This window comes from Variovorax ureilyticus (genome assembly GCF_037889935.1).
Taxonomy (GTDB): domain Bacteria; phylum Pseudomonadota; class Gammaproteobacteria; order Burkholderiales; family Burkholderiaceae_C; genus Variovorax; species Variovorax ureilyticus.
On sequence record NZ_JBBKZU010000006.1, the window covers coordinates 57,672 to 112,684 of the forward strand.

A 55,013-nucleotide genomic window follows, 5' to 3' on the forward strand; every position below is an offset into this window, starting at 1 on the left:
ATGAGATAGCGGCCGTTGGCGCGCAGCCACCAGCCGAAGCGCGCGCGGTCCACGTCCCCCAGCGCCCGCTCGATCTCGCGCACGTCGTCGGCCGACTTGGCGTCGGTGCACAGGCGGCCGATCGTCGCGCCGATGTAGCCCCCGCCCGAGACGGTCGAGACCAGGTCGAACTTGAGCAGTTGCCGATGCTCGGCCAGTGCCTTGAGCAGGCCGAGGCAGAAGGTGGCGCTGCGGATTCCGCCGCCGGAGAGTGCGAGCCCCCAGGGGCGATGACCATCGTCGACGCCGTGGAGCGCGCGGCGGCGCTCGCCTACCAGCTGCTGGATGGTGTCGTCCATGCCGCTCCTCGTCGTTCTGCGACGCAATATTTCACGCCTTGCGCGGCGCAGCAATGGAGCGAAAGGTCTATGGCTTCGGACGGGCGATTGGGTAAGCTCGCGCCCGCACGATGCCCATGGAACCTACTGAACACTGCCTCCGGCCACCGCATCGCGTATTTCGCCTTGCGCTGGTGCTGGCCGTCTGCGGCCTGATCGCAAGTTGCGCGAGCAACAGCAACGGCACTTGCGAGTCGCCCTACGCCGCATCGCCGCAGTTCAACGGATGCGGATTCCGCAATCCGCCCAACCCGGATGCGCGGCCCTCCGAAGGTGCGTGGAACATCTGGACGCGCTTTCTCTTCGCCACCAAGAAGGACACGGTGCCGATCGACCCGATCCCGGTGCGGCCGCTCACCGTGCAGCAGCTCGACGCGCTGGATCCGCAGGCGAACCATGTGGTCCGGCTCGGGCATTCGTCGCACCTGCTCAAGCTGCACGGCAAGTACTGGCTGATCGACCCGGTCTTCAGCGAACGCGCCTCGCCCTTTCAATGGGTCGGGCCGAAGCGCTTCCACCCACCGCCGATCGCGCTGGCTCAGTTGCCGCCGATCGAAGGCCTGATCCTCTCGCACGATCACTACGACCATCTCGACACCGCGACGATCGAATACCTCGCACAGCGCGTGCATCGCTACTTCGTGCCGCTGGGCGTGAAAGCGCGCCTGATCGAACTGGGCGTGCCGGCCGACCGCATCGCCGAGTTCGACTGGTGGCAGACCGGCGAGCACGACGGCGTGCGCCTCGCCGCCGCGCCAGCGCAGCATTTCTCGGGCCGCACGCTCAACGACCGCGACAGCACGCTGTGGGCCTCCTGGGTGATCGACAGCGGCAGCCAGCGCATCTTCTACAGCGGGGATTCGGGCTACTTCAAGGGCTTCGCGCAGATCGGCGAACGCTTCGGCGGCATCGATCTCGCGATGATCGAGAACGGCGCGTACGACGCCTACTGGCCCGCCGTCCACATGACGCCCGAGCAAAGTGTGCAGGCCTTCGAGGACCTGGGCGCGAAGGTGCTGTTCTCCGTTCACAACAGCACGTTCGATCTCGCCTTTCATACCTGGCACGACCCGCTGGACCGCATCGCGGATCTCGCCGAGCGCAAGAAGATCGCGCTTGCCACGCCGTTGATCGGCGAGGTGCTCACGGTCGGCCAGCCGCGCACCAATGCGCGCTGGTGGGCCGGGCTCCGATAGCCCTTCGCGCCAGCCCTGAATGGGCTGCGGCGTGCAGCGACGGGCCTTCAGAATCCGGCATCGTCCATGCCCGCACGGAAGCCCATGCCGATCCGACCGACCGAAAAGCCTTGGAAAGCCGTCGCCGCATTGACGGGGATCGCGGGCCTGTTCATCGTGCTCGGGCACGACGGGCGGCGGGTGGCACAACTCCTGGTGCTGCTGCTGCCGCTTCTTGCGTGGCTCGCGTGGCCGGTACGCGGCGGCGCCATGCGCTGGCTTCGCCGCATCGTCGTGTGGCTGTGGGTGATGGCCTTCGCGCTCGATGGCGCCGCGCGCGCCTACCTGCTGGACGCCTACCAGGCCGCGCCCGACGGCGCACTGGTGCTCGGCGCCGCGGCCAACTCCAATGCGCGGGAGGCGAGCGAATACCTGTCGATGCACTGGCGCACGGCGGTGCTGTGGTGTGCCGCACTTCTCACTGCCGGCGCATGCGTTTGGCAGCTTGCGCGGCAGGGTCGATGCGAACCGCAACGGCCACCGCGCGGCGCCATAGGCCTGCTGGCGCTGACGTTGCTGGTCTGCACTGCGGCTTACGCGAGCAAGCCGTGGCGGCGGCTGCATCCGATCGCGTTCTGGGCGAACTGGGCGCAATCGATCCAGACCCTGCGCGCCGGCTGGGCCGATGAAGCGCGCAGTCGCAACGAGGCGCTGGCGCACGCACGGGCTGCCGCGCCGACGATCGCACGCGAAGGCCCATCCACGGTGGTCCTCGTCGTCACCGACAGCATCAACCGCGACAACATGGCGCTGTACGGCTATCGCCGCGCGACCACCCCGCGCCTCGTCGCCCATCGGAAACTGCATGGCGACCGGATGCTCGTGCTGCGCAATGCATGGTCGGCCGACGCGAGCACGCTGCCCGCGCTGCGCAACATGTTCGGTTTCGGCCAGCCCGGAAGCAGCAACCCGCAGCATCTGCTCGCACTGGCGCGCGCTGCGGGCTACAAGGTCTGGTGGATGAGCAACCACGACGACATCGCGATCGAGCAGCAGCACGCGCGGCTCGCCGACGTGGTCGACTTCGTCAACCGCACGCCCGGCCGCGCCAGCGCATCACTCGACGGCGAACTGCTCGACTGCGTGCAGGAAGCGCTGGAGGATCCGGCCGAGCGCAAGTTCATCGTGGTGCACCTGCTGGGCGCGCATCCGCACTACAGCCTGCGCTTTCCCGAGGGCCACAACCCCTTCGACGATCAGGTCGATGCGGTGGAAGCCGGGCTCATCGAGGAAGGCCGCTCCGCATGGGTGCGGCGCTTCCGGCAGGAGTACGACGCGGCTTTGCTGTACCACGACTTCGTGGTGTCGGAGACGCTACAGCTCACCCGCAGCATCGGCCGCGGCGATGCCTACCGGGCATGGATGTACCTGTCCGACCACGGGCAGGAAGTCGGCCACGGCACCGACCGCGCAGGCCACAGCCCGACGACCGAGTCGGGTTACCGCATTCCAGCGGTGGTGTGGCGCAGCGATCAGCCGCTGCCGATGGCGGCCGAGATCGCGCAACGCCCGTTCCGTGCCGACTGGGTCGGCTGGACGCTGGCCGATCTGCTGCACCTTCAATGGAAGGGCCGGCAGCCGGGGCGCAACGTGCTGGCCGCCGACTACCGCTGGGAGTCGCCTGCCCTGCCGCTGCAGGTGCGCTCCTTCACCGACTGAAGCGGCTCAGCGCCGCCGCTGCTGCTGACGTTCGCGCGCGCGCCGCACCTGGCGGCTCTGCGACGCATGTTCCGCCGCGCGTGCCTTGTGTGCGCTTTTCTCGCGCCGCCGCCTGGACAGCCAGCGGCCGATCGCGAAGCTCGCGATGCCGCTCACGATCGCGATGACGAGACCGAGGATGCCGATTTCCATGCGCGTGTCTCCGGTCGTGGGCGTTACTGCACGCGCGTGACGCTCGCCGGCTTGAAGCCGAGATCGGCCGCCTTGCCCTTGCGCGCACGCGCCGCGCGGGCGTTGTTGAGCGAACGGATCTCCAGCGTTTCCTCGCGCTCCTTGGCGCCACGACCGATGCCTTCGATCTTCACGCTGCGCGTGTACGCAGCCGCACCGGCGAGCGTGTCCTTGGCTTCGAGGTCGATCAGCGTCAGCCCGCGGCCGCCCTTCGGCAGCGCCTTGAGTTCGGCGATGTCGAAAGTCAGGATGCGTCCACCCGTCGAGGCGCAGCACACGTGCGTGGCGGCCGGCAACGGCTCGGCGCCGCCCGCGCCGCCGACCAGCGAGGGCTGGCAGAGCTGCTCGCCCTCGCCCACGTCGACGAAGGCCTTGCCGCCCTTCTGGCGCGAGATCATGTTCTCGACCGCCGCGATGAAGCCGTAGCCGCCGCTGCTCGACAGCAGCAGGTTCGCGCCCAGCGGACCGGCGAAGTAGTGCGCCACATGGGTGCCGCTTTCGAGGTCGATCAACGTGGTCACCGGCTGCCCGTCGCCGCGGCCGCCCGGCAGCGACGCCACCGGGACGCTGTACACGCGCACGCCCTTGTCCTTGGCGGTGCCGAAGACCAGCAGCGTATCGACCGAGCGGCACTCGAAGGCGCCATACAGCGCATCGCCGGACTTGAAGCTGTATTCCGGCGGCGCGGACCCCGCCGCGCGTTCGCTGGCCCAGCCCTTCTGCGTGCGGACCCAGCCCTTCTGCGAGACGATCACCGTCACCGGTTCGTCGACCACGCGCACTTCGGCCACGGCGCGCTTCTCGGCCTGGATGAGCGTGCGGCGCGGGTCTTCGAAGTTCTTGGCGTCGCCCTCGATTTCCTTGACCAGCAGGCGGCGCAGCGCGGCCGGGCTCGCGAGGATGTCTTCGAGCTTCTTCTGCTCTTCGCGCAGGCTCTTGAGTTCCTGCTCGATCTTGATCGCTTCGAGGCGCGCCAACTGCCGCAGGCGGATTTCGAGGATGTCCTCGGCTTGCCGGTCGCTCAGGTTGAAGCGCGCGATCAGCGCCGCCTTCGGTTCGTCGGAGGCGCGGATGATCGCGATCACCTCGTCGATGCTCAGCAGGACGATCTGCCGGCCTTCGAGGATGTGGATGCGGTCCTGCACCTTGCCCAGGCGATGCCGCGAGCGCTTCTCGACGGTGACTTCGCGAAAGGCGATCCACTCTGTGAGCATCTGCCGCAGCGACTTCTGCGTGGGCTTGCCGTCGATGCCGACCATCGTGAGGTTGATCGACGACGAGGTCTCCAGCGAGGTCTGCGACAGCAGCGTGCCGATGAATTCCTCCTGGCTGATCTTCGAGGTCTTGGGCTCGAACACGAGCCGCACCGGTGCGTCCTTGCTCGATTCGTCGCGCACGCCATCGAGCACCGCGAGCACCGCTGCCTTGAGCTGCGTCTGCTCGGCGGTCAGCGCCTTCTTGCCGGCGCGCACCTTCGGATTGGTGAGCTCCTCGATCTCTTCGAGCACCTTCTGCGAACTCACGCCCGGCGGCAGTTCGTTGACCACCACCTGCCACTGGCCGCGCGCGAGTTCCTCGATCTTCCAGCGCGCACGCACCTTGAGGGAGCCGCGACCGGTGCGATAGGCCTCGCCGATCTCGGCCGCGCTGCTGATGATCTGCGCGCCGCCCGGGTAGTCCGGCCCGGGCACGAGCGAGAACAACTCTTCGTCGCTCAGCTTGCAGTTGGACTTGATCAGCGCCACACAGGCGTCGGCGACTTCGCGAAGGTTGTGGCTCGGGATCTCGGTCGCGAGACCAACCGCGATGCCGCTCGCGCCGTTGAGCAGCACGAATGGCAGCCGCGCCGGCAGCAGGCGAGGCTCGTCGGTCGAGCCGTCGTAGTTGGGGATGAAGTCGACCGTGCCTTCGTCGATCTCGTCGAGCAAGAGGCTGGTGATGCGCGACAGGCGCGCCTCGGTGTAGCGCATCGCCGCGGCGCCGTCGCCGTCGCGGCTGCCGAAGTTGCCCTGGCCGTCGACCAGCGGATAGCGCTGCGAGAAATCCTGCGCCATGCGCACCAGCGCGTCGTAGGCGGCCTGGTCGCCGTGCGGATGGAAGCGGCCGAGCACGTCACCGACGACGCGTGCGCTCTTCACCGGCTTGGCGCCGACGGTGCCATTGGCACCGCCGAAGCCCAGGCCCATGCGAGACATCGAGTAGAGGATGCGTCGCTGCACCGGCTTCTGGCCGTCGCTCACATCGGGCAAGGCGCGGCCCTTGACGACGCTCAGCGCGTATTCGAGATACGCGGTCTGCGCATAGTCGGCCAGCGTCAGCGCGCCGTCTTCGTCGGGGCTCTGGAAATCGAGCGTGGGTTGGTCCATGGGAACGAGAAAGTGAAAAAGATATTGGGTCAGCGCGCGTCGGGGGGCATATTGCCACGACCGAGGGCACCACCCGCCGGCACGCCCATTTCCATGCGGATGCGCGCCGGCGCCTTGCCACTGCCGATTGCGGCCGAAGGCTTGAGCCAGGCGTAGAGCTGGAGCACCGTGCTCACGTAATTCTGCGTCTCGCGGTAGTTGGGGATCCTGTTGCCCGCGCGTTGCACCGCCCCTTCGCCCGCGTTGTAGGCGGCCAGCGCGAGTTCGAGATCACCGGGGAACATCCCCATGAGGTCGCGCAGGTAGCGAGCGCCGGTGGCGATGTTGACGCGCGGGTCGAAGAGCTTCTTCTCGATCGAGGCGCGCTTGTCGGCCGCCACCCCGTAGCGCTCCGCCGTCGCCGGCATCACCTGCATGAGCCCGAGCGCGCCCTTGGGCGACACGGCCTGCGCATCGAAGCCCGACTCGGTCGCGATGAGCGCCTGCAGCAGTTCGTAGTCGATCGAGTGACGGCGCGCGGCTTCGTGCATCGCGGCCTGCGCGGGCTTGTAGCTCGGCGATGCCTCGAACATGGAGACCAGTGCCTGCGATGCGCGCGGGACCTTGCCGTCGATCGGGCCGCCGCGCCTCCGGCCGAGGCCGTTCGAGGTATCGAAGCTCTGCCCGCCACGGAAGAACAATTGGTAGCGCTCGTCGAGCTTTTCCGACGCGAAATGCGCCACGCCTTTCTCATCGACGTAACCGAAGATGTCCGTCGCCCGGGCGGCCTGCGGCGAAACTGCCAGCACGAGAGCCGACAGCAGCACAACGATCCATCCAGAAAACCTCATCGATTTCGCCATGCGGCACTATGCCCGCGCCCGGTAAACGCACATGCCCCGCACGGTCACAAATTGTTCGAAGCGCTTGCGCGCGCGACGCCAGGAACACCGCGGAACCGGCTTTGCCGGGCCGCCGGTGTTGCCCCGGGTAGGGGGAAGGCGCGCGCGACACGAAGTGCGCGCAGCCTGGGGGCGAGCTAGATATCCACCTCGACGTCGTCCGCGCGCAGTTCCATCAGTTCGCGGCGGGCCGCTGCTTCACCCTTGCCCATCAGCTTGGTGATCTCGCCTTGCGTGCCCTGCACGTCGAAGCGGCCGAGCCGCACCTGCAACAGGCGCCGCGTATCGGGATTCAGCGTGGTTTCCCACAGCTGCTCCGCGCTCATTTCGCCCAGGCCCTTGAAGCGGCTGATGCTCCATGCGCCTTCGCGCACGCCGTCCTTGCGCAGTTTGTCGAGGATGGCAGTGAGTTCGCCTTCGTCCAGCGCATAGACCTTCGAGGCCGGCTTCTTGCCGCGCGCCGGTGCATCGACACGGAAAAGCGGCGGCTTCGCCACATACACATTCCCCGCCTCGATGAGCTTCGGGAAGTGACGGAAGAACAGCGTGAGCAGCAGCACCTGAATGTGCGAGCCATCCACGTCGGCATCGCTCAGGATGCAGATCTTGCCGTAGCGCAAGCCCGAGAGGTCAGGCGTGTCGTCGGGACCGTGCGGGTCGACGCCGATCGCGACCGAAATGTCATGAATCTCGGTATTGGCGAAGAGACGGTCGCGCTCGACTTCCCAGGTGTTGAGCACCTTGCCGCGCAGCGGCAGGATGGCCTGGCATTCCTTGTCGCGGCCCATCTTGGCGCTGCCGCCGGCCGAATCGCCCTCGACGAGGAAGACCTCGTTGTGCGCGGTGTCGCGGCTCTCGCAATCGGTGAGCTTGCCGGGCAGCACGGCCACGCCGGAGCCCTTGCGCTTCTCGACCTTCTGGCCGGCGCGCTGGCGCGTCTGCGCGGCCTTGATCGCGAGCTCCGCCAGCTTCTTGCCGTAGTCCACATGCTGGTTGAGCCACAGTTCCATCGCCGGCCGCACGAAGCTGGAGACCAGCCGCACCGCGTCACGCGAGTTGAGCCGTTCCTTGATCTGTCCCTGGAACTGCGGGTCGAGCACCTTCGCCGACAACACGTACGAGGCTCGCGCGAAGACGTCCTCGGGCAGCAGCTTCACGCCCTTGGGCAAGAGCGAATGCAGGTCGATGAAGCTCTTGACCGCGTTGAAGAGGCCATCGCGCAGGCCGCTGTCATGCGTGCCGCCGGCGCTGGTCGGGATCAGGTTGACGTAGCTCTCGCGCACCGGCTGGCCGTCCTCGGTGAACGCGACGCACCAGTCGGCGCCCTCGCCTTCGGCGAAGTTGTCGGCGTTCTTGTCGGCATGGCCCGAGCCGTCGAAGAGCGGGATCACCGGGTCGCCGGTGAGCGTCTGCATCAGGTAGTCGCGCAGGCCGCCCTTGTAGAGCCAGGTCTGGGTTTCCTTGGTCTTCTCGACGACGAGCGAGACCGAGACGCCCGGCATCAGCACCGCCTTGCTGCGCAGGAGATGCGTGAGTTCATGAATGGGCAGCGCAGCCGACTCGAAGTACTTCGCGTCGGGCCAGGCGCGCACCGTGGTGCCCTGCCGGCGGTCGCGGGGGCCGTCGCCGTTCGAGGCGGACGCACTTTCCTGCGGACGCACCTTGAGCTTCTCGATCACGTCGCCGGCCGCGAACGCGATCTGCGCGACCGAGCCTTCGCGGTAAGAGGTGACTTCGAGGCGCTTCGACAGCGCATTGGTCACCGAGACGCCCACGCCGTGCAAACCACCCGAGAAGCTGTAGGCGCCGCCGGATCCCTTGTCGAACTTGCCGCCCGCGTGCAGGCGGGTGAACACCAGTTCGACGACCGGTGCCTTCTCCTCGGGATGGAGCCCGAACGGGATGCCGCGGCCGTCGTCTTCCACACTCACCGAGCCATCGGTATGGAGGACCACCTTGATCTTCTTGCCGTACCCCGCGAGCGCCTCGTCGGCGGCGTTGTCCAGCACTTCCTGGATGATGTGCAACGGGTTGTCGGTCCGGGTGTACATGCCCGGCCGCTGCTTGACGGGCTCTAAGCCCTTGAGGACGCGAATCGACGCTTCCCCGTAACTGCCTGGTTCCTTGCTTGCCATGGCGCGGGATTCTAGGGCGAGGGGCCGCACGGCCGGGAGGTCCGCGCGTTCGCCTCATCAATGGGACGCGCAAATATCAATAATCGCTTTTGGCCTCAGCCCGGCGCCGAAGGCGGCTTTTGGGTACATTCCCCCGCCATGCATCCCGCCGCCACCCAGCCCCTCAGCCTCAAGCAGGTCCTCGTCTGCGGGGCCATGATCGTCACGCTGTCGATGGGGATCCGGCATGGATTCGGCCTGTGGCTGCAGCCGATCACGCAGGAGCAGGGCTGGTCGCGGCAGGCGTTCTCGTTCGCGATCGCGGTGCAGAACCTCTCGTGGGGTGTGATCGGCGTGTTCGCCGGCATGCTGGCCGACAAGCTGGGCGCCTTCCGCGTGCTGGTGGCCGGCGCGGTCCTGTATGCGCTGGGCCTGCTCGGGATGGCGTTTTCGCCCACGCCGCTCTTGTTCGCGCTCACGGCCGGCGTGCTGATCGGCGCCGCGCAGGCGGGCACCACCTACGCGGTGATCTACGGCGTGATCGGCCGGCAGATCTCGCCCGAAAAGCGGTCCTGGGCCATGGGCGTGGCCGCCGCGGCCGGCTCGTTCGGCCAGTTCCTGATGGTGCCGGTCGAGGGCCAGTTGATCGCCCGCCTCGGCGCCCACACCTCGCTGGTCGTGCTGGCCGCCATGGTCCTCATGATCGTTCCGCTGGCTTTCGGGCTGCGCGAGCCGCGCCACGACTCGGTCGCGGTGCGCCGCCATCAGACGATCGGCCAGGCGATTCGCGAAGCCTTCGGCTATCCGAGCTTCATGCTGCTGACTGCAGGCTACTTCGTCTGCGGCTTCCAGGTGGTGTTCATCGGCGTACACATGCCCAGCTACCTGCGCGACCGGGGCCTGTCGCCCGAAGTGGCGAGCTACGCGCTGGCGCTGATCGGGTTGTTCAACGTCTTCGGCACTTACGTCGCCGGCTCGCTGGGTGCCCGGCTGGCCAAGCGCAAGCTGCTCGCGGCGATCTACATCACCCGGGCGGTGGCGATCACGCTCTTCCTGGTCGTGCCGATCTCGCCGCTCACCGTCTACGTCTTCGCGGCCGTGATGGGCTTCCTGTGGCTGTCGACCGTTCCGCTGACCAGCGGCATCGTGGCGCAGATCTTCGGTGTGGCGCATCTCTCGATGCTGGGCGGCATCGTGTTCTTCAGCCACCAGGTGGGCTCGTTCCTGGGCGTCTGGTTGGGCGGCTATCTCTATGACCGGACCGGCAGCTACGACATCGTCTGGTACATCGCCATCGCCCTGGGCGTATTCGCGGCGCTGATCAACCTGCCGGTCAAGGAAAGCGCGATCGCGCGCCCAGCCGCACAACCCGCCTGAACACGCATGACACCTGCGCAGCCAAATCCAGGAACCCCGCAGAACCGGCTTGGCCGGGCTGCTGGGGTTGCCCCCGGAGAGGGAGCGCCCGAGCCACGCGAAGTGGGCGAGGCTGGGGGTGAACGTCACCTCGTCCAGACCGGCTGGCTGGCGGCCGCAGCGGTGTTGCTCGCGGGTGTTTTTGCGCTTTACACGCGGCCGGCCTTCCTCGTGGCGATGATCGACCAGCTCTGGGCCTGCTTTTGAAGCACGCTTCCCTCGCGCCCTCGCCCTGGATCGAGCGCTGGTGGCACCTGCTGGCGCCCGGCGCGACGGTGCTGGACGTCGCTTGCGGCTCCGGACGCCACATGCGTTTTTCGGCCGAACGCGGCCATGCGGCCACCGGCGTCGACCGGTCTCAGGAGGCTCTGGATGCCGCCGCGCCGTATGGACAGACGCTGCTGGCGGACATCGAGAACGGTCCATGGCCGTTTCCGGACCAGCGATTCGGCGCGGTGATCGTCACGAACTACCTGTGGCGTCCTCGGCTTCCCGACATCGTGGCGGCGGTGGCGCCGGGCGGTGTTCTTCTGTACGAAACCTTCGCGGCGGGCAACGAAACGGTCGGAAAACCCTCCCGGCCGGATTTCCTCCTGCAGCCGGGTGAATTGATGACCGCCTGCGCCGGTTTGCGAGTGGTGGCCTACGAAAACGGCTTCCTCGCGGAGCCGGACCGCTTCGTCCAGCGGATCGCCGCCTGTCGGCCGGCGGCGCCGCCGGGCGCCTTGCCACCCCGCCACCCGCTCGGCGCCCGCTAGGCCCCGGGGCGGCCCTGAGCCGCGAGCAACGGCGGATCAGTAGAATGTTCGCTTTTCGTCCACCGACAAAGAGATCCCCCTTGGAGCAACTCACAGGCAGCATCGTCGCCCTCGTCACGCCGATGCATGACGACGGCAGCGTCGACTACCCCGCACTGCGCCGGCTGATCGACTGGCACATCGATGAAGGCACCGATTGCCTCGGCGTGGTCGGCACCACCGGCGAGTCGCCGACGGTCGACGTCGAAGAGCATTGCGAAATCATCCGCGTCACGGTCGAGCAGGCCAAGGGCCGCGTCCCCGTCATGGCCGGCTGCGGCGCGAACTCCACCAAGGAAGCCATCGAACTCGCCAAGTTCGCCAAGAGCGTCGGCGCCGATTGCCAGCTTCAGGTGGTCCCCTACTACAACAAGCCGACGCAGGAAGGCCAGTATCAGCACTTCAAGGCGATCGCCGAAGCCGTCGGCGACCTCCCCATCGTGCTCTACAACGTGCCCGGCCGCACGGTCGCCGATATGGCGCACGACACGGTGCTGCGCCTCGCGACGGTGCCCGGCATCATCGGCATCAAGGAAGCCACGGGCAACATCGAGCGGGCCCAATGGCTCATCCGCGAGGTCCCGAAGAACTTCGCCATCTACTCGGGCGACGACCCGACGGCCGTTGCGCTCATGCTGTGCGGCGGCCAGGGCAACATCAGCGTCACGGCCAACGTGGCGCCGCGCAAGATGCACGAGCTGTGCGTGGCCGCCATCGCCGGCGACGTCAAGCGCGCCATGCAGATCCAGTTCGAGCTCATGCCGTTGCATCGCAACCTCTTCGTGGAACCCAATCCCATCCCCGTGAAGTGGGCCATGGCACGGCTCGGCTTGTGCGGCGGCGCATTGCGCCTGCCCCTCACCGAACTCGGTGAAGCCAGCCGTCCGGCCGTCGAAGCCGCGCTGCGAGCGACCGGTCTGCTCAAGGGTTGATCCATCTTTACCGCGCAGTCCGCGAATGCGGGCAACCTTTTGGTCGGACTGCGCTCTGAAACTGCGGGCGATGCAGCCCATCCATTGAGCTAGACATTCCCAGAAAGATGATGACGTTGAACACCATTTCACGATTCGCCCTGCTGGCCGTGGTCGTCAGTCTTGCGGCCTGTTCGTCCCTCGAGAGCGACAAGATCGACTACAAGAGCGCCGGCAAGGCCCCCACCCTCGAAGTGCCGCCGGACCTGACGCAGCTCTCGCGCGACAACCGCTACGCCATTCCCGGCGGCGCGGTATCGGCCAATACGTACCAGGCCGGTCTCTCCAATGCGCCAGGCATGCCCACGGCCGTCAGTTCGGTCGGCGATGTCCGCATGGAACGCGCTGGGTCGCAGCGCTGGCTGGTCATCAATCGCACCCCCGAGCAACTCTGGGATCCGGTCAAGGACTTCTGGCAAGAGAGCGGCTTCCTGATCACCACCGAGCAACGCAACCTCGGCATCATGGAAACCGACTGGGCCGAAAACCGCGCCAAGCTGCCGCAGGACGTCATCCGCAGCACGATCGGCAAGTTCATGGATTCGCTCTACTCCACCGGCGAACTCGACCGCTTCCGCACACGCATGGAGCGCACGCCGAACGGCACCGAGATCTTCGTCAGCCACCGCGGCATGCAGGAGGTCTACAGCACCGCCCGCCAGGACGCCACGATGTGGCAGCCGCGCCCGAGCGACCCCGAACTCGAGGCCGAGTTCCTTCGCCGCCTGATGGTCAAGCTCGGCGTTTCGCAAGAGCAGTCCAAGGCCATCGTTGCGGCCGGCGCGCCCATCCAGACCTCCAAGATCGCGGACGTCAACGGCCAGCCCGTGGTCCAGATCAGCGAAGGCTTCGAGCGCGCATGGCGCCGCGTCGGCCTGGCGCTGGACCGCACCGGCTTCACCGTGGAGGATCGCGACCGCACGGCCGGCACCTACTTCGTGCGCTACGTTCCACCGAATCCGAACAAGAGCGAGCCGGGGTTGTTCGGCAAGCTGTTCACCTTTGGCTCGGGCAAGACCGAGGCGCCGCTCAAGTTCCGGATCCTGGTCAAGGGCTCGGGCAATTCGAGCACGGTGTCGGTGCTCGACGGGTCGGGTGCGCCTGACAGCTCGGCCAACGCCAAGCGCATCGTCCAGGTCATCGCCGACGATCTGAAATGACACTCTCCCCCAGGCTCGCGCACTTCGTGCCGCTCTCCACCCCCTCACCGGGGGCAATCCCAGCGGCCCGGCAAAGCCGGCTCCGCGGGACTGCACGAACGGGCCCCGCTTCGCTGGCCGGATCGTTTCACGGCCCAGCGGCCTAGGCCGCCATGCTGCGCTTCCGCAGCCTCGGCAGCGGCAGCACGGGCAATGCCACGCTGGTCGAGGCGACCAGTGGCGGCAGGATCTCTCGGCTCCTGATCGATTGCGGCTTCACGCTGCGTCATCTCGAAGTCCGGCTCGCACGAGCCGGACTTTCACCAGCCGACATCGACGCTGTCTTCATCACGCACGAGCATGCCGATCACATCGGCTGCGCGCACACGCTCTCGCGCCGCGAGCGCATTTCCGTGTGGATGAGCGAAGGCACCTGGCTCGCCACCGGCGGCCGCGACTTCGAGGGACGGCTCCACCTTGCGCATGATGGCGTGGACATCGTGGTCGGCGACATGCTCGTCCAGCCCTTTACCGTGCCGCACGATGCGCGCGAGCCGCTTCAGATGCGCTGCACCGATGGCGCGCGCAGCCTTGGCGTCCTGACCGATCTGGGACATGCGACACCCCATGTACTGGGCCGGCTCATGCACCTCGACGCACTGCTGCTCGAGTTCAACCACGACAGCGACATGCTCGCGAGTTCCCGGTATCCACCCTTTCTCAAGCAACGCGTCGGCGGCAACTATGGCCATTTGTCGAACACCGCCGCCGCGGAGATCGCGCGCACCGTCACGCATGCAGGACTTCGTCATGTGCTCGCCGCGCATCTGAGCGAGCAGAACAACAGGCCGGAGATCGTTCGCCGCCTCATGGCCGAGGCACTCGGCGCGCGCGAGGACGAGATGCTCACCGCCACCGCGGCGGATGGATCGCCCTGGCTCGACGTGTAGCCGTCCGAGGCCATCGAGAAAAGACAAAGGCCGCGCGTCGGCGGCCTTTGCTCATCCGGACAACGCGCTCAGGGCTTCGCGGGGGGTGTCTCCGCCTGCTTCTTCGCGGCGTCGGTCGCGGCATTCGCAGCGTCGAGCGAGGACTGCGAACCGGGCGGTGTCGTGGTCGTCGCGCCTGCCGAAGGCGATGCGGGCGCGGCCGGTGCCGGTGCAGCAGGTGGCGCCACGACGGCCGGGGGAGGTTCTTCCTTCTTTCCGCATGCGGTCAACGCGGCAGCGGCGACCAGCGACGCGAGCAATACGTGCTTGTTCATTTCACGGCTCCTTTGGATGAGGGTCACGATCAAAAAATTCTAGACCTGCATCCTCGCGAGCAGCCGTTTCAGGGTGTGATTCGCGGCATTGGCTTACAAGCCCAATGTCGAAGTCGGAAAGCCCGGTTTCGCATGGCGAAGACACTCGTCAATGCGCTCGCGCACCGCACGCCGGCTCTCGGGACTGGCGCCGCAGACGCCTCGCACATGTTCGATGTCGATACGGTGAAGAAACCACGACGGCGTCCAGATGGCGCTCGGAACCTGCGGCATGCCCGGCCCGTTGCAGACGCGGCAATCGATGATGTGTCCCCACATCCTGCGCCAGTGCACGAACCGCGCATGCTCGCGCTCGAACACATCGAAGCGCTGCGCAACCATGACCAGTTGGCGACCCGCCGAGGCCCATGCCTGCAGCGCATCGATCACGCTGCGCTCACCGAGCGGCCAGTCGCTGAAATCCGGATCGCTCCAAACGAACTCGCGCCAATTCTGCCGGGCGGCCGCGGCGAACGCGCTGCGCAAGTGCGCGTCGAAGGCATGACGCCCATCGAACGAGCCTTCGGGCAGTTCGATGCGTGGATCGTCTTCAGTCTGCATGCAGCCACCCCGCTTCGCACCAGTCGCTCAGGAGCGACAGCGCATCTTCGCTTGCACCTGCCAAGTCGCGCGGACCGAGCGTGCGCTGATCCGCCAGCCGACGCATCAGCTTGGCATCGCGGCCGGATGCGCGAAAGCTCTCTCCGTTGATGTAGAGGTGGCGCGCGTCATACAGCATGCGCGTGCGGCGGTCCAGCGACACGCCATTCAATTCCGAAGGCGGCTCGCCCTGGTCGAACCACACGGTCGGCTTCGGCTCGGTCATCGATTCGCCGAGCGCGCGGTCGATCATGTCGCCGTCGCGCATGATGGCGAGCACCGCTTCGCGCGCGAAGGTCTGCAGCGCGGAGGGCATCTCGGCGGGGTTCTGCAATGCGGGCTGCGAAGGATCGCGGTAGTGCGTCGCCGCCTGACCCACCGCGTCCTGCAATTCATCGGCGCGCGCCTCTGCGATGCGCGCCAGCAGATCTGCACCGAGCGGTTCAGCCGCCGGCGAACGCAGGCCGATCGAATAGGTCATGCAATCGCCGCCGACCGCCACGCCGTCGTGCGCATAGCGCGGCGGAAGGTACAGCATGTCCCCCGGCTCGAGCACGAAGCTTTCCTCGGGTTCGAACTGCGCGAGGATCTTGAGCGGCACGTTCGGCTGCAGACGCAGGTCGCGCTGCCGCCCGATGGACCAGCGGCGCGAGCCATGCGCCTGCAGCAGGAACACGTCGTAGCTGTCGAAGTGCGGCCCCACGCCGCCGCCGTCGCTGGCGTAGCTGATCATGAGATCGTCGAGCCTCGCGTCGGGCACGAACCGGAAGCGCCGCAACAGCTCGTGCACGCCCTGGTGATGAAGATCGACGCCCTGCACCAGCAGCGTCCATTCCGCCTGGCGCAGCGAAGGCAATGCGCGCCGGGCGAAGGGGCCATGCCGCAGCGACCATCCCTTGTTGCCATGCCGGATGAGGCGCGACTCGACATCCTCACGCCCAGCCAGGTCGAACAGTTCGCCGCGCGCGATTGGTGGCACCATGTCGGGTATCGCCTGCCGGATCAGCAGCGGCTTTTTCTGCCAGTGGCGTCGCATGAATTGCCGGGCGGTCAGGCCGCCGAGCAGGGGCAAGGGTTGATCAATCTCCATGGGAGAATTCTCGTATGGAAATCTCTGAACAATGCGTGGTCGGCCTCACTTGGACCCTCAAGGACACGCTCGGCGACGTGCTCGACGTGCTGGATGAGCCGGTCGAATTCCTCATCGGGGGAGACGATCTCTTCGACGCGATCGAGGCTGCCCTGCTCGGCCATGAACCCGGCGCCAAGGTGCAGCTCCAGCTGGAGCCCGAGCAAGCGTTCGGCGACTTCAACGACCAGTTGCTCTTTCTCGAACCGCGCTCGCTCTTCCCCGCAGAGACCGAGGAAGGCATGACCTTCGACGGCGCGGCACTGCCCACGGGCGTGAATCCGGACATGCCGAAGGACGTCCTCTACACGGTGAGCGAGATCTATCCGGAACACCTCGTGCTCGACGGCAATCATCCGCTCGCGGGCATCGCGATCCGGCTCGACATCACGGTGAATTCGGTCCGCGAAGCCACCGAGGAAGAAGTCGGCCGCGGGACCGCAGGCACCGGCTTCTTCAAGATTCCGCCGACTGCGCCGGGCAACGACCTTCTGCATTGAACCGACGCGCACAAAAAAGCCGGGCACTGCCCGGCTTTTTCAATGGCGCAGCCGCTCTGCCAATAGCTCAATAGCGGGAAATCTGGCCGTTATTGATGACCACGCGATCGCCGATGCGCAGGTCGCCCGGCGACGGCACGTCGAACGCGCGATAGCCGCCGTTGTCGGTCTGGATCGACACGCGGTAGGTCTGGTACGTCCTCGGCGCCTTGTTGTTCGCCTCGATGCTGTTGCCCAGCAGCGCACCGCCCACGAGGCCGAGCGCCGTGGCAGCCGCGCGGCCGTTGCCGTGGCCGATCTGGTTGCCGAGCACGCCGCCGACAGCGCCACCGGCAATCGCGCCGGCGCCGGACGTCGGAGCGCCCGAGGACTGGCTCTGGATCACCTCGATGTTGGCGACACGGCCGTATTCCATGTAGGCACCGGGTGCCATCTGCGGCGGCGGCGGCTGGTAGGGATAGCGGGCGGTCTCATAGACCGGTTGGGGCGCCACGCAGGCCGTCAGGGCCGAAAGCGCGACGACCGAAGCGGCGATGGCGAGGGGACGAATCGAGATCTTCATGTTTGGATGCTTCCTCAAAATGGTGCGTCGAAGGCGCGCCACATGTGTCTGTCAACGCGCTACCGGGGCGCACGATGACGCAGTTCACATGTTGAAACCTTCGATGCGGCGCGCAGTGCGGGGTTCCTGTCTTTACGCGCGCGAAACGGTTCCGCAAGCCGGTGCAGGCGGGCGCCTACATGGCGCCGACTTCAGTGCTTGCCGGTCGAGCCGTAGCCGCCCTCGCCGCGTTCGCTCGGCGGGAACTCAGCGACCACGCGGAATTGCGCCTGCACCACGGGGACGATCATCAACTGCGCCAGCCGCTCCATCGGCTGCAGCACGAAGGGGGTGTTGCTGCGGTTCCAGGCACTCACCTTCAGCTCGCCCTGGTAGTCGCTGTCGATCAATCCGACCAGGTTGCCCAGCACGATGCCGTGCTTGTGTCCCAGCCCCGATCGCGGAAGGATCAGCGCCGCATAGCCCGGGTCCGCGAGGTGGATCGCGATGCCGGTCCCCACCAGCTGCCACCCGTTCGGCTCGAGCGTGATCGGCGCATCGAGGCAGGCCCTCAAGTCCAGCCCGGCGCTGCCGGGGGTGGCGTAGGCAGGCAATTGGTCCTGCATGCGGGGATCGAGGATGCGAACGTCGACTTTCACTGAATGGGTCCTTGGGTATTTGAAAATTTCATTGCTTTTTTGCCGAACGCACGTATTCCGGCACGCGCGCCGCGATTTCGGCGACGAGCTCGCGCGCCAGCGTGAGCTTGGGCGCGCGCGGCAGTTCGCGAACCCCCTTGGCATCGACCAGCAGCAGGCTGTTGTGGTCCTGGCCGAAGGTCAGCGGCCCGATGTTGCCCACCAGGAGGGGGATGCCCTTGCGTTCGCGCTTGGCCTTGGCATGCTCCACTAGGTTTTCGCTTTCCGCGGCAAAGCCGACGCAGAAAAGGTCGCCGCCCTTGGCGCGTGCGCCCTGCGCGACCGTGAGCAGGATGTCCTCGTTCTCGACGAAATGCAGCACCGGCGGCTTACCGCTGCCGTCCTTCTTGATCTTGTGCTCGCTGTGGGTGGCCGGCCGCCAGTCGGCCACAGCCGCCGTCGCGACAAAGATCGCGGCGGTCTGCACGGCCTGGAGGGTCGCCCCAAGCATGTCCTGCGCCGACTTGACGTCGACCCGGCGAACGCCGCGCGGGGTCGGCAGGTGGACAGGGCCGGCGATCAGCGTCACTTCCGCGCCGGCATCGCGTGCCGCGCGCGCGATCGAAAAGCCCATCTTTCCGGACGAATGGTTGGTGATGCCGCGGATCGGATCGAGCGCCTCGAAAGTCGGCCCGGCGGTGACCACGACATGCTGGCCCGCCAGCACCTTCGGCTGGAACTGGGCGACGATTTCCTCGAACAGCTGCTCGGGCTCGAGCATCCGGCCATCGCCGGTTTCGCCGCAGGCCTGCCAGCCGTTGCCGACGCCCAGCACGCGGGCGCCGTCGGCATCCACCTGCCGGAGATTGCGCTGCGTGGCGGGATGGCTCCACATCTCGCGATTCATGGCCGGCGCAATCAGCAGCGGCACCCGGTCGATCGGCCGCGCGAGGCACATCAGGCTCAACAGCTCGTCGGACCGGCCCTGCACCAGCCGTGCGATGAAATCGGCGCTGGCCGGCGCCAGCACGATCGCGTCGGCTTCCCGGCTCAGGTTGATGTGGGGCATGTTGTTGACCTCGCGCGCATCCCACTGGGAGGTATAGACAGGCCGCCCCGACAGCGCCTGCATCGTGACCGGCGTGATGAACTGCGCCGCCGCCTCGGTCATGACGACCTGCACCGTGGCGCCCGCCTTGACCAGAAGCCGACATAACTCGGCCGACTTGTAGCAGGCGATCCCGCCCGAGAGGCCCAAAACGATGTGCTTGCCCGTGAGGTCTTGTTGCATCGGGAAAGTTTAATGGGTGCCCGTCCTCTACAATCCCCATTTCCCACTTCCCGGAACTGCGTCCGGAACTGGCATGACCAAATTCGTCTTCGTCACCGGCGGTGTGGTGTCTTCCCTCGGAAAGGGAATCGCCTCCGCCTCCCTAGCCGCCCTGCTCGAATCGCGCGGCCTCCAAGTCACCCTCATCAAGCTCGACCCGTACATCAACGTCGATCCGGGCACGATGTCGCCCTTCCAGCACGGCGAAGTGTTCGTTACCGACGACGGGGCCGAAACCGACCTCGACCTCGGCCACTACGAGCGCTTCATCACGACGCGCATGCGCCGCGCCAACAACTTCACCACGGGCCAGATCTACAAGACCGTGCTCGAGAAGGAGCGCCGCGGCGACTACCTCGGCAAGACGGTGCAGGTGATCCCGCACATCACCAACGAGATCCAGGAGTACGTCAAGCGCGGCGCCGGCATCGGCACCGCGCACGAGGTCGACGTGGCGATCGTCGAGATCGGCGGCACGGTGGGCGACATCGAATCGCTGCCCTTCCTCGAAGCCGTGCGCCAGATGAGCCTGCGCCTGGGGCCGAACAACTCGGCCTTCGTTCACCTGAGCTATGTGCCGTGGATCGCCGCCGCTGGAGAGCTCAAGACCAAGCCGACCCAGCACACGGCGCAGAAGCTGCGAGAGATCGGCATCCAGGCCGATGCGCTGCTGTGCCGCGCCGATCGCCCGATCCCCGACGACGAGCGCGCCAAGATCTCCCTCTTCTCGAACGTGCCCGAATGGGGCGTGATCTCGATGTGGGACGTCGACACCATCTACAAGGTGCCGCGCATGCTGCACGAGCAGGGCCTCGACGGCCTCATCTGCGACAAGCTGCGCATCAACACGCCGCCGGCCAAGCTCAAGCGCTGGGACGACCTCGTCTACGAAGTCGAGCATCCGCAGAAGGAAGTCTCGATCGCGATGGTCGGCAAGTACGTCGACCTCTCCGACAGCTACAAGTCGCTCAACGAGGCGCTGCGCCACGCCGGCATGAAGAACCATGCGCGCGTGAAGATCGACTACGTCGACTCCGAGACCATCACGCCGCAGGACGTGGCGCGCCTGGGCAAGTACGACGCGATCCTGGTGCCCGGCGGCTTCGGCCAGCGCGGCGTCGAGGGCAAGATCGCCGCGGCGCGGTTCGCCCGCGAAACCAAGGTGCCGTACCTGGGCATCTGCCTGGGCATGCAGGTAGCGACCATCGAGTACGCCCGCAACGTGGCCGGCCTCAAGAACGCGAACAGCACCGAGTTCGATCCGCAGACGCCCACCCCCGTGATCGCGCTGATCACCGAGTGGAAGGATGCCGACGGCACGGTCAAGGTGCGCGACGAGAAGTCCGACCTCGGCGGCACGATGCGCCTGGGCGCACAAAGCTCCGACGTGGCCCCCGGCACGCTGGCCCACAGCATCTACGGCGATGTCGTCACCGAGCGCCACCGCCACCGCTACGAAGCCAACGTCAACTACCTCGACGACCTGCGCCGCGCCGGCCTCATGATCTCCGCGCTCACGCAGCGCGAGCACCTCACCGAGATCGTCGAACTTCCGCAGGAGGTGCATCCCTGGTACATGGGCGTGCAGTTCCACCCCGAGTTCAAGTCCACGCCTTGGGGCGGTCATCCGTTGTTCAACGCATTCATCAAGGCAGCGCTGGATCACCAGGGCACCGACAAGAAAGCACTCAAGGTGGTGGCATGAGCGTCGCAGGACCGCTCCAAGACGCGAGGCCCCCCTCGGGGGGCAGCGCGGCACAGGAAGTGGCAAGCGAGGGGGCACTATGAAACTGTGCGGATTCGACATCGGGCTGGACAAGCCCTTCTTCCTGATCGCCGGGCCGTGCGTCGTCGAGTCCGAACAGCTCCAGATGGACACGGCCGGCACGCTGAAGGAAATCACCTCCTCGCTCGGCATCCCGTTCATCTTCAAGAGCAGCTTCGACAAGGCCAACCGCTCGTCCGGCACGAGCTTTCGCGGCCCGGGCCGTGAGCAGGGGCTGGAAGTGCTCGCAAAGGTCAAGCGCGAACTTGGCCTGCCGGTGCTGACCGATGTTCACACCGAGGAGGACATCACCGCCGCGGCCAAGGTGGTCGACGTGTTGCAGACGCCGGCCTTCCTCTGCCGGCAGACCGATTTCATCCGCGCCGTCGCGCAGTCGGGCAAGCCGGTCAACATCAAGAAGGGCCAGTTCCTCGCGCCGCACGACATGAAGAACGTGATCGACAAGGCGCGTGCGGCCGCCAAGGAAAAGGGCTTGCCCGAAGACAACTTCATGGCCTGCGAACGCGGTGCGAGCTTCGGCTACAACAACCTCGTCTCGGACATGCGCTCGCTCGCCATCATGCGCGAGACCGGCGCGCCGGTGGTCTTCGACGCCACCCATTCGGTCCAGTTGCCGGGCGGCCAGGGCACGAGCTCCGGCGGCCAGCGCGAAATGGTGCCGGTGCTGTCGCGGGCTGCGGTCGCGGTCGGCGTGGCGGGCCTCTTCATGGAAACGCATCCGAATCCCGCCAAGGCGCTGAGCGACGGCCCCAATGCCGTGCCGCTCAAGCACATGAAGGCGCTGCTCGAGACGCTCCTCGCGCTCGACACCGTCACCAAGAAGAACGCTTTTCTAGAGGACTCGTTTGAAGCATGACCAGTGCCTACATCATCGCCAACGTCCAGGTCACTGACCCGACGCAGTACGAGGAATACAAGAAGTGGTCCTCCGAGGCCATGAAGGTGCACGGCGCCGAAGTCTGCGTGCGCGGCGGCAAGGTCGAGGTACTCGAAGGCGACTGGCATCCGGAACGCATCGTGATCCTCAAATTTCCGGACGTCGAGGCGGCCAAGAAATTCAATTCATCACCCGAATACAGCAAGGCGCGTGCATCGCGCCAGGGCGCCGCGATCATGCGAATGATCGTCGTCGAAGGCATTTGACCCAGGAGAAAGTAAAGAGATGAGTGCAATCGTAGACATCGTCGGCCGCGAAATCCTCGACAGCCGCGGCAACCCCACCGTCGAGTGCGACGTGCTGCTCGAATCAGGCACCATGGGCCGCGCGGCCGTGCCTTCGGGCGCATCGACCGGCTCGCGCGAAGCCATCGAACTGCGCGACGGCGACAAGAGCCGCTACCTCGGCAAGGGCGTGCTCAAGGCCGTCGAGAACATCAACACCGAAATCTCGGAAGCCGTGCTGGGCCTCGACGCCAGCGAACAGGCTTTCCTGGACCGCACCCTGCTCGACCTCGACGGCACCGAGAACAAGGGCCGCCTGGGCGCGAATGCAACGCTGGCCGTGTCGATGGCCGTGGCCCGCGCGGCCGCTGAAGAGTCGGGCCTTCCGCTGTATCGCTACTTCGGCGGCATGGGCGGCATGCAGTTGCCGGTGCCGATGATGAACGTCATCAACGGCGGCGCGCACGCCAACAACAGCCTCGACCTGCAGGAATTCATGATCATTCCGGTGGGCGCGAAGAGCTTCCGCGAATCGCTGCGCTACGGCGCCGAGGTGTTCCACGCGCTCAAGAAGATCCTGGGCGACCGCGGCATCAGCACCGCGGTGGGCGACGAAGGCGGTTTCGCGCCGAGCGTAGAAAGCCACGAAGCCGCGATCCAGCTCATCCTCGAAGCGATCGACAAGGCCGGCTACACCGCCGGCGAGCAGATCGCGCTGGGCCTCGATTGCGCCGCAAGCGAGTTCTACAAGGACGGCAAGTACGTCCTCGCGGGCGAGAACCTGAGCCTCACCGCCGAAAGCTGGACCGACATGCTGGCCAGCTGGGTCGACAAGTACCCGATCATCAGCATCGAGGACGGCATGCACGAAGGCGACTGGGACGGCTGGAAGCTGCTCACCGAGCGCCTGGGCAAGCGCGTGCAACTCGTTGGCGACGACCTCTTCGTCACCAACACCAAGATCCTGCAGGAAGGCATCGAGAAGGGCATCGCCAACTCGATCCTGATCAAGATCAACCAGATCGGCACGCTGACCGAGACCTTCGCCGCGATCGAGATGGCCAAGCGCGCGGGTTACACCGCCGTGATCAGCCACCGTTCGGGCGAGACCGAGGACAGCACCATCGCCGACATCGCGGTGGGCACCAATGCCGGCCAGATCAAGACCGGCTCGCTGTCGCGCTCGGACCGCATGGCCAAGTACAACCAGCTCCTGCGCATCGAGGAAGACCTCGGTGACGTGGCCGTCTACCCCGGCCGCGCCGCCTTCTACAACTTGAAATGACGCTCACCCCCAGCCTCGCCCACTTCGTGTGGCTCGGGCACCCCCTTGCAGGGGGCAACCCCAGCGGCCCGGCAAAGCCGGTTCCGCGGGGTTCCTGGCATGGGCTGGCTGGGCACTGTTGAGCACCATGCGCTCCCGCATCGTCCCGATCATCCTGGTCCTGCTGCTGCTGATCATCCAGTGGCAGCTCTGGACCGGGCGCGGCAGCGTGCGCGACGTGGCGCAACTGCAGGAAAAGCTCGCCGACCAGAAGCAGGCCAACGCACGTGCCGCGTTGGCCAACGAGCGCCTGGAGTCCGAGGTCAACGATCTGAAGGAAGGGCTCGAGATGGTCGAGGAACGCGCCCGCCAGGAATTGGGCATGGTCAAGCCGAACGAAGTCTTCGTGCAAATTACGAAATGACCCCCAGCCTCGCCCACTTCGTGTGGCTCGGGCACCCCCTTTCAGGGGGCAATCCCAGCGGCCCGGCAAAGCCGGTTCCGCGGAAGACTTGGCACCACCCCCAGGCTCGCGCACTTCGTGTCGCTCTCCACCCCCTTTCAGGGGGCAATCCCTGCGGCCCGGCAAAGCCGGTTCCGCGGAAGACTTGGCACCACCCCCAGGCTCGCGCACTTCGTGTCGCTCTCCACCCCCTTTCAGGGGGCAATCCCTGCGGCCCGGCAAAGCCGGTTCCGCGGGATTCCTGGTCCGGGCCGTGCGGCTCTGAGGGCCTGAGCTCTGCGGCGACGACATGACGCCTGCACTTCCCGTGGGTTGCGTGATTGCGGTGCTGGGTGCACCGGGCACCGGCAAGACGGAGCTCGCGAACGCGCTCGCCGCCCGTCTCCTGCAGCGCGGTGTTGCGGCTGCGCTGGTGGCCGATCCCGCACGGCGGCCGTCAACGCAGCAGGCACAGACCGAAGCAGCCTTCGAACAGTCCAACCGCATCGCGGCCGCAGCCCGGCGCGGGGTGGTGATCGCGGATTCGACCGCGCTGATGAGTGCCGTCGACGCCGAGGTGCGGTTCGGCGACACCTCCCTCTACGAACACGCGCAGGCCGCGCACCGCAGTCACGCGGTCACGCTGCTGATGGCGCTGGATCTTCCGCAAACCGGCGGCCGGGCACCTGAGGAGCAGGCCGAAGCAGAGCGGATGGATGCGCTGCTGCGCGCCGCGCTCGCGCGCGCCGGATCGCCCTTCGCCGTCATTCACGGCCGCGGCCCGGAACGACTCGCCAGCGCCTGGAACGCGATCAACGCCCGGGCCGAGGATGCGGGGGTCACGTCGAGTTCAGGCCGGACCGCCTCCGGCGAGCGTGCGTGGTTCTGGCCCTGCGACAAATGCTCCGATCCGGCGTGCGAGCATCGGCTGTTCCGCGACCTGATCGCACGGCGCCCGTAGCGAAGGCGCTCCACCGCAACACCGATGGCACATTCACTCCACCTCGGGCTTTTCGCCGCGCTCGCTCTTTCCGCAACGACGGCCTTCGCGGCGCCTGCGACGGTGACCGTCGAGAACAAGACCCGCCCTACCGCCTGCGCGGAGGAAGACAACGTCTCGATGGTGCTGCGCGGCCAGGGCATCACGGGTTTCCGCGTCGAGGCCCTTCAGCCCTCCTACATCGACAGGATCGAAAAGGACGTCACCGCGCCTGACTTCTCGGCCTGCAATTTCGACGGCGGCGCCCATCCGACCGACCCGAGCTACAAGTTCAAACAGCGTCGCGTGGTGCTGTACGACGGCCCGCAATGGATGATCGTCGGGATGACATTGCCGTCCTTCTGGCGGCCGAATCGGGTGCCGGTTCGTGTCGGCGCACGGTCGGGCAACGACTTTCATCTGGTCCAGGTCTTCGCCAAGAGCAAGGAGAAGGACGGCAAGCCGATGGAGGCGCTGGTTCTCTATCCCGCCGACGGCTACTGGCGCCTGAAGCCGTTGCCCCTGCCGCGTTTCGGCGACGGCGTGTACGGCTCGTCCTTCCTCATGGGCCCGGTGCAGGATGCCGGCCGGCCCGTGGTCGACATCTCGTCGATCACGATCCAGACCCAGCCGCTCTCGTTCCGCCTGCGCTTCGCCAACGGCGGCAGCGCGTCGGTCAAGGTCGCGGAGATCAGCCAGGCGCGCACCGCGCTCGACGTGTCGCTGCATCCGCCCACGCAGAAGTCGCGGCCTTTCGCGGTGCTGCGTTCGATGTTCGTGTCGATGGACAACGCCGATGTCAGCGAACTCACCTGGCAATCCACGCCGTCCGCCGCGCAAGAGACGAAGCCACTGCCGGAGATTTCATCGATCGAAGCCGCCCAGGTCCGCTTTGCACGGACCACGCCGTCGCGCCACAACACCAGCGCGCCGGACATCCGCTTCAGCGACTTCGAAACCGCGCGGCGCAACTGATCGCCGCGCGCCGAGCGGCTACTGGACGACCGCGCTGCCCGGCATCTGGTCGCCCGGCGCGGTGAAGATCTGCGCCGCATCCACCGCATCGAAGTGGTACTGCTTGCCGCAGAAGTCGCAGCCGACCTCGATGTTGCCGCGCTCCGAGATGATGCTGTCGGCCTCGTCCCGCCCGAGGCCGCGGATCATGCTCTCGACGCGCGCCCGCCCGCAGGTGCACGCGAAGTGCGGGCCCAGCATGCCGGTCTGCGGCTCGAAGCGCCGCACCGTCTCTTCCCAGAACAGCCGGCGCAGGATCGTGTCGACGTCGAGCGTCAGCAGTTCCTCGCGCGTCAGGCTCGACGCAAGGATGGAAATGCGGTTGTAGTCCTCGTTGTGTCCGATCTGGTCCTGCTGCACCTGATCGCGACCGCCCTCGGCCGTCCCCTCGAGGTTGGCCTCGCCCTTCACAGGCAGCCGCTGGATCAGCAGCCCGGCGGCGATCTTGTCGTTGGCGGCGAGCACCAGCGTGGTGTCGAGCTGCTCGCTCTGCAGCATGTAGTGCTGGAGGATGTCGCTCATTCGCTCGAGCTTCCTGCCCTTCTCGTCGATGAGCGGCACCACGCCCTGGTAGGGCTGCTGGCCCGGCAGCTTGTCCTTGGGGTCGAGCGTGATCGCGCAACGGCCCTTGCCGTGCGCATTGATCATGTCCGACAGCTTCGCGTCCGCCGCGATCTCCCCGATCGCCTTGGCGGTGGCGCGCAGGCTCAGGTCGGGCTTGACCTCGGCCACCGCGACCTTGACCGGCCCGTCGCCGAAGATCTGCAGGATCAGCGACCCGTTGAACTTGATGTTCGCCTGCATCAGCGTGGCCGCAGCCGTCATCTCGCCAAGCAGATCGGCCAGCGGCTGCGGATAGGCGCCGGTATCGGAGTTGGACGCGCGGCGCGCCAGCACTTCCTGCCAGGACTCGGTCAGGCGGACGATCATCCCGCGCACCGGCAGGCCTTCGAACAGGAATTTGTGGAGCTCAGACATTGGTTACACCCCCATGCGCCTTCGGCGCTCCCCCTGAAGGGGGCGCACCCAGCGGCCCGGCGAAGCCGGTTCCGCGGGTGCCCTGGTCTCGGAAACGCGGGAAGAGGTGGGAGTGGGCTTCATTCAAGCAATCTTCTTCAGGCCCTTCGCGAAGCGATGGGCGTTTTCGACATAGTGTTCGGCGCTCTGCCGCAGCTTGGCGGCAGCCGCTTCGTCCAGCGTGCGCACCACCTTGGCCGGCGATCCGATGATGAGCGAGTTGTCCGGAAACTCCTTGCCCTCGGTCACGACGCTGCCGGCGCCGACGATGCAGTTGCGGCCGATCTTCGCGTTATTCAAGACCACCGCCTGGATGCCGATCAGCGAGTTGTCGCCGACGGTGCAGCCGTGAAGCATCACCTGGTGCCCGACGGTCACGTTCTCGCCGATGTTCAGCGGGCAGCCGTGATCGGCATGGAGCACCGACAGGTCCTGGATATTGCTGTTGCGGCCGATCCGCAGCGTCTCCGTGTCGCCGCGAACCACCGCGCCGAACCACACGCTGGCGTTCTCGGCCAGCACGACACTGCCCATCACCTGCGCACTGTCGGCAACCCAGGCGCCCTCTCCCAGTTGCGGCGCCACGCCATCGAGTTCATACAAGGCCATCGCGGTGTCTCCAGAGGTCGAAAAACTAGAATTGTAGGGATGCACCCCCGCCTTGGCGCCCTTGCCGCGCTGCGCCTCACGGACCCCGAACAGAAGGTGGCCGCCACCCGTGCGCTGGTCGCGCAACTGAATGCACAACCGGGCGAACAGCCCATGTCCCAGCACCCCGTACGCACATCCGGCGACGATGACGGCGTGCCCGGCCGGCCGGAGCGCCCGCTGCGCGTTTCGGCGACGGCAGTGGAAAAGCGCTCGCCCTTCACACCCGAAGGCCGAGCTGCGCTGATCCATTCGATCTGCCACATCGAGTTCAATGCGATCAACCTCGCGCTCGATGCCGCGTGGCGCTTCGACGGCATGCCCGAGGACTTCTACCGCGACTGGCTGCGCATCGCGGACGAGGAAGCCCAGCACTTCACGCTGCTGCACTCGCACCTGCAGGCCATGGGCCATCGATACGGCGACTTCACCGGCCACGACGGCCTGTGGAGCATGTGCGAGAAGACGAAGGACGACATCGTCGCGCGCATGGCGCTGGTGCCGCGCACGCTGGAGGCGCGCGGGCTCGACGCCACGCCGCTCATCCAGGCCAAGCTGCGGCGCGTCAACACGGCGGATGCGCATGCCGCCTGCGCGATCCTCGACATCATCCTGCGTGACGAAGTCGGCCATGTCGCGATCGGCAACCGCTGGTATCGCTGGCTCTGCGAGCGCGAAGGCTTGGATCCCATCGCGCACTACCGCGTGCTGTATCGCCGACACGAAGCGCCGCGCCTGAAAGCGCCCTTCAATCTCGAAGCCCGCGCGCAGGCGGGGTTCACCGACGAAGAGCTTCGGGCCCTGGCCCAGGGCTGAACTTCGGCCTGAATCCGGCGGGACTTCGACCGGACCTTCAGCGCTTCGAAGCGGGCGCTGCGCGGCGCGCGCCATTGCCGTTTCGGCTTGCCGCATTCCGGGCACTGCCCGCCGCGCCGTTGCCGCGCGCCGGCCGCTTCTGCTCGGACTCGCGCAGCGCGGCGTCGATGAGGGCATCCGCCATCCACAGCGCAGTGCGTTCCACCTCCCGATCGCTCAATCCCCAGATGTCCTTGAGGATCACGTACGGCTCGATGCCGTAGACCACCGACAGCGCCCGATGCAGCCTGTCGCGCACCGCAGGCCGAAGCTGCGGCGCCAGCGGCGCGAGCGCATGTTCGAGGATGCGCACGCGATGGCCCCGGCGATAGGGCTCCTCCTCGAGCAGCCCGGCGCGCTCCAGGCCCCATTGCTCCAGCGACAGCTGCGCCGCGGCGCGCATGGGCGCCTCGAACTCCTTGAATCGCGGGAAGGTCTGCACGAACAGTTCATGCACCCGCTCGCGCCCGCCCGGCGTGTCCGAGGCCAGCTTGCGCACCGGACCGAGCGAGCTGTCGACCACGGCCGTCACCAGCGCGCTGCGGCTCGGGAAATACCTGTAGGCGGTGGCGCGCGACACCTTGGCCCGCGCCGCCGCCTCCGCCACCGAAGGAATGTGGCCGCTCTTCTGGATGATGTCCATCGCAGTTTCGAGCAGCAGTTTGAAAGTCGCAGCCCTGACGCCGCGCTCCGGCGGCACGGGCGGTTCGCTCAGCTTGTGCTTCAGTCGAGCCATGGGGTTTGTACGGGTTCTGATCGGCCTGACGATGCTTGTGAAGGTCCGAGGACGGCACGTATGATGCACCGGTCCCGATTTGAGACGCAAGTCTCAAAAATCGGAGAGTTCCCGATCTCGCGGCATCGGACGCACGTCCCACGGACTCGCGAGACAACCCGGAGACAACGGCATGCGCTTGGCCAGCTGGAGTTGGGGTGGACGCGAGCACGTCGGCACGATCTCGGCCGACGGGCGCGAGGCTACGCCCCTCGCGGTCGGCGATGCATCACGTGGCGCACTCCCGCTGATCCAGGCGCTGGCACGCGGCGAGCCACTCCCACAGCCTTCGGGCACCCGACTGCCGGTCGACGTCGTCACCTTGCGCGCGCCACTGCCGCGACCCTTGCGAAGCCTCTTCTGCGTGGGCAGAAACTACCGCGCCCACGCTCAGGAACTCGCAGGCACGGTGTTCCGCGAAACCATGCCGACGAGCGACCCGTGGCCGATCGTCTTCGGCAAGCTCGGCGAATGCGTGATCGGCCCGTTCCAAACGGTGCGGATGCCCTCCCCGACCACCACGATCCAGGTCGACTACGAATCCGAACTCGCGGTGGTCATCGGCCGTGGCGGACGCGACATCCCGCGCTCGCGCGCGATGGACCACGTCTTCGGCTACACGATCGTCAACGACGTGACCGCGCGCGACGTGCAGATGCGCCACCAGCAGTGGGACCTCGGCAAGAGCTTCGACGACTTCTGCCCGATGGGCCCGTGGATCGTGACCGCCGACGAACTCGATGGCCGCGCGACACGCGTGCGCGGCTGGGTCAACGGCGAGCCGCGCCAGGACGGGCTCACGAAGGACATGATCTTCGACATCCCCACGCTGATCGAGACCTGCTCGCGCGGCATCACGCTGCATCCGGGCGACGTGATCGCGACGGGCACGCCGGCCGGCGTCGGCATGGGATTCAACCCGCCGCGCTGGCTGAAGTCGGGCGACCTGGTGCGTATCGAGATCGATGGCATCGGGGTCATCGAAAACCGGTTCGAGTGAAGCCATGGCATTCCAGACGATCGATCGCATTGCCGTCGAGGAAGAAGGCGAAGGGCCGGCCATCGTCTGCGTGCACGGCCTGGGCGGCAGCGGCAACACCTTCACGCCGCTGATGCCCGCGCTGGCGCGGCATCGCGTGATCCGCGCGGACCTGCCCGGCAGCGGGCGTTCGCAGCGCGCCGAAGGCGATCTGAGCATCGCCCGCTACGTCGAAACGCTGCTGCGCGTGTGCGAGCGGCTCGGCGTCTCGCGCGCGCACTGGATCGGGCATTCGATGGGCACCATCGTCTGCCAGCACATCGCGGCGGACCATCCGAAGTGCGTGGCGAGCCTGGCGCTGTTCGGCCCGCTCATCGCGCCGCCCGACGCGGCCCGCACCGCGATGAAAGCACGCGCCGCGAAGGCCCGCGAGGGCGCGGCCGGCATGCAGGAGATCACCCAGGGCCTGCTGCAGGCCGCGATCTCCGCCGACACACGCCAACGCCTGCCGGTCGCGGTCGCCTACGTGCGCGAAAGCCTGATGCGGCAGGACGGAGAAGCCTACGCGCGAAGCTGTGAGGCGCTCGCCACTGCGCCCGCCGCGCAGGTGGAGCGCATCGAAGCGCCGGTGCTCCTGGTCACCGGCGACGAAGACGGCGTCGCTCCGCCGCAAGCCGTGCGAGCGATGGCCGACCGACTGCACCGCGCCGCCGACAAGCGCGTGGCGGTGCTGCCGCGCTGCGGCCACTGGACGCCCATCGAACGCCCCGAGGACTGCCAGCGCGAACTGCGCGACTTCCTCGCCGCACACGGGAGACCCTGAACATGGCCGACGTGATGTTCACCAACGTCCGCATCTTCGACGGCGGCGGCGAAGCGCCCTTCACCGGCGACGTGCTGGTGCAGGGCAACCGCATCGCGCGCGTCGTGAAGACGGGCTACGGCATGCCCTCGATGCCGGTCGCGGGCGCGCAGGTCATCGATGGCGCAGGCGCATTCCTGATGCCCGGCATGGTCGAGGCGCACACGCATTTCTCGTGGAACGACCAGCCGAGCCTCGACGCGATCCAGCGCATGCCGCCGGAGGAACACATCCTGTGGTGCGCCGAAGTCGCGAAGCGCTATCTCGACATGGGCTGGACGAGCTGCGTCGGAGCGGCCACCGCCAAGCCGAGACTCGACGTGGTGATCCGCAACGCGATCAACGACGGCACCATCGTCGGACCGCGCTACCTCGCCGCAAGCCAGGAGATCACCGTGCCCGGCGGTCTCGGCGACACCACGCAGCCGCACCTGCCGCAGCCCGAATTCGCTTTCGGCGCGGTGGTCAGCGGCGTCGAGGAGATGCGCCGCTGCGTGCGCATGTTCGCCAAGTACGGCGTCGATTCGCTCAAGATCAACCTCTCGGGCGAATCGATCACCGGCATGCCCAGCGAGATGAGCCAGTTCACCGAAGAGGAAGTGGCCACCTGCGTGCAGGAAGCCAAGTCCTGGGGAAAGCGCGTGGCGGCGCATGCGCGCTCGACCTGGTCGATCAAGCAGTGCGTCAAGCAGGGCATCGAGGTGATCTACCACGCGAGCTTCACCGACGAGGAAGCGCTGGACATGCTGGAGGCGCACAAGTTCGAGCACTTCATCGCGCCGGGCCTCGCATGGCTCATCAACACCAGCTACCACGCGAGCGAATGGGGTCTCACGCCCGAAGTGACGCGCCAGATGGGCTACCACCGCGAACTCGAAGCCGCCATCGAGAGTATGAAGGCCATGCGCCGGCGCGGCATTCGCATCCTGCCCGGCGGCGACTACGGCTTTGCCTGGACGCCGCACGGCACCAACGCGAAGGACCTCGAATACTTCGTGAAGTACGTCGGCATGAGCACCATGGAAGCCCTGCTCTCGGCCACCGCCTGGGGCGGCCCGATGATGCGCATGGGCAAGGTGCTCGGCTACATCCGCGAGGGCTACCTCGCGGACATCCTCCTCGTCGACGGCGACCCGCTCGCCGACATCACGGTGCTGCAGGACAAGGCGTGCATCCTGGCCGTGATGAAGGACGGCGAATTCCATCGCGCCCCACCCGTGCGCCGCAGCCATGCGACGCGCTGGACAACGGCATGAGCAATCCCCCAGTCTTCGCCCACTTCGTGTCGCTACGCCAACCCCCTCGCCGGGGGCAACACCAGCGGCCCGGCAAAGCCGGTTCCACGGTGTTCCTGGCCTGGACTCATGAGAGGAGCAGGTCATGACCGACGTCGTCTTTACCAACGTCCGCATCCTCGACGGCACCGGGCAGAACCCGTACGGCGGCAGCGTGCTGGTGCGCGGCAACCGCATCCGGCAAGTGGGCCGCAGCACCGCGCCGATCGCACCCGCCGGCGCCATGGTGGTCGACGGCGCCGGCGCGACGCTGATGCCCGGCATGTGCGAGGCCCACACGCACTTCTCGTGGAACGACGCGGCCACGCTCGCAGCGATCCAGCGCATGCCGCTCGAAGAGCATGTGCTGTGGTGCGCGAAGGTCGCGGGCCGCTATCTGCAGGCCGGCTTCACTTCGTGCGTGGGCGCAGCGTGTGCGAAGCCCCGGCTCGACGTGGTGACCCGCAATGCGATCAACTCGGGCCAGATCCCCGGCCCGCGCTACCTCGCCGCGAGCCAGGAGATCACGGTGCCCGGAGGCCTCGGCGACGAGACACTGCCGCACCTGCCCTTCCCCGAGTTCAGCTTCGGCGTCAACGTCAACTCGGCCGACGAGATGCGCAAGGCGGTGCGCATGTTCCTCAAGTACGGCGTCGATTCGATCAAGCTCAATCTCTCGGGCGACAACTTCACGCCCGATTCGCCCGCCGAGACCACCTGGATGAGCGATGCCGAAGTCCATGCCGCGATGGAAGAAGTGCGCGTGCGGGGCAAGCGCGGCACCGCGCATGCGCGCTCGGCCGCCTCGGTCAAGCAGGCGCTGCGCCACGGCATCGACGTGATCTACCACGCGAGCTTCACAGACGAGGAAACGCTCGACATGCTTGAAGCCGCGAAGGACCGCATCTTCGTCGCGCCCGGCATCGCGATCCTCTACGCGATGCTGCACGAGGCCGAGGCCTACGGCATCACCTACGAGAAGGCCTGCGCGATGGGCTACCAGATCGAATGGGACAACGCGCTCGAATCGCTCAAGGCGATGCACCGGCGCGGCGTGCGCATCCTGCCGGGCGGGGACTACGGCTTCGCCTTCACGCCGCACTGCCAGAACGCGCGCGACCTGGAGTTCTTCGTGAAGTACCTCGGCTTCACGCCGATGGAGGCGATCCGCAGCACGACGCTCTACGGCGGCCAGATCATGATGCGGCCGAACGACCTCGGCACCATCCAGGACGGCTACCTCGCCGACCTGCTGCTGGTGGACGGCGACCCGCTCGCCAACCTCGCGATCCTGCGCGACCCGAAGCGCATCCTCGCGGTGATGAAGGACGGCGAGTTCGCCAAGGCGCCCGAGTTCAGTGCACAGCGCCGCTGGGAGCATGCGGCATGAAGTACCGCCGGTGGATTCCGTGGCTGGTGTTCGGCCTGCCGGTCGCGGTGTTCGCGGTCTGGGCGATCGCGGACAACGCATCGCTCTTCTTCAAGACACTGCTCAACGGACTCACGCTCGCGTCGCTCTACTTCCTCGTCGCGAGCGGCTTCACGCTGGTGTTCGGGCTGATGCGCAACGTGAACCTCGCGCACGGCTCGCTCTACCTGATCGGTGCCTACGTCGGCTGGATGGTGGGCGAGCACACCGGCTCGTGGGTGCTCGCGGTGATCGCGGGGTTTCTCTCGGCAGCGATTCTCGGCCTCTTGATGCAGGTGCTGATCTTCCGCCACATGCAGGGGCAGGACCTGCGGCAGACGCTGGTGACCATCGGCCTGTCGATCGTCCTCGCGGACATCGCGTTGTGGATCTGGGGCGCGGAGATCTACACCTTCGACCCGCCCGCGTGGATCTACGGATCGACCACGTTGCCGCTGGTCAACAAGTTCCCAACCTACCGGCTGATGGTGCTGCTGGCATCGATCGTGATCGGCGTCGGCCTGTGGCTGCTGCTCGCGCGCACGCGCATCGGCATGATGATCCGCGCGGGCGTGGACGACCGGGGCATGCTCGCCGCATCGGGCGTGAATGTGCAGCGGGTGTTCGCGCTGACCTTCGCGATCGGCGCCGGCCTCGCGGGCCTCGCGGGTGTGGTCGGCGGCACGGCACTGTCGGTCTCGCCGGGCGAGGACACGCGCTATCTGCTCGCCTCGCTCGTCGTCGTGATCGTGGGCGGCATGGGCAGCGTGGTCGGCGCGGCGATCGGCGCACTGCTGATCGGGCTTGCCGAGCAGTTCGGACTCGCCTACGCACCCACGTACAGCGTGGTCTTCACCTTCGTGATCATGGTGATCGCGCTGGCCTTCAAGCCGCGCGGGCTGATGGGGAAAGCGACATGAGCGCCGCACAGTGGCGTCGTGCGATGAACTCGTCGGCCGCGGCGGCCGGCGTGGCGCGGCGCGGCCGTGACGCAGTGGCTCTTCAGCCGGTCGCGCGTGCCTCCACGCCCCCTGTCGGCGCGCCTTCGCGCTGGGCCTCCGCGTGGCGGGCGATCCGCGTGCGGCATGTGCTCGTGCTCGCCTTCGTGCTGGCCTACCCCTTCGTCGCCTCGCCCTTCTTCACCTACCAGATCGGCGCTCAATCGCTCGCGCTCGGGCTCATCGCGCTGTCGCTCACCTTCCTCGGCGGCTACGGCGGCATGGTCTCGCTCGCGCAGATGACGGTGGCGGGCTTCGCGGCCTACATGCTCGCGATCTTCGGCACCAGCAGCAACATTTCCATCAGCCTCGGCTGGCCGTGGTGGCTGGCGCTCGTCGTCGCGATCGCGCTCGCCACGCTGGTCGCGGCGGGCATCGGATGGCTCTCCGTGCGCACCGAAGGCATCTACACCATCATGATCACGCTCGCGGTAGGCGTCGCCTTCTTCTATCTCGCACAGCAGAACTACACGCTGTTCAACGGATTCCAGGGCTTCAGCAAGCTCGCACCGCCGACGATCGGCGGGCTCGACCTGCATCAGCCCGTGCCCTTCTATTTCATCGTGCTGGCCTGCTCGCTCGCAGGCTACTTCTGGGTCAAGTACCTGGTGCGTGCGCCTTTCGGCGTGGCGCTGCAGGGCATCCGCGACAACCCGCGCCGCATGCAGGCGCTGGGCTTCAACGTCACCGCGCATCGCGTCGCGGCCTATGCGGTCAGCGGCTTCCTCGCGGCCGTGGGCGGCGTGCTGATGGTCTGGTACAACGGCCGCATCTCGCCCGGCACCGTGGGCACCGGCGCGATGATCAACATCCTCATCATCGCCGTGCTCGGCGGCATGAAGCATCCGATCGGCGCCTTCATCGGCGCGATCGTCTTCGTGCTGCTCCAGAACTTCGCGATCGACCTCGTCGACCGCGAGCGCTTCAATCTCGTGATCGGCGGGGTCTTCCTCGCGATCGTGCTCTTCTCACCCGACGGACTGCTCGGCCTCTGGCAGGGCGCGCGCAACCGCCTGGGCTCCTCTTTCCCCCACCGCGGCCCCGGCCGCTTTCATCGTCGACAACAAAGGAGCGAGACATGAGCAGAGACAGAAAAGTGTTCGTACGCGGCATCGTCGCTGCGGCGGCGCTGGTCACGGTGACCGGCTTCGCGCACGCGCAGGAGACCTTGAAGATCGGCCTGCTGGCCACGCTCGAAGGACCTTTCGCCGCGCCCGGGCAGGACAGCATGCGCGGCGCGGACCTCGCGCTCAAGCAGAAGAACGGCATGGCGGGCGGAAAGAAGATCGAGTTCGTCAAGGTGTCGTCCGACGCGACGCCCGACAAGGCCGTGAACGCGACGCGCAAGGCGGTCGAGCAGGACAAGGTGCAGATCATGATCGGCCCGCTGTCCGGCGACGAGGGCATCGCGGTGAAGAACTACGCGAAGACGCAGCCCAACATCACCTTCATCAACGGATCGTCCGGCGCCCAGGCGGCGACGCTGTCGGACCCCGCGCCGAACTTCTACCGCTTCAACACCGAGGGCGCGCAATGGATGGTGGGCCTCGGTGAGCATGCGCTCTCCAAGGGCTACAAGAAGACCTTCCTGATCGCGGAGGACTACGGCTTCCCGTATTCGCAGGTGCAGGGCTTCATGGCGAGCTACTGCGCCAAGGGCGGCAAGGTGGTCGACAAGGCGTGGGTGCCGCTCGGCACCAAGGACTACGCCTCGGTGATCGCGAAGATCCCGAAGGACGTCGATGCGCTGCTGGTGGTGCTCGGCGGCTCGGACGCGGTGAACTTCCTCACCCAGTACGAGCAGGCCGGCGGCGACAAGCCGATGATCGGCGGCTCGATCACGGTGGACCAGACGGTCCTCAACTACAAGGGCAAGCGGCGCGAATCGCTGCTGGGCACCGCCTCCGCCGGGCCGATGGCCGACTCGATCGACACGACCGAATGGAAGAAGTTCGTGGCCGACTACAAGGCGAACTTCAAGGACGGTTTCCCGAGCCCGTCGCTCTTCGCGTACCTGTACTACATCAACACCAAGGCGACGCTCGATGCGCTCGACGCGGTGAAGGGCGACCTCTCGAACGGGCAGAAGGCCTATCGCGAAGCGCTGCAGAAGACCAACTTCGTCGGGCCGGCCGGCGTGGTGAAGATCGACAGCAACCGCAATGGCGTGGGCACCACCTACATCACCGAGGTGACGAAGGCGCCGGATGGCTCGTTCTACAACAAGGTGGTGAAGTCGGTGCCGGACATCTCGCAATCGCTGGGGCTGCCGGATGCCGACTTCAAGAAGATGGGCTTGGGCAGCCGCGACGTCCCGGACTGCAGAACCTGATCTGAAGCATGGCGACGATCACCCCCTTTCGATCCACGGCATCGCGCAGCGCCATGCCGGGCAGCGGCGCGGGCGCCCAGCTGCTCTCGGGCGATGCCCTGCGGCTCACGGGGGTGACGCGCGCGTTCGGTGCGCTGCGTGCGGTGGACGATGTGTCGCTCACCGTGGCGGCGGGCGAGAAGTACGCCATCCTCGGCTCCAACGGCGCGGGCAAGACCACGCTGTTCAATGCGATCACAGGCGACTTCCCGCCGACCGCCGGCCGCATCCACTTCTTCGGCGAGGACATCACCGAACTGCCGCCCTACGAGCGCATCCGCAAGGGACTGCGTCGCACGTACCAGTCCTCGCTGCTGTTTCGCGAGCTGTCGGTGCGAGACAACCTCTTCCTCGCGGTGCGCGGGGTGGCGAACGGCCGCTTCAGCTTCCTGCGCGCGCGCGGGGCACATGCATCGACACGGGCCACGGAGGATCTGCTCGAGCGCACGCGGCTGTCGCACATCGCCGACGAGAAGGTCGCGAACCTCGCGCACGGCCAGCAGCGGCAACTGGAGATCGGCATGGCGCTCGCGGGCGCCCCGCGGCTGATTCTTTTCGACGAACCCGCCGCCGGACTCTCGCCGGCCGAGCGGCGCGAGCTGGTCGCGCTGCTGCGCTCGCTGCCGGCCCACATGAGCTTCGTGCTGATCGAGCACGACCTGGAGATCGCATTGCGCGTGGTCGACCGCGTGACGGTGATGCACAACGGCCGCACGCTGCGCACAGGGAGCCCCGAAGAGATCGAGGGCGATGCGCAGGTGCAGGCCATCTACATGGGGAGCCGCCAATGACCGGCTGGTTCCGCAGCGGACGCGCCGAGCGCGAAGGCACGCTGTCCGGCAATGCGCCGGTGCTTGCGATCGATTCGCTCGACGTGTTCTACGGTCATGCCCATGCACTGCAGGGCGTGAATCTCGTGCTGGAACGTGGCGTGCTCGGCATCGTCGGGCGCAACGGCATGAGCAAGACCACGCTGTGCAACGCGATCACCGGCATGGTGCCGGCGCGCGGCAGCGTCCGGCTCGCGGGCGAGGAGATCCTCGGCCTCGCGCCGAACGAGATCACGCGGCGCGGCATCGCCTACGTGCCGCAGGGTCGGCGGGTGTGGCCCTCGCTGTCGGTCGACGAGACGCTGCGGCTCGTCGCGAGCAAGCGGCGCGAGGTCGACCGCATCTACTCGATGTTCCCGCGGCTCGCCGAACGGCGGGGCCACGGCGGCGCCCAGCTGTCGGGCGGCGAACAGCAGATGCTCGCGATCGGCCGCGCCCTGCTGCTCGATCCGAAGCTGCTGGTCATGGACGAGCCCACCGAGGGGCTTGCGCCGGTGATCGTCGAACAGGTCGCGCAGTCGCTGCGCGACCTCGCCGCCGAGGGCCGCATCGCGGTGCTCCTGATCGAGCAGAACCTCGGCGTCGCGATCTCGGTGGCGGATCGGATCGGCGTGATGGTCAATGGGCGCATCGCGCAGCAGATGCCCGCCTCGCAGCTCGCGGCGGATCTCGACCTGCAGGAGCGGCTTCTCGGCGTGCGCTCCAACGGCCACGACGAAGAGCCCGCCGGCACCGAAGCCCCGAGCGAAGAGGCCGCGCCCACACAGACACAGGTCTTCACCGTGCGTCGCGCGCATGGCGACGGCACGCCCTCGCTGGACGACATCGCGCCGCGCACCGTGCGCGGCTTCACGCGCTGGAACGCGGGCGGCACGGCCGCACCGGTGACCGACATCGTGCGCCAGCCGGCGCAAGCGCCCCAGCCAGCCGCACCGGCGCCGGCGCCCGTCGCTGCCGCGCCGCAGGTCTTCGACTTTCCGGTGGCCGCGAGCAGCGTGCGTGCCGCCTACGTCTGCGGCACCTTCGACACCAAGAGCCGAGAGCTGTTCTTTCTTCGCCAGAGTCTGGAGCGGCTCGGCCTGCGCGTGGTCACGGTGGATCTCGCGACTTCCGGCAAGCCATCGCCCGCGAGCGTGCATCCGCGCGAAGTCGCGCGCCACCATCCGCAGGGCGAATCGGCCGTGTTCAGCGACGACCGCGGCAGCGCCACCGGCGCGATGGCACTCGCCTTCGAGTCTTTCATTCGCACGCGGCGCGACCTCGGGGGAATCATCTCGGCGGGCGGCTCGGGCGGCACCTCGATGGCGACGCAGGGCATGCGCGCACTGCCGATCGGCGTGCCGAAGGTGATGGTCTCGACCATGGCGAGCGGCGACACGCGGCCTTATGTCGGCCCGAGCGACATCTGCATGATGTATTCGGTCACCGACGTCCAGGGCATCCACCGCATCAGCGAGGCGGTGCTCGGCAACGCGGCGAACGCGCTCGCGGGCATGATCGCGCACCCGCCGGTGGTCGCATCCACCAGCAAGCCCGCGCTCGGCCTCACCATGTTCGGCGTCACCACGCCTTGCGTGCAAATGCTGACCAAGCGGCTGGAAGACGCCTACGACTGCCTCGTCTTCCACGCGACCGGGGTCGGCGGCCAGTCGATGGAGAAGCTCGCGGATTCCGGCCTGCTGGCCGGCGTGATCGACGTGACCACCACCGAGATCGCGGACGAGATCGGCGGCGGCGTCCTCTCGGCCGGGCCGACGCGGCTCGACGTCTTCGCGCGCCACGCCCTGCCCTACGTCGGCTCTTGCGGCGCGCTCGACATGATCAACTTCGGCGCCTGGGACACGGTGCCCGAGCGCTTCCGGGCCCGCAAGCTCTACCGGCACAACCCGACCGTGACGCTGATGCGCACCACGGCCGATGAATGCCGCGCGATCGGCGAGTTCATCGCGGCGAAGCTCAATGCAATGCGTGGCCCGGTTCGCTTCCTGATCCCCGAAGGCGGCGTCTCGGCCATCGACCGGCCGGGGCAGCCTTTCCACGATCCCGAAGCCGATCGCGCCCTCTTCACCGCGATCGAGCAGAACTTCCGCACGGGCGCCGAGCGCAGGCTGCTGCGCCTTCCGCTGCACATCAACGACGAGGCCTTTGCCGACGCGCTGGCCGCCGCGTGGCACGAGGTGTCGCGCCCGGCCGCGAACATCCGGCGAGCCTGAACGGAGGAGGAGCCAGCCATGCCACGCATCGCCCGCACCACGCTGCTGCAACGCCTGCGCGAGAAGATCGCCTCCGGCCGCCCGATCATCGGGGGCGGCGCGGGCACCGGGCTGTCCGCCAAATGCGAGGAGGCCGGCGGGATCGACCTGATCGTGATCTACAACTCCGGCCGCTACCGCATGGCGGGGCGCGGATCGCTCGCCGGACTGCTGGCCTACGGCAACGCCAACGAGATCGTCTGCGAGATGGCGCGCGAGGTGCTGCCCGTCGTCCGGCACACGCCGGTGCTCGCGGGCGTGAACGGCACCGATCCCTTCATGATCACCGACGAGTTCCTGCGCCGGCTCATCGCGCTGGGCTTCTCGGGCGTGCAGAACTTCCCGACCGTGGGGCTGATCGATGGCACCTTCCGCGCCAACCTGGAGGAGACCGGGATGGGCTACGGTCTCGAAGTCGACCTGATCGCGCGCGCCCGCGAGTTCGAGCTGCTGACCACCCCCTACGTCTTCAGCGCGGCCGATGCACGCGCCATGGCCGGAGCGGGCGCCGACATCGTGGTGTGCCACATGGGCCTGACCACCGGCGGCGCGATCGGCGCGGAGACCGCGCTCACGCTCGACGACTGCGTGCCGCGCATCAACGAATGGGCGGCCGCCGCGAAGTCGGTGAAGCACGACACCCTCGTGCTGTGCCATGGCGGCCCCATCGCCACGCCCGAGGACGCGCGCTACGTGCTCGCACGCTGCCCCGACTGCCACGGCTTCTACGGCGCCAGCTCGATGGAGCGGCTGCCCACCGAGACGGCGCTGACCGAGACCACGCGCCGCTTCGTTGAAATCAAGCGAAATTGAGAGGAGACGACCTCCATGTCAGTTTTCAATGACCCGCCACGCCACCCGCAACCCATGAACCAAGCCGGCCAGCGAAGCGAGGCCCGTTCGGGGAACCCCGCGGAACCGGCTTGGCCGGGCCGCCGGGGTTGCCCCCGGCGAGGGGGTGCCCGAGCCACACGCAGTGGGCGAGGCTGGGGGAGAGTTTGATTCAAGAGGAGACGACATCCATGTCAGGTGCTCAATTCGGCAACTTCATCCTCGGCCTGATCGTGGTCGCGATCGTCGTCGCGCTCGCGGTCTGGCTGCTGCACTGGCTGTACCTGCGAAGCTCGAAGGAGCGCGCTTTCGTGCGCACCGGACTGGGCGGCCAGAAGGTGGTGCTCGACGGCGGCGCGTTCGTGCTGCCGATCGTGCACGACGTGATCCCCGTCAACATGAACACGCTGCGGCTCGAAGTGAGCCGGGGCCGCGACAAGGCGCTCATCACCAAGGACCGCATGCGCGTGGACGTGATCGCCGAGTTCTACGTGCGCGTGGCCGCCAACCCCGAGGCGGTCTCCGCCGCGGCGCAGACGCTAGGCCTGCGCACCATGGAGCCCGAGCAGCTCAAGGAACTGGTCGAAGGCAAGTTCATCGACGCGCTGCGCACCGCCGCCGCCGAGATGACGATGGAGGAACTGCACGAGAAGCGCGCCGCCTACGTGCGGCGCGTGCGCGAAGCCGTGGCCGGCGACCTCACGAAGAACGGGCTGGAACTCGAAGCCGCATCGCTCACCCAGCTCGACCAGACCGCGATGGAGTACTTCAACCCCAGCAATGCCTTCGACGCGGAGGGCCTCACGCGGTTGACCGAGCAGATCGAGCATCGCAAGAAGCAGCGCAACGATGTCGAGCAGGACACGCTGATCGCCATCCGCAACAAGAACCTCGAAGCCGAGAAGCTCTCGCTGGAGATCGACCGCGAGGGCGAGCATGCGCGCCTGGCGCAGCAGCGCGAAGTGGAGATTGCCCGCGCACGGCAGCGCGCCGAACTCGCCGCCGAGCGCGCCCAGCGCGAGCAGGACGCGGAGAGCGCGCAGATCGCCGCCAAGCAGAGCATCGACGCGGCACGCATCCGCTCGGAGCAGACCGTGGAGCAGGAGCGCATCGGCAAGGAGCGCGCGATCCAGAGCGCCGAGATCGAGCGGCGTCTGTCGCTGGAGCTTGCCGAGCAGCAGCGCGCCATCGCGATCGCGCGCGAGAGCAAGGCGCAGAGCGAAGCGCAAGCCGAGGCCGAAGTCGCACGCGCACAGGCCGTGGCCGCTGAAGAAAAGGTGTTCACTGCGCGCGAAGTGGAGATGGCCGAGCGCAAGAAGGCCATCGAGCTCATCGCCGCCGCGCAGGCCGCCGAACGTGATGCGCTGCGCCTCACCACCGCCGCGCAGGCCGAGAAGGACGCGAGCGCCGATCGCGGCGCCGCCTTGCGCGCGCAGGCCGAGGCCGACGCGGACGCCGACAAGATCAAGTCCATGGCGATGCGCGTGCGCGCCGAGATCGAGGCCGAGGCGCAGCGCATGATGAACGAGGCGCACAACATGCTCAGCCCCGAGGCGCGCATGTCCGCATTGCGCATGAAGCTGGTCGAGAAGGCCGAGGCGATCATCCGCGAATCGGTGCGGCCGATGGAGCGCATCGAGGGCATCAAGATCCTGCACGTCGACGGGCTCGGCGGTTCGTCGGGCGGCGAGCGCAACGGCGACGGCGGCGGCTTTGCCGACGGGCTGGTCAATTCGGCCCTGCGCTTCCGAGCGCAGGCCCCGCTGGTGGACCAGCTGCTGCGCGAGATCGGCATCGAAGGCGGCGACATCCAGCGCCTCGTCGGCGAGGCGAGCGGCGCGCAGGCGGCCCTGCCCGCGGGCGCGCCGAAAAGCGGCGGGGAATAGCGCATGGTGCAGGTCTATGTGTCGAGCGTGATCGACGCCAGTGCGGACAACGTGTGGTCGCGCATCCGCGACTTCAACGGCATGCCGCTCTGGCACCCGGGCATTGCCGACAGCCGCATCGAGAACGGGCAGCCGGCAGATCGGGTCGGCTGCATTCGGCACTTCCACACGCGCGACGGCGGCACGATCCGCGAACGGCTGCTCGCGCTGTCGGACTACGAATACAGCTGCACCTACGAGATCCTGGAAAGCCCGATGGGCGTTGCGAACTATGTCGCCACCCTCAAGCTCACGCCGGTGACCGATGGCGCCCGTTGCTTCGCCGAATGGAGTGCGGAATTCGACTGCGATGAAGACCGCGAGCGCGAGTTGACCGAAACGATCGGGCACGGTGTGTTCCAGGGCGGCTTCGATGCATTGAAGCGGCATTTCAGATGAACTCTTCTGGGCCTTTTTTGGGATACCGGTTCGACCGGTGGGGGCGGGATCGCGCCGACGGCGTACTCTGCTCCGCGAATGTCCCCCGGCCTTCGGCCTCCTCCTTTATTTCGCTGCGCAGAGCACGCCATCGGCGCGATCCGTCACGGCAGTGCCTGGTCGGCCGGCACCACGCAGCGTTTCTCGTGGCGAGGATGCCGGGTGGTCCCCGCAGCGAAATAAAGGAGGAGGCGAAGCCGGGGGACATTCGCGGAGGGGACCACCCGGCGTCCTCGCCACGCACCCGGGGCGCTTCACCGCGGTTTCCGACAGCGCTTCGCGCATCGCCGAGAACGCCCGACACCAAGGCGTATTGAAATGCTCCAGCGTGTCACCCGCTCCACCGTCATCGACGCACCGATCGAGCGCGTGTGGGCCGTGCTGCGCGACTTCAACAGCCACGACCAGTGGCACGACGTGGTCGAACAGAGCCGCATCGAGGCGCAAGAGCGCAGCGACCAGGTGGGCTGCGTGCGCAGCTTCACATTGCGCGACGGCAATCGCATCCGCGAGCAGTTGCTGACGCTCTCGGACACCGAGCACAAGAGCACTTACTGCATCGTCGAAGCCACCGTGCCGCTGCAGCGCTACGTCTCGACCGTCACCCTCAAGCCGGTGACCGACGGCAACCGAACCTTCTGGCACTGGACCTCGACCTTCGCGACGCCGCCCGGCATGGAACGCGAGCTGCGCGAGATGGTGGCGCGCGATGTGTACGAGGCCGGCTTCGAGAACCTGCGCCGCCACCTGCGCCGGGGCGGCGACATGCGCGCGGCAGGGAGCGCGCCGATGCCGACCGCCCTGCCCCTGCCCGCGCGGCGCATCGCGATCGAGCGCTACGGCGGACCGGAGGAATTGCGGCCGCAGACCGCCGCCGTGCCCGCGCCCCGCGACGGCGAAGTACGCATCCAGCAGCGCGCGATCGGCGTGAACTTCCTCGACGTGTATCTGCGGCGCGGCTGGATTCCATCGCTCATGCCGGTGTCGCGCGAAGCGCCCGGCGTCCCCGGCATGGAAGCGGCCGGCAGCGTGCTCGACGTGGGTCCGCAGGTGACCGGTGTGCTGCCCGGCGATCGGGTCGCGTACCTCGGCCCGCTGCCGGGCGCGTACTGCGGCGTGCGCTGCGTGCCGGCCGAATGGGTGGTGCGCCTGCCCGCGGCGGTGGAAGACGCGACCGCCGCGGCACTGCTGCTCAAGGGCATCACCGCGGACTACCTGCTGCGCGACCTCGGCCACGTGCAGCGCGGCACGCGACTGCTGGTGCATGCGGCGGCCGGCGGCGTGGGTCTGCTGGTCTGCGCGTGGGCACGACGCCTCGGCGCGACCGTGATCGGCACCGTGTCGAGCGAAGAGAAGGCCCGCGTCGCGCGCGAGCACGGCTGCGAGCACGTGATCGTCACGCGCGACTACCGCTTCGCCGATGCGGTGCAGCGCGCATGCGGCGGCGCGGACGTGGTGATCGACGGCCTGGGCGATGCCGCGCGGGACGAGAACCTCGCCGCCCTCGCGCGGCGCGGCCACTGGATCAGCCTCGGGCAGGCCAGCGGCCCGCTCTCGCCGCTGCCGCCCGACGCGCTGGTCGCGAAATCGCTGACCTTCTCGCGCCCAGTGGTCTTCGACTACACCGCAACGAACGAACAACTCGCGCAGCGTGCGCAGCGCGTGTGGGACGCGCTCGCCGACGGGTCGATCCGCCCACCGCCGATCGAACGCTTCAGCCTCGATGCCGCCGCCGATGCGCACACCCGACTCGAATCGCGCGCGACCATCGGCGCGCTGGTGCTGGTGCCCTGACCCTCGCAAGGAGAACAACAATGATCGTCGGCATGAACCACTTCACCGTGATCGCGGAAGACCCGAAGGCGACGCTGGACTTCTACACCGGCCTGCTCGGCCTCAGGGTCGGCCATCGGCCCGACCTCGGCTTCGAAGGCGCGTGGCTCTACGGCGATGCCCCGCAGGCGGTGCTGCACCTGTACTTCGACCGCCCGCCCCCGGCCCAGCGCGCAGGCGTCATCGATCACATGGCCTTCACCGCGCGCGGACTGCGTGAGGTGAAGGCAAGGTTCGATGCGAGGGGCACCAAGTACGAGTTGCGGCAGCAGGCCGGCGCGGGCACGTGGCAGCTGTTCTGCCACGATCCCAACGGCGCCAAGGTGGAGCTCGACTTCGATCCGTCGGAGACGCTCCAGGGACCGCTCAATCCGCCTTGATATTGGCGGCCCGGATGATCTGCCCGTTGCTCTCGAACTCGCTCGCGATCTCGGTCGAGAACTCTTCCGCCCGCCCGCCGGTCGGCACGTTGTCCGTCGCCTGCAGCCGCGCGCGAAGATCGGGGCTCGCGAGCGCCTTGTTGATCTCGACGTTGTACTTCTCGATCAGGATCGGCGACGTGCCCGCAGGTGCGAAGACGCCGAACAGCGACGACTGGTTGGCCGCCTCATAGCCCAGTTCGGCCAGCGTCGGCACCTTGGGCAGGCTGTCGAGCCGCTTCGGCGCGGCCACCGCCAGCGGCCGCAGCTTGCCGGTCTGGATCTGCGTCGCGACCGAAGGGCCGGCATTGGTCGACAGGATTTCGAACTGCCCGCCGACCGCATCGGTCAATTGCTGGCCGCCGCCCTTGTACGGGATGTGCGTGATGTCGACCTTCGCCGCCGAACGCACCTGTTCGAGCACGATGTGCCCCAGCGAAGCCGGACCCGAGGTGGCCCACCGCACCGCACCAGGCCGTGCGCGCGCATCTTCGATCAGCGACCTGAAATCGCGCGTTCCCGTCGCCGGCGTCGCGAGCAGCAGCACCGGCGAATACATCACGCTCACCACGGGCGCGATGTCCTTCATCGGATCGAAGGGCGACTTGGTGAGATGCGGGTTGAGCACCAACGGGCTGATGGACGAGAAGCCCAGCGTCGCGCCGTCGGGCGCGGCCTTGGCGACCGCATCCATGCCGATGGTGCCGCTCGCGCCGGCCTTGTTCTCGACGATGAAGGTGACGCCGATCTGCGCCGACAGCTTGTCGGCCAGCGCGCGTGCGATGACGTCGCTCACGCCGCCTGTCGGGTAGGCCACGATGAGCCGGACGGTCTTCGGCACCGCCTGCGCGTGCACGGCCGATGCAACGAATGAAAGACCCAGCGCGGCCGCGAGTGCGCGCCGGCGTTTGTTCAAGGACATGAATACGACTCCTGCAAGATCATGGAACTAGCCGCGGGGATGGTGCTGCGCGTGCAGCTGCTTCAGCCGCTCGCGCGCGACGTGCGTGTAGATGGTGGTGGTCGAGATGTCTGCGTGCCCCAGCAACAGTTGCACCGCGCGAAGGTCCGCGCCGTGGTTGAGCAGGTGCGTCGCGAACGCATGCCGCAGCGTGTGCGGCGAGAGCGGCACGTGGATGCCCGCCGCCAGCGCCTGCTTCTTGACGATGACCCAGAACATCGCGCGCGTCATGCCCGCGCCGCGGTTCGTCACGAAGAGGTCCTGTGTCAGCTGGCCGTCGAGGATCGCGGGGCGCGATTCGTGCATGTAGCGTTCGATCCATCGCCGCGCCTCGCCGCCGAATGGCACGAGCCGTTCCTTGCTGCCCTTGCCGAGCACGCGCAGCACCCCGTCGTTGAGACTCATCTCGAAGACCTTGAGCGCGACGAGTTCGCTCACGCGCAGGCCGCTGGCGTACATCAGTTCGAGCATCGCCCGGTCGCGCAGGCCCAGCGGCGTCTCCACGTCCGGCGCCGCCAGGAGATCGTCGACCTGCTTCTCGGACAGCGTCTTGATCGCGCGCGGCATCTGCCGCGCGGGCATCAGGCGCAGGCTCGGATCGGCCGGGATGCGGTGCTCGCGCAGCGCCCAGCGGTAATAGCGCTTGAAGACCGTCAGCCGGCGGTTGGCTGAAGTCGCCTTTCCCTTGTCGGACAGGCGAACGCCCATGTACGCCTGCAGATCGGTCTCCTGCGCGGCATCGAGCGCCTTGGCGCGCTCCGCACCGAGCCATTTCGCGAACAGTTCGAGATCGCGGCGATACGCCGCCAGCGTGTTCCGGGAAAGGCCGTCCTCCAGCCAGAGGGCGTCGATGAATTCGTCGATTTCGGTGGATTCGAGGGTTTCGGGGACCGCAGGCATGCGCGGCAAGATAGCAAAAAAGTGGCGAGCCCCCAGAAACACGCGAAATATCAATACTGCCTGTTCCGTGAGCATCGCAATGGAAGCCAAGCAGGATGCGGCTCCGATGAGATGCTCAGTATGTTGTCCACAGAGTCATCCACCGGTCGCGGGGACAAGAGGCGCTTGACTTTCACGTTTTGGTGCACTGCACAAACCCACTTTTCCCTCGGAAGCGACCCAAGGCGGCTGCATTTCCTGGTGCATGGGCGCTGGCCATGTTGGTGCACGGGGCGTCGTCTTTTCCACAGCCGAAGGCGAGCGGCAACTTACTCAGAAGTCGACCTGGGCCGCCGATCCGCGCGGCGACGCCGGTTCACGCAAACCGACGCAAGGCCTCCAGGACTTCCGCGGCCGGCGGCAGCTCGCTGGTTCGCCAGGCCATTCGGGCGTGACGATCGAAAACGTAGACCTGGCCGGAATGACGATCGCCCGCGGCCGCATTGCGGCTGAACAACGAGAGGAGTTGATCGAGCGCCCGGACGTCGGGCGCCGCGGCGCTCCATCCTGCTGCGGCGCCGAAGCGGAGCAGCCATGCGCTCAGGGCCGCCGGGTCGTCCGCCAATGGATCGATGCTGAGCGACAGCAGGCGGGCGGAGTTGTCGCGCTGCGTCAGAAGCTCGGCCTGCAGCGCGCCGAACAGCGCCCCCTGCAGCGGGCACACCGAGCTGCAGCCGGTGAACATCAGTTGAACCGCGGTGCAGGCACCGGTCAGTTGGGCAACGAGCGTCGGCGTCGCACCGTCGTGGCGCCGCAGCGGCAATGCAGGCGCGGTCGCCAGCGGCGCGACCGGCCCGACGCCGGACCCGGCCCCTGCCCCCGACGGCCATCCGACGCATGCGAGTGCACCGGCCATGACGAACCGCCGGCGTCCGATCGATGCGGGTGTCGCGCAAGCGGAGCCGTCCCGTGCCTTCATGGCTGCGCCCTCGTCAGATAAGCCCAGAGTGCGGCGCACTGCGCATCGTCCACCTCGAAGCGCGGCATCGACCTTGGCAGGACGATGCTGGCGGGATCGATGCCGGTGCGCAGCGTTCGGCAAAAGGATGCCTCGTCATACGCGACGGGGGGCCCGCCGCGACGGGCGCGCGCCTCACGGAGAAGGTTCCGGTCCAGCGACAGCGTCGTGGCGCCTGCGGCGGACGACCGGCCGGGACCGGCATGGCATTGAACACAGCGCGTTGCGGCCGAAGGCAGCGGCGCATCGTGACCCGACAGCGTGCCGGCAAGCGGCTCGGCACCATCGAACAGGCGCGCGCCGCGGGCCACCGCATCCGGTGCCGCGGTCGCCGACGCAGTCGCTGCCATTGCCAACGCCATGATCGCCACCGCCCTTGCGTCCGGCCTGAAGGGATTCCCGGTCACCGGATGTTGATGATACGGGCCACGCTGGGCACGCCGCTGCTGTCCAGCGCGAACAGCATGTAGTTGCCCGGCAGCACCACGCCGCGATCCGCGGGAATCGCCAACTGGTAGCTGCCATTCGAGCCGCTGAAGGACAGCGGGATGCGCCGCTGATCGGTATTCACCGTGTGGGTGACGGAGGACATGCGCAGCAACGCAAAGGCGGCTGCCGCGCGATCGGTCGTCACGGCGATCTGGGTCCCCCATTTCGCGCCGGTGGGCGCCGACGTGATCGATGGCCGCGCCGCCAGCGTGCCGTCCGGGGCCACCAGGTAGGGAGGCGTGTAGATCTCCGCGTCCGTGTGATCGCCGGCGCAGTCGCACAACCCGCCGCCACCCGACAGGACGCGCGCATCCGGCAGCAGGATGGCCACGCTGTGGTAGTTGCGCGGCTTTTGCATCGGCGGCAAGGTGGTGAAGGTCTCGGTCGTCGGGCTCCACAACTCGGCCGGCAGCACGCTGTAGGAGTCGGAGAACGGCAACGGCTGTGTCTGCCCGCCGATCACGAGCACTTCGCCGCTGGGCAGGACCACGCTGTTGACGAAGGTGCGCGCGTAGGCCATCGGCGAGACCTTGCGGACCGTGGGCGGATTCGGCGCGCCCGCGCGGATATCGATGACGTAGGCCGTGTTGAACGCGTTGCCGCTGTCGTGATTGGGCGCGCCGCCCAGCTTGAGGATCCTGCCCACGTCGTACATCACCGCGCCGCCGGTGATGGCGTAGGGGTCGTCGCCGCGCGGCCCCGCCTGAAGGATGGCGCCGCTCCCGCTCGTATCGATCCAGTGCATGGCGGCCGCTGGCCCGGCGTGGAAGACCCAGCTCCCGGCCACGCCGAAGAGCCACATGTGGTTGTCGCCCCGGTAGACCCCGGCGGCGTCCGGGCCGCCCAGCGGCGGGTTCGAGACATTGTTCGTATCCGGCATGTTGGCCGGCACGCCGGAAAGCGTGCGCCAGGTCTTGGTGCTGACCGACCAGACTTCGCCGTACTTGCCCCCTTGGCCTCCATTCCAGGAGCCGCCGACCGTGAACACCGACCCGTCCGACATCGTGGTGCTGGATTGATAGGCGCGCGGAATCCCCAACTGCGCGCCCACTGCCCAGGCGCCGACCTTCGGGTTGTAGACCGTGGTAATGGATGCGTCGCTTCCCCCCGTGACCATCACGCTGCCGTCGTCGAGCATGCTGAGGCCGGGACAGAACATCTGGTGGCCCCTGTAAACCGTCATCGGGGTAGCCGTCCGGGTCACGGGGTCGAACACCGTGGTGTAGGTGTAGGACTCGGTGCTGCTCGTACTGAAGCTCGTGGGTGATCGGGCCGCCCACATCAGCAGTTTGCCGTCCGGCAGGTGGGCTACGGAGGCCGGCACCAGAGGCAAGGAGATCGGGTCGCTCCAGGGCTTGACGGGCGTCGCCATCCCCGCTGCCTTGAAGCGGTACTCGTTGGTTCCCACCCAATTTCCTTTGAAGCGGGAGCTCAACTGCAGCACCAGCTCCGAGCCGTCGGTGGGCAAGTTGGGAACTGCCAGGCTGGTGGCGCTGATGACGACATCGACGATCGGCGTCGCGGAGGAGGCGGACGTGAGCCTGAAGCCGTATTGATTGGCCCCGGTGTTGGTCCAGCTGAAGGTCGCCGAGCTGCCGGAGAGCGTGCTGCCGGGCGTCGGACTGGTCAGGACGGCCGGCTGTCCATCCGGCGCCGGCTTGCTGGAAGCGGTGCCATTGACCTTGGTGTTCTGCGCCCTGCTGCCGCTGCCGTCCGCGCCGCCCTGCCACGCAAGAAATGCCATGAGTGCCAGGGATGCAGGAGCAATCCCGCACAACGCTCGCGCCGATGGAACGTGAAGCATGGTTCCCTCCTTCCGACGGGGAACAGAGCTTATTCCTGCCACACGCAAGAAACAATACGAAAGTCCGCATAGACGCGCACGGAGCGGCGGGGCTCCGCGCGAGGTGCTACTTTGCGGTCGATGCATTCACTCCGCCCCCCGACGCCATGGATTCCCTGATCGCTGCTTCCGCGCGCGCACTCGCAGCCGGTGATCCGCTCGGCGCGCTCAAGCGCGTCGCCTTGCGCGAAGACCCGCCGGCGCTCGCGCTGCGCGGCATCGCCATGGCGCAGCTCGGCGAGCACCCTCGCGCCCGCGAGTTGCTGCGGCGCGCGGTGCGCGGCTTCGGGGCGCATGAAGAGCTGGCGCGCGCACGTTGCGTCGTCGCCGAGGCCGAAGTCGCACTCGCGATGCGCGATCTCGGCGGCTCGCCACGCGCGCTGGCCGCGGCATCGTCGACGCTCGAAGCGCGTGCCGATCGTGCGAATGCCTTGCAGGCGCGGCTGATCGCCGCGCGCCGTCTGCTGCTGCTCGGCCGACTCGGCGAGGCCGAGGGCGCGCTGGCGCGACTCGATGCGCGCGGCCTGCCGCCGTTGTCGGCCGCCATCGCCGCGCTGACCGCGGCGGAGCTGGCGCTGCGCTCGCTGCGCATCGACGCGGCGCATGAAGCGCTCGCCCGCGCGCAGGAGGCGGCAAGCCGCAGCGGTGTGCCGGCGCTCATCGCCGAGGTGGGGCAGGCGCGGGACGCGCTCGACCGCCCCGCGGCACGGCGCCTGTCCAGGGACGGCGAACAGGCCTTGACGCTGGGCGACGTCGCCGCGCTCATGGCCTCCGGCGCAATGGTCGTGGATGCATGCCGCCATGGCATTCGCGCGAACGGCTCGTGGCTCTCGCTCGCGCGCCGGCCGGTGCTCTTCGCCCTCGCGCGGGCGCTGGCCGAAGCCTGGCCGGGCGACGTCGATCGCGATGCCCTGATCGCGACGGCCTTTCGCCTCCGGCAGCCCGATGAGACCCACCGCGCGCGCCTGCGGGTCGAGATCGGTCGGCTGCGTGCGCTCGTCAAGCCGATGGCGGCCATCGAGGCAACCGCGCAGGGCTTCAGGCTCGCACCGTGCCAAGCGCGCGAAGTCGTGGTGCTCGCCCCGCCGATCGACGGCGACCAGGGTTCACTGATCGCGCTGCTGTCCGACGGTGCGGCCTGGTCCACATCGGGCCTCGCGCTGGCGCTGGGCGCGAGCCAGCGCACCGTGCAGCGCGCACTGGTCGAACTGGAAGCCACCGGACGGGTGCGGTCGATCGGGCGCGCGCGGGCGCAGCGCTGGCTGGCGCCGCCACTTGCCGGATTCACGACGATCTTGTTACTCCCCGCTTCGCTGCCGTTTGAATAGAGTGCTCCCAACGGCGCCGATTCCGGCGCGCAACAGGAGCAACGATGAGCGGCAAGACGAACCAGGACAGCGCCCAGGCCCCGGTGCGCGCGGCCGAGGTGGTGCGCGAATACGGCCCCTTCGCGGGCGCCGATCGCATCCACGGCTTGACCCATGACGGCCATCGCGTATGGGCCGCGACCGGCCCGCGGCTGGTCGCCTTCGACCCCGGGAGCGGCGAGTCGACCGCCACGCTCGACCACCCGTGCGACGCCGGCACCGCATTCGACGGCAAGCACCTCTACCAGATCACCGAGTCGCGCATCGACAAGATCGACCCGGCCACCGGCAAGACGCTGGCGTCGATTCCGGCGCCGGGCAACGGCTACGACTCGGGCCTCACCTGGGCCGAGGGCAGCCTGTGGGTCGGGCAGTACCGCGACCGGAAGATCCACCAGATCGACCCCGATACCGGGAAGATCAGGCGCACCATCGAATCCAACCGCTTCGTCACCGGCGTGACGTGGGTCGACGGCGAGCTGTGGCACGCCACCTGGGAAGACGACCAGAGCGAACTGCGCCGCGTGGACCCCGAGACCGGCGCGGTGCTCGAACGCCTCGAGATGCCGCCGGGCAAAGGCATCAGCGGGCTCGAATCCGACGGCGATGGCCTCTTCTACTGCGGTGGCGGAACGAGCGGCAAAGTGCGCGCCGTCCGGCGGCCGAAGACCGTCGCCTGAGCGCCCTCCACATCCGGACCAGGAGCACACCATGACCCCGTCAGACCATCCCGTCGTCTCCCGCGATCGCTGGATCGCCGAGCGCAAGGCCCTGCTCGCCCGCGAAAAGGAGTTGACCCGCCTGCGCGACCAGATCGCCGGCGAACGCCGCACGCTGCCGTGGGTGCGCGTCGAGAAGCGGTACGTCTTCGACACGCCCCAGGGACCGCGCACGCTGTCGGACCTGTTCGATGGACGCAGCCAGCTCATCGTGCAGCACTTCATGCTCGGGCCCGGATGGGAGCAAGGCTGCGTGGGCTGCTCCTACATGGCCGATCACACCGACGGCATGACGGTGCATCTCGCGCAGCGCGACATCGCGTGGGTCGCCATATCGCGTGCGCCGCTGGTGGAGATCGAGCGCTTCAAGCGCCGCATGGGCTGGCAGTTCGCATGGGCATCGTCCAACGGCAGCACCTTCAACCACGACTTCGGCGTGAGCTTCACGCCAGAGGACATGGCCGGCGGCGAGGTCTACTACAACTACGCGATGCAACGCTTCCCGCACGACGAAGCGCCGGGCATCAGCGTGTTCTACCGGGACGAGGCGGGGGACGTGTTCCACACCTACTCCACCTACGGTCGCGGCGTGGAAGTGATGATGGGCACCTACGACATGGTGGACCTCACGCCCCGCGGCCGGGACGAAGGGGGTGGCGCCATGGGATGGGTGCGCCACCACGACCGCTACGAACCGGCGCCATCGAGGGAGCCGGCGGCGGGCTCTTGCTGCAGGTCGCACGACTGAGCGCAGCACCCCGGATGTCGAGGCAGGCCTCATGGCAGACCTTTGGCCATGGCTGGTGGTCGCGGGCAGCGGCGCCCTTCACGGGCTCAACCCCGCCACCGGGTGGATGTTCGCCGCGGTGTGGGGACTGCGCTCGGGCGACCGGTCGCTGGCACTCTGGGCGCTGACACCGATCGCGCTCGGGCATGCCGCATCGATCGTGCTCGTGGCAGCGGCCGTGGCGCTCGGCGTATCGATGGACCGCGCGGTGCTGCAGGCCATTGCCGGCGGGCTGCTGGTGGTCGTCGCGATGGCTCACCTCAAGGGCCGCAAGGCGCGAATCGCGCCAGGACGCGAGCACGACCACGGACCGGTCGGACATGCCGGCCTCGCGCTCTGGTCCTTCATGATGTCGACCGCGCACGGCGCGGGGTTGATGCTGGTGCCGGCGCTCGTCCCGCTGTGCATGGGAACGGCGCCGGGCCAAGCGAGCACGCCCTCGGGCGCGCTGGCGCTTGCGCTGGCTGCTGTCGGGATTCACACCGCGGCGATGCTGGCGGTGACCGCCCTCATCGCCACCGGCGTGTGCCGCGGCTTCGATGCCGGCAAGCGCCTGGTGCGAAGCCTCAGTCGAGCTGAAGCTTCTGCTTCACCACCACCTGCTTGTACACCTCGTACTCGGCCTTGATCTGCGCGGCGAACTGCTCCGGCGAATTGGCGACGATCAGCGAACCCGTGTCCTCGATGCGCTTGCGAACCGCCGGGTCCTCCACGGCCTTCTTCACGCCGGCATTGACCTTGTCGACCACTTCCTTCGGCAGGCCCTTCGGGCCGAGGATGCCGTAGTAGGCCATGCGGTTCACAGGCTCCAGGCCCACTTCCTTGAAGGTCGGCACGTCGGGCAGTTCCTTGAGCCGCTGCGGCGCCGACACCACGATCGGCACCAGCCGGCCGCTCTTGATGAAGGGCAGCGCCGAGGGGATGTTGTCGAACATGATCGCCACCTGGCCCGCCACCACGTCATTGAGCGCGGGGCCCGCGCCGCGGTACGGGATGTGGGTCACGTAGGTGTTGGTGAGGCTCTTGTAGAGCTCCATCAGCAAGTGGCCGATGCCGCCCGTGCCCGACGAGGCGTACGAGTACTTGCCGGGGTTCTTCTTGAGCACGGCAATGAACTCCGCGTAGTTCTTCGCCGGGAAGCCCGGATGCACCGCGATGATGTTCGGCGTGGCCGCGATGTTGATGATCGGCGTGAAGTCGTTGATCGGGTCGTAAGGCGTCTTCGGGTTGATCGCCGGATTGGCCGCGGTGCTCGACACCGTGGCGATGCCGAGCTTGTAGCCGTCCGGTGTGGCGCGCGCGGTCTCGGCCGCACCGACGATGCCGCCGCCGCCGGCCTTGTTGATCACCACCACGCTTTGC

Annotated in this window: 55 protein-coding genes and 1 pseudogene (2 of these 56 cut by a window edge); 36 read left to right on the forward strand and 20 right to left on the reverse strand. The window is 67.6% G+C overall.

Annotated elements, in window-relative coordinates; all coding sequences use genetic code 11:
- Positions 1-338, reverse strand: partial view of a patatin-like phospholipase family protein gene (locus WKW77_RS14855; protein ID WP_340357628.1) — the 5' end (the start) only. It extends 3,226 nt beyond the left edge of the window; only the first 338 of its 3,564 coding nucleotides appear in the window; its start codon is at positions 336-338; its stop codon lies off the left edge, out of view.
- Between the two features lie 116 nt (positions 339-454).
- Between WKW77_RS14855 and WKW77_RS14860 the strand changes: the two genes are divergently transcribed.
- The gene (locus tag WKW77_RS14860; RefSeq protein ID WP_340357629.1) at positions 455-1,573 is read left to right on the forward strand and encodes an MBL fold metallo-hydrolase; all 1,119 of its coding nucleotides are present in this window, start codon (positions 455-457) and stop codon (positions 1,571-1,573) included.
- A gap of 66 nt (positions 1,574-1,639) precedes the next feature.
- Positions 1,640-3,271 (forward strand): phosphoethanolamine transferase, encoded by a 1,632-nt coding sequence (locus WKW77_RS14865; RefSeq protein WP_340357630.1) that lies wholly within the window; start codon positions 1,640-1,642, stop codon positions 3,269-3,271.
- A 6-nt stretch (positions 3,272-3,277) separates the two neighbouring features.
- Here the strand turns inward: WKW77_RS14865 and WKW77_RS14870 are convergent, their stop codons facing one another.
- From WKW77_RS14870 to WKW77_RS14885, 4 genes are all read right to left on the reverse strand, one after another.
- Entirely contained in the window at positions 3,278-3,463 is a 186-nt protein-coding gene (locus WKW77_RS14870; RefSeq protein ID WP_340357631.1) for a hypothetical protein, read from the reverse strand.
- Positions 3,464-3,486: 23 nt separating this feature from the next.
- On the reverse strand, positions 3,487-5,868 hold the full coding sequence (gene parC, locus WKW77_RS14875; protein ID WP_340357632.1) for a DNA topoisomerase IV subunit A: 2,382 nt from the start codon (positions 5,866-5,868) through the stop codon (positions 3,487-3,489).
- A 29-nt stretch (positions 5,869-5,897) separates the two neighbouring features.
- Positions 5,898-6,698 carry a lytic transglycosylase domain-containing protein gene (locus WKW77_RS14880; protein ID WP_340357633.1) on the reverse strand — a complete coding sequence of 267 codons (801 nt, stop codon included), beginning with the start codon at positions 6,696-6,698 and terminating at the stop codon, positions 5,898-5,900.
- Between the two features lie 188 nt (positions 6,699-6,886).
- Positions 6,887-8,884 carry a DNA topoisomerase IV subunit B gene (locus WKW77_RS14885; protein ID WP_340357634.1) on the reverse strand — a complete coding sequence of 666 codons (1,998 nt, stop codon included), beginning with the start codon at positions 8,882-8,884 and terminating at the stop codon, positions 6,887-6,889.
- A 138-nt stretch (positions 8,885-9,022) separates the two neighbouring features.
- Between WKW77_RS14885 and WKW77_RS14890 the strand changes: the two genes are divergently transcribed.
- The 6 genes from WKW77_RS14890 (at position 9,023) to WKW77_RS14915 (ending at position 14,136) form a co-directional block, all read left to right on the forward strand.
- The gene (locus WKW77_RS14890) at positions 9,023-10,240 is read left to right on the forward strand and encodes an MFS transporter (protein ID WP_340357635.1); all 1,218 of its coding nucleotides are present in this window, start codon (positions 9,023-9,025) and stop codon (positions 10,238-10,240) included.
- Positions 10,241-10,342: 102 nt separating this feature from the next.
- Entirely contained in the window at positions 10,343-10,486 is a 144-nt protein-coding gene (locus tag WKW77_RS14895) for a hypothetical protein (protein ID WP_340357636.1), read from the forward strand.
- The gene (locus WKW77_RS14900; RefSeq protein WP_340357637.1) at positions 10,483-11,037 is read left to right on the forward strand and encodes a class I SAM-dependent methyltransferase; all 555 of its coding nucleotides are present in this window, start codon (positions 10,483-10,485) and stop codon (positions 11,035-11,037) included. Before WKW77_RS14895 ends, WKW77_RS14900 begins: the two co-directional genes overlap by 4 nt.
- Before the next feature lie 44 nt (positions 11,038-11,081).
- Positions 11,082-12,008, forward strand: coding sequence for a 4-hydroxy-tetrahydrodipicolinate synthase (gene dapA, locus WKW77_RS14905; protein WP_340357638.1), 927 nt, complete (start codon positions 11,082-11,084; stop codon positions 12,006-12,008).
- A 107-nt stretch (positions 12,009-12,115) separates the two neighbouring features.
- Positions 12,116-13,207, forward strand: coding sequence for an outer membrane protein assembly factor BamC (bamC, locus tag WKW77_RS14910; RefSeq protein WP_340357639.1), 1,092 nt, complete (start codon positions 12,116-12,118; stop codon positions 13,205-13,207).
- Between the two features lie 152 nt (positions 13,208-13,359).
- On the forward strand, positions 13,360-14,136 hold the full coding sequence (locus tag WKW77_RS14915) for an MBL fold metallo-hydrolase (protein WP_340357640.1): 777 nt from the start codon (positions 13,360-13,362) through the stop codon (positions 14,134-14,136).
- Positions 14,137-14,204: 68 nt separating this feature from the next.
- Here WKW77_RS14915 and WKW77_RS14920 read toward each other — a convergent pair whose 3' ends face one another.
- The 3 genes from WKW77_RS14920 to WKW77_RS14930 all read right to left on the reverse strand — a co-directional run bounded on the left by WKW77_RS14920 (position 14,205) and on the right by WKW77_RS14930 (position 16,179).
- Entirely contained in the window at positions 14,205-14,450 is a 246-nt protein-coding gene (locus WKW77_RS14920; protein WP_340357641.1) for a hypothetical protein, read from the reverse strand.
- A gap of 93 nt (positions 14,451-14,543) precedes the next feature.
- On the reverse strand, positions 14,544-15,050 hold the full coding sequence (locus WKW77_RS14925) for a hypothetical protein (RefSeq protein WP_340357642.1): 507 nt from the start codon (positions 15,048-15,050) through the stop codon (positions 14,544-14,546).
- Positions 15,040-16,179 carry a JmjC domain-containing protein gene (locus tag WKW77_RS14930; RefSeq protein WP_340357643.1) on the reverse strand — a complete coding sequence of 380 codons (1,140 nt, stop codon included), beginning with the start codon at positions 16,177-16,179 and terminating at the stop codon, positions 15,040-15,042. Before WKW77_RS14930 ends, WKW77_RS14925 begins: the two co-directional genes overlap by 11 nt.
- Positions 16,180-16,193: 14 nt before the next feature.
- Here WKW77_RS14930 and WKW77_RS14935 point away from each other — a divergent pair, with 14 nt between their 5' ends.
- Positions 16,194-16,718: an FKBP-type peptidyl-prolyl cis-trans isomerase gene (locus WKW77_RS14935; RefSeq protein WP_340357644.1), complete on the forward strand. Its 525-nt coding sequence runs from the start codon at positions 16,194-16,196 to the stop codon at positions 16,716-16,718.
- 67 nt (positions 16,719-16,785) lie between these two features.
- On the opposite strand, the gene WKW77_RS14940 is transcribed toward WKW77_RS14935, so the two are convergent.
- The 3 genes from WKW77_RS14940 to coaBC form a co-directional block, all read right to left on the reverse strand.
- On the reverse strand, positions 16,786-17,280 hold the full coding sequence (locus WKW77_RS14940; protein ID WP_340357645.1) for a glycine zipper 2TM domain-containing protein: 495 nt from the start codon (positions 17,278-17,280) through the stop codon (positions 16,786-16,788).
- A 191-nt stretch (positions 17,281-17,471) separates the two neighbouring features.
- Positions 17,472-17,918: a dUTP diphosphatase gene (gene dut / locus WKW77_RS14945; RefSeq protein WP_093166044.1), complete on the reverse strand. Its 447-nt coding sequence runs from the start codon at positions 17,916-17,918 to the stop codon at positions 17,472-17,474.
- 28 nt (positions 17,919-17,946) lie between these two features.
- Positions 17,947-19,188, reverse strand: a complete 1,242-nt coding sequence (coaBC, locus tag WKW77_RS14950; RefSeq protein ID WP_340357646.1) for a bifunctional phosphopantothenoylcysteine decarboxylase/phosphopantothenate--cysteine ligase CoaBC — start codon at positions 19,186-19,188, stop codon at positions 17,947-17,949.
- A 73-nt stretch (positions 19,189-19,261) separates the two neighbouring features.
- Here coaBC and WKW77_RS14955 point away from each other — a divergent pair, with 73 nt between their 5' ends.
- The 7 genes from WKW77_RS14955 to WKW77_RS14985 all read left to right on the forward strand — a co-directional run bounded on the left by WKW77_RS14955 (position 19,262) and on the right by WKW77_RS14985 (position 25,834).
- Entirely contained in the window at positions 19,262-20,932 is a 1,671-nt protein-coding gene (locus WKW77_RS14955; RefSeq protein WP_340357647.1) for a CTP synthase, read from the forward strand.
- 79 nt (positions 20,933-21,011) lie between these two features.
- Entirely contained in the window at positions 21,012-21,869 is an 858-nt protein-coding gene (gene kdsA, locus WKW77_RS14960; RefSeq protein WP_340357648.1) for a 3-deoxy-8-phosphooctulonate synthase, read from the forward strand.
- Positions 21,866-22,156, forward strand: a complete 291-nt coding sequence (locus WKW77_RS14965) for a DUF1330 domain-containing protein (RefSeq protein ID WP_340357649.1) — start codon at positions 21,866-21,868, stop codon at positions 22,154-22,156. The genes kdsA and WKW77_RS14965 overlap by 4 nt, the downstream gene beginning before the upstream one ends.
- A gap of 19 nt (positions 22,157-22,175) precedes the next feature.
- The gene (gene eno, locus WKW77_RS14970) at positions 22,176-23,459 is read left to right on the forward strand and encodes a phosphopyruvate hydratase (protein WP_340357650.1); all 1,284 of its coding nucleotides are present in this window, start codon (positions 22,176-22,178) and stop codon (positions 23,457-23,459) included.
- Positions 23,460-23,586: 127 nt separating this feature from the next.
- Positions 23,587-23,862: a cell division protein FtsB gene (gene ftsB / locus WKW77_RS14975; RefSeq protein WP_093166038.1), complete on the forward strand. Its 276-nt coding sequence runs from the start codon at positions 23,587-23,589 to the stop codon at positions 23,860-23,862.
- Positions 23,863-24,190: 328 nt separating this feature from the next.
- Entirely contained in the window at positions 24,191-24,841 is a 651-nt protein-coding gene (locus WKW77_RS14980; RefSeq protein ID WP_340357651.1) for an AAA family ATPase, read from the forward strand.
- 24 nt (positions 24,842-24,865) lie between these two features.
- On the forward strand, positions 24,866-25,834 hold the full coding sequence (locus tag WKW77_RS14985) for a hypothetical protein (protein WP_340357652.1): 969 nt from the start codon (positions 24,866-24,868) through the stop codon (positions 25,832-25,834).
- Positions 25,835-25,852: 18 nt separating this feature from the next.
- On the opposite strand, the gene hslO is transcribed toward WKW77_RS14985, so the two are convergent.
- Positions 25,853-26,851, reverse strand: a complete 999-nt coding sequence (hslO, locus tag WKW77_RS14990; RefSeq protein ID WP_340357653.1) for an Hsp33 family molecular chaperone HslO — start codon at positions 26,849-26,851, stop codon at positions 25,853-25,855.
- Between the two features lie 123 nt (positions 26,852-26,974).
- Positions 26,975-27,499 carry a gamma carbonic anhydrase family protein gene (locus tag WKW77_RS14995; protein WP_340357654.1) on the reverse strand — a complete coding sequence of 175 codons (525 nt, stop codon included), beginning with the start codon at positions 27,497-27,499 and terminating at the stop codon, positions 26,975-26,977.
- Between the two features lie 39 nt (positions 27,500-27,538).
- On the opposite strand from WKW77_RS14995, the gene WKW77_RS15000 reads away from it, so the two are divergent.
- On the forward strand, positions 27,539-28,354 hold the full coding sequence (locus WKW77_RS15000) for a ferritin-like domain-containing protein (protein ID WP_340357655.1): 816 nt from the start codon (positions 27,539-27,541) through the stop codon (positions 28,352-28,354).
- 37 nt (positions 28,355-28,391) lie between these two features.
- Here the strand turns inward: WKW77_RS15000 and WKW77_RS15005 are convergent, their stop codons facing one another.
- Complete coding sequence (locus tag WKW77_RS15005; RefSeq protein ID WP_340357656.1) at positions 28,392-29,129, reverse strand: TetR/AcrR family transcriptional regulator; 738 nt, start codon at positions 29,127-29,129, stop codon at positions 28,392-28,394.
- A 172-nt stretch (positions 29,130-29,301) separates the two neighbouring features.
- Between WKW77_RS15005 and WKW77_RS15010 the strand changes: the two genes are divergently transcribed.
- The 15 genes and pseudogenes from WKW77_RS15010 to WKW77_RS15080 all read left to right on the forward strand — a co-directional run bounded on the left by WKW77_RS15010 (position 29,302) and on the right by WKW77_RS15080 (position 45,549).
- Positions 29,302-30,168 (forward strand): fumarylacetoacetate hydrolase family protein, encoded by an 867-nt coding sequence (locus WKW77_RS15010; protein WP_340357657.1) that lies wholly within the window; start codon positions 29,302-29,304, stop codon positions 30,166-30,168.
- A 4-nt stretch (positions 30,169-30,172) separates the two neighbouring features.
- A complete protein-coding gene (locus tag WKW77_RS15015; protein WP_340357658.1) occupies positions 30,173-30,970 on the forward strand; it encodes an alpha/beta fold hydrolase in 798 nt (265 codons plus the stop codon).
- A 2-nt stretch (positions 30,971-30,972) separates the two neighbouring features.
- A complete protein-coding gene (locus WKW77_RS15020) occupies positions 30,973-32,265 on the forward strand; it encodes a metal-dependent hydrolase family protein (protein ID WP_340357659.1) in 1,293 nt (430 codons plus the stop codon).
- A 124-nt stretch (positions 32,266-32,389) separates the two neighbouring features.
- Positions 32,390-33,673: a metal-dependent hydrolase family protein gene (locus tag WKW77_RS15025; protein ID WP_340357660.1), complete on the forward strand. Its 1,284-nt coding sequence runs from the start codon at positions 32,390-32,392 to the stop codon at positions 33,671-33,673.
- Positions 33,670-34,611 carry a branched-chain amino acid ABC transporter permease gene (locus tag WKW77_RS15030; RefSeq protein ID WP_340357661.1) on the forward strand — a complete coding sequence of 314 codons (942 nt, stop codon included), beginning with the start codon at positions 33,670-33,672 and terminating at the stop codon, positions 34,609-34,611. The genes WKW77_RS15025 and WKW77_RS15030 overlap by 4 nt, the downstream gene beginning before the upstream one ends.
- Positions 34,608-35,771, forward strand: coding sequence for a branched-chain amino acid ABC transporter permease (locus WKW77_RS15035; RefSeq protein WP_340357662.1), 1,164 nt, complete (start codon positions 34,608-34,610; stop codon positions 35,769-35,771). Before WKW77_RS15030 ends, WKW77_RS15035 begins: the two co-directional genes overlap by 4 nt.
- Positions 35,768-37,021, forward strand: coding sequence for an ABC transporter substrate-binding protein (locus WKW77_RS15040; RefSeq protein WP_340357663.1), 1,254 nt, complete (start codon positions 35,768-35,770; stop codon positions 37,019-37,021). The genes WKW77_RS15035 and WKW77_RS15040 overlap by 4 nt, the downstream gene beginning before the upstream one ends.
- 8 nt (positions 37,022-37,029) lie before the next feature.
- Positions 37,030-37,851, forward strand: coding sequence for an ABC transporter ATP-binding protein (locus tag WKW77_RS15045; RefSeq protein WP_340357664.1), 822 nt, complete (start codon positions 37,030-37,032; stop codon positions 37,849-37,851).
- A pseudogene (locus WKW77_RS15050) lies at positions 37,848-38,357 on the forward strand (ABC transporter ATP-binding protein); the annotation flags it as partial. The gene WKW77_RS15045 and the pseudogene WKW77_RS15050, both read left to right, overlap by 4 nt.
- Before the next feature lie 528 nt (positions 38,358-38,885).
- Entirely contained in the window at positions 38,886-40,103 is a 1,218-nt protein-coding gene (locus tag WKW77_RS15055; RefSeq protein WP_340357994.1) for a Tm-1-like ATP-binding domain-containing protein, read from the forward strand.
- An 18-nt stretch (positions 40,104-40,121) separates the two neighbouring features.
- A complete protein-coding gene (locus WKW77_RS15060) occupies positions 40,122-40,955 on the forward strand; it encodes a phosphoenolpyruvate hydrolase family protein (protein ID WP_340357665.1) in 834 nt (277 codons plus the stop codon).
- Between the two features lie 209 nt (positions 40,956-41,164).
- On the forward strand, positions 41,165-42,859 hold the full coding sequence (locus WKW77_RS15065) for a flotillin family protein (RefSeq protein WP_340357666.1): 1,695 nt from the start codon (positions 41,165-41,167) through the stop codon (positions 42,857-42,859).
- Positions 42,860-42,862: 3 nt separating this feature from the next.
- Positions 42,863-43,297 carry an SRPBCC family protein gene (locus WKW77_RS15070; RefSeq protein ID WP_340357667.1) on the forward strand — a complete coding sequence of 145 codons (435 nt, stop codon included), beginning with the start codon at positions 42,863-42,865 and terminating at the stop codon, positions 43,295-43,297.
- 357 nt (positions 43,298-43,654) lie between these two features.
- Positions 43,655-45,130, forward strand: a complete 1,476-nt coding sequence (locus WKW77_RS15075; RefSeq protein WP_340357668.1) for an SRPBCC family protein — start codon at positions 43,655-43,657, stop codon at positions 45,128-45,130.
- A 20-nt stretch (positions 45,131-45,150) separates the two neighbouring features.
- A complete protein-coding gene (locus WKW77_RS15080) occupies positions 45,151-45,549 on the forward strand; it encodes a VOC family protein (protein ID WP_340357669.1) in 399 nt (132 codons plus the stop codon).
- Here the strand turns inward: WKW77_RS15080 and WKW77_RS15085 are convergent.
- The 5 genes from WKW77_RS15085 to WKW77_RS15105 form a co-directional block, all read right to left on the reverse strand.
- The gene (locus WKW77_RS15085) at positions 45,536-46,510 is read right to left on the reverse strand and encodes a Bug family tripartite tricarboxylate transporter substrate binding protein (protein WP_340357670.1); all 975 of its coding nucleotides are present in this window, start codon (positions 46,508-46,510) and stop codon (positions 45,536-45,538) included. The two genes, WKW77_RS15080 and WKW77_RS15085, sit on opposite strands and share 14 nt — an antisense overlap.
- 27 nt (positions 46,511-46,537) lie before the next feature.
- Positions 46,538-47,449, reverse strand: coding sequence for a site-specific tyrosine recombinase XerD (gene xerD / locus WKW77_RS15090; RefSeq protein WP_340357671.1), 912 nt, complete (start codon positions 47,447-47,449; stop codon positions 46,538-46,540).
- A gap of 355 nt (positions 47,450-47,804) precedes the next feature.
- Entirely contained in the window at positions 47,805-48,407 is a 603-nt protein-coding gene (locus WKW77_RS15095) for an SCO family protein (protein ID WP_340357672.1), read from the reverse strand.
- Complete coding sequence (locus tag WKW77_RS15100) at positions 48,404-48,796, reverse strand: c-type cytochrome (protein ID WP_340357673.1); 393 nt, start codon at positions 48,794-48,796, stop codon at positions 48,404-48,406. The genes WKW77_RS15095 and WKW77_RS15100 overlap by 4 nt, the downstream gene beginning before the upstream one ends.
- Before the next feature lie 53 nt (positions 48,797-48,849).
- Positions 48,850-50,679 carry a galactose oxidase early set domain-containing protein gene (locus WKW77_RS15105; protein ID WP_340357674.1) on the reverse strand — a complete coding sequence of 610 codons (1,830 nt, stop codon included), beginning with the start codon at positions 50,677-50,679 and terminating at the stop codon, positions 48,850-48,852.
- 206 nt (positions 50,680-50,885) lie between these two features.
- Here WKW77_RS15105 and WKW77_RS15110 point away from each other — a divergent pair, with 206 nt between their 5' ends.
- The 4 genes from WKW77_RS15110 to WKW77_RS15125 are packed head-to-tail and all read left to right on the forward strand — an operon-like array spanning position 50,886 to position 54,279.
- The gene (locus tag WKW77_RS15110) at positions 50,886-52,106 is read left to right on the forward strand and encodes a helix-turn-helix domain-containing protein (RefSeq protein ID WP_340357675.1); all 1,221 of its coding nucleotides are present in this window, start codon (positions 50,886-50,888) and stop codon (positions 52,104-52,106) included.
- 44 nt (positions 52,107-52,150) lie between these two features.
- A complete protein-coding gene (locus WKW77_RS15115) occupies positions 52,151-52,825 on the forward strand; it encodes a Vgb family protein (RefSeq protein WP_340357676.1) in 675 nt (224 codons plus the stop codon).
- 31 nt (positions 52,826-52,856) lie between these two features.
- A complete protein-coding gene (locus WKW77_RS15120) occupies positions 52,857-53,612 on the forward strand; it encodes a DUF899 domain-containing protein (protein ID WP_340357677.1) in 756 nt (251 codons plus the stop codon).
- 31 nt (positions 53,613-53,643) lie between these two features.
- Entirely contained in the window at positions 53,644-54,279 is a 636-nt protein-coding gene (locus WKW77_RS15125; RefSeq protein WP_340357678.1) for a hypothetical protein, read from the forward strand.
- Here WKW77_RS15125 and WKW77_RS15130 read toward each other — a convergent pair.
- Positions 54,218-55,013 carry the 3' portion of a tripartite tricarboxylate transporter substrate binding protein BugE gene (locus tag WKW77_RS15130; protein ID WP_340357679.1) on the reverse strand. 179 nt of this gene lie beyond the right edge of the window, so the window shows 796 of its 975 coding nt (coding positions 180-975); the start codon falls outside the window, past its right edge — the gene reads right to left on this strand; its stop codon occupies positions 54,218-54,220. The genes WKW77_RS15125 and WKW77_RS15130 overlap by 62 nt on opposite strands.

Excerpts from the sequence above, each read along its gene's own strand:
- parC (WP_340357632.1), bottom strand. The coding sequence starts at position 5,868 with ATGGACCAACCCACGCTCGATTTCCAGAGCCCCGACGAAGACGGCGCG.
- WKW77_RS14865 (WP_340357630.1), top strand. The coding sequence starts at position 1,640 with ATGCCCGCACGGAAGCCCATGCCGATCCGACCGACCGAAAAGCCTTGG.
- eno (WP_340357650.1), top strand. The coding sequence starts at position 22,176 with ATGAGTGCAATCGTAGACATCGTCGGCCGCGAAATCCTCGACAGCCGC.
- kdsA (WP_340357648.1), top strand. The coding sequence starts at position 21,012 with ATGAAACTGTGCGGATTCGACATCGGGCTGGACAAGCCCTTCTTCCTG.
- WKW77_RS15000 (WP_340357655.1), top strand. The coding sequence starts at position 27,539 with ATGCACCCCCGCCTTGGCGCCCTTGCCGCGCTGCGCCTCACGGACCCC.
- WKW77_RS15035 (WP_340357662.1), top strand. The coding sequence starts at position 34,608 with ATGAGCGCCGCACAGTGGCGTCGTGCGATGAACTCGTCGGCCGCGGCG.
- WKW77_RS15065 (WP_340357666.1), top strand. The coding sequence starts at position 41,165 with ATGTCAGGTGCTCAATTCGGCAACTTCATCCTCGGCCTGATCGTGGTC.
- ftsB (WP_093166038.1), top strand. The coding sequence starts at position 23,587 with ATGCGCTCCCGCATCGTCCCGATCATCCTGGTCCTGCTGCTGCTGATC.
- WKW77_RS15075 (WP_340357668.1), top strand. The coding sequence starts at position 43,655 with ATGCTCCAGCGTGTCACCCGCTCCACCGTCATCGACGCACCGATCGAG.
- WKW77_RS15060 (WP_340357665.1), top strand. The coding sequence starts at position 40,122 with ATGCCACGCATCGCCCGCACCACGCTGCTGCAACGCCTGCGCGAGAAG.
- WKW77_RS15125 (WP_340357678.1), top strand. The coding sequence starts at position 53,644 with ATGGCAGACCTTTGGCCATGGCTGGTGGTCGCGGGCAGCGGCGCCCTT.
- WKW77_RS14870 (WP_340357631.1), bottom strand. The coding sequence starts at position 3,463 with ATGGAAATCGGCATCCTCGGTCTCGTCATCGCGATCGTGAGCGGCATC.
- WKW77_RS14925 (WP_340357642.1), bottom strand. The coding sequence starts at position 15,050 with ATGCAGACTGAAGACGATCCACGCATCGAACTGCCCGAAGGCTCGTTC.
- WKW77_RS15115 (WP_340357676.1), top strand. The coding sequence starts at position 52,151 with ATGAGCGGCAAGACGAACCAGGACAGCGCCCAGGCCCCGGTGCGCGCG.
- WKW77_RS14880 (WP_340357633.1), bottom strand. The coding sequence starts at position 6,698 with ATGAGGTTTTCTGGATGGATCGTTGTGCTGCTGTCGGCTCTCGTGCTG.
- WKW77_RS15045 (WP_340357664.1), top strand. The coding sequence starts at position 37,030 with ATGGCGACGATCACCCCCTTTCGATCCACGGCATCGCGCAGCGCCATG.
- WKW77_RS15085 (WP_340357670.1), bottom strand. The coding sequence starts at position 46,510 with ATGTCCTTGAACAAACGCCGGCGCGCACTCGCGGCCGCGCTGGGTCTT.
- WKW77_RS15010 (WP_340357657.1), top strand. The coding sequence starts at position 29,302 with ATGCGCTTGGCCAGCTGGAGTTGGGGTGGACGCGAGCACGTCGGCACG.
- WKW77_RS15030 (WP_340357661.1), top strand. The coding sequence starts at position 33,670 with ATGAAGTACCGCCGGTGGATTCCGTGGCTGGTGTTCGGCCTGCCGGTC.
- WKW77_RS14860 (WP_340357629.1), top strand. The coding sequence starts at position 455 with ATGGAACCTACTGAACACTGCCTCCGGCCACCGCATCGCGTATTTCGC.
- WKW77_RS14995 (WP_340357654.1), bottom strand. The coding sequence starts at position 27,499 with ATGGCCTTGTATGAACTCGATGGCGTGGCGCCGCAACTGGGAGAGGGC.
- WKW77_RS14885 (WP_340357634.1), bottom strand. The coding sequence starts at position 8,884 with ATGGCAAGCAAGGAACCAGGCAGTTACGGGGAAGCGTCGATTCGCGTC.
- WKW77_RS15070 (WP_340357667.1), top strand. The coding sequence starts at position 42,863 with ATGGTGCAGGTCTATGTGTCGAGCGTGATCGACGCCAGTGCGGACAAC.
- WKW77_RS15080 (WP_340357669.1), top strand. The coding sequence starts at position 45,151 with ATGATCGTCGGCATGAACCACTTCACCGTGATCGCGGAAGACCCGAAG.
- WKW77_RS14935 (WP_340357644.1), top strand. The coding sequence starts at position 16,194 with ATGGAAATCTCTGAACAATGCGTGGTCGGCCTCACTTGGACCCTCAAG.
- WKW77_RS14890 (WP_340357635.1), top strand. The coding sequence starts at position 9,023 with ATGCATCCCGCCGCCACCCAGCCCCTCAGCCTCAAGCAGGTCCTCGTC.
- WKW77_RS14930 (WP_340357643.1), bottom strand. The coding sequence starts at position 16,179 with ATGGAGATTGATCAACCCTTGCCCCTGCTCGGCGGCCTGACCGCCCGG.
- WKW77_RS14985 (WP_340357652.1), top strand. The coding sequence starts at position 24,866 with ATGGCACATTCACTCCACCTCGGGCTTTTCGCCGCGCTCGCTCTTTCC.
- WKW77_RS15110 (WP_340357675.1), top strand. The coding sequence starts at position 50,886 with ATGGATTCCCTGATCGCTGCTTCCGCGCGCGCACTCGCAGCCGGTGAT.
- xerD (WP_340357671.1), bottom strand. The coding sequence starts at position 47,449 with ATGCCTGCGGTCCCCGAAACCCTCGAATCCACCGAAATCGACGAATTC.
- WKW77_RS15005 (WP_340357656.1), bottom strand. The coding sequence starts at position 29,129 with ATGGCTCGACTGAAGCACAAGCTGAGCGAACCGCCCGTGCCGCCGGAG.
- WKW77_RS14980 (WP_340357651.1), top strand. The coding sequence starts at position 24,191 with ATGACGCCTGCACTTCCCGTGGGTTGCGTGATTGCGGTGCTGGGTGCA.
- WKW77_RS15025 (WP_340357660.1), top strand. The coding sequence starts at position 32,390 with ATGACCGACGTCGTCTTTACCAACGTCCGCATCCTCGACGGCACCGGG.
- WKW77_RS15040 (WP_340357663.1), top strand. The coding sequence starts at position 35,768 with ATGAGCAGAGACAGAAAAGTGTTCGTACGCGGCATCGTCGCTGCGGCG.
- bamC (WP_340357639.1), top strand. The coding sequence starts at position 12,116 with ATGATGACGTTGAACACCATTTCACGATTCGCCCTGCTGGCCGTGGTC.
- WKW77_RS14965 (WP_340357649.1), top strand. The coding sequence starts at position 21,866 with ATGACCAGTGCCTACATCATCGCCAACGTCCAGGTCACTGACCCGACG.
- WKW77_RS15020 (WP_340357659.1), top strand. The coding sequence starts at position 30,973 with ATGGCCGACGTGATGTTCACCAACGTCCGCATCTTCGACGGCGGCGGC.
- hslO (WP_340357653.1), bottom strand. The coding sequence starts at position 26,851 with ATGTCTGAGCTCCACAAATTCCTGTTCGAAGGCCTGCCGGTGCGCGGG.
- dapA (WP_340357638.1), top strand. The coding sequence starts at position 11,082 with ATGTTCGCTTTTCGTCCACCGACAAAGAGATCCCCCTTGGAGCAACTC.
- coaBC (WP_340357646.1), bottom strand. The coding sequence starts at position 19,188 with ATGCAACAAGACCTCACGGGCAAGCACATCGTTTTGGGCCTCTCGGGC.
- WKW77_RS15015 (WP_340357658.1), top strand. The coding sequence starts at position 30,173 with ATGGCATTCCAGACGATCGATCGCATTGCCGTCGAGGAAGAAGGCGAA.
- WKW77_RS15120 (WP_340357677.1), top strand. The coding sequence starts at position 52,857 with ATGACCCCGTCAGACCATCCCGTCGTCTCCCGCGATCGCTGGATCGCC.
- WKW77_RS15100 (WP_340357673.1), bottom strand. The coding sequence starts at position 48,796 with ATGGCAGCGACTGCGTCGGCGACCGCGGCACCGGATGCGGTGGCCCGC.
- WKW77_RS14955 (WP_340357647.1), top strand. The coding sequence starts at position 19,262 with ATGACCAAATTCGTCTTCGTCACCGGCGGTGTGGTGTCTTCCCTCGGA.
- WKW77_RS15105 (WP_340357674.1), bottom strand. The coding sequence starts at position 50,679 with ATGGCATTTCTTGCGTGGCAGGGCGGCGCGGACGGCAGCGGCAGCAGG.
- WKW77_RS14940 (WP_340357645.1), bottom strand. The coding sequence starts at position 17,280 with ATGAAGATCTCGATTCGTCCCCTCGCCATCGCCGCTTCGGTCGTCGCG.
- WKW77_RS14915 (WP_340357640.1), top strand. The coding sequence starts at position 13,360 with ATGCTGCGCTTCCGCAGCCTCGGCAGCGGCAGCACGGGCAATGCCACG.
- WKW77_RS15095 (WP_340357672.1), bottom strand. The coding sequence starts at position 48,407 with ATGAAGGCACGGGACGGCTCCGCTTGCGCGACACCCGCATCGATCGGA.
- WKW77_RS14920 (WP_340357641.1), bottom strand. The coding sequence starts at position 14,450 with ATGAACAAGCACGTATTGCTCGCGTCGCTGGTCGCCGCTGCCGCGTTG.